We start from the raw sequence: 43,044 nt of genomic DNA, 5'->3' as shown, positions 1-43,044 counted from the left end.
GCGACGGAACAGCACGACGTGACCGAGCAGCACGACGCGACGGAACAGCACGACGTTGCCGAGCAGCATGACGCGACGGAACAGCACGACGTTGCCGAGCAGCATGACGCGACGGAACAGCATGACGTTGCCGAGCAGCATGATGCGGCGGAGCAGCACGACGTTGCCGAGCAGCATGATGCGGCAGAGCAGCATGATGCGGCAGAGCAGCACGACGTTGCCGAGCAGCATGACGCGGCGGAACAGCATGACGTTGCCGAGCAGCATGATGCGGCAGAGCAGCACGACGCGCTTGAGCAACACGTGACGGAGAAGTAAAAGAGTAAGGCGCGGGAACGGGTTAAACCTGTTCCCGCGCCATCTTGCGCGTTGGGGGCCAGATGAAACGCCTGCTAAAGCCAGTGCATTGAAGTGATCAGAACGTGAAATATCGGGGTGCCTGATCTGTGCGCGACTTTGTTTCCGGCATGCAGATTGATTTTTTTGGCTTGCCCAGCGACGTGGCTGCGGCAGAACTGCGTGCGGGTGAGGCAGGCGCCGGCTGGCTGGATGTTGTCGTCCTTGCCTGGTATCTGCGGCAGCGGGACCCTTTGCGGTCCCAGGAACTGCTCTTGTCGGTGCCCCCACGTCCCGGCCCCACGCCAGAGCCCTATGACGGTCGGCTGCTGCTGACCAAATCTGAATGTCTGCGCCTGTTGGCCCGCTTTGACGAGGCGATGGGCGCCGTCAATGAGGCGGACAAGTGTTTTGCGGCCTTCGGGGATCAGCGCGGTCGGGGCGACAGCGCCTTTATCCGGGCTGAAATCCATCTGATGTCCGGCGCGAATGCGCAGGCCCATAAGGAATTCAACGCCGCGATCGGCTTTTACGAAGCGGCGGATGATCATCTGCGGCTTGCCGCCGTCAAATGCCGGCTGGCCTATCAGCGGCAATATGAAGACCTTGATGATGCCGCCCGGCAATGGCTGGATGTGTTGCAGGAGGAACTGCTGCCGGCGCATCCGGGCGTGCTGGCCTATATGGCGGCGTTCCGTGGCGGGGTCGCCTTTTTGCGGGGTGATTTTCCCGCCGCCATCCGCATCTGGCAGGCCGGGTTTGAAAATGCCGGCGCGGCGGGGGCTGTCTGGCTTTCCGTGCATCTGGCCATGATGACCGGTTCGGCCTTCGCCAATCTTTACGACCTGTCCACGGCGCTGGATTGGAAGGAAAAGGCCTACAGCCTTGCCGCCCCCACGGGCTGGCCGGAGGTGATCGGAAATTCCCTGGCGTCCATGGCGGAAACGACCACAGGTCTGGGCCAGCATGAGCGTGCGCGCCGCCTGTTTCAGGATGCCCTGGTTTATCTGGGGCCGCTGCGCAGCATCCGGCGGCATGTGATCAGTTACAATGCCCTGGGCGGTCTGTGCCTTGAGATGAAGGCCCCGGAAGAGGCGTTGTCCTGGTTCGAAAAGGGGCTGGCCATCGCGCGGCAACTGGGACATCCCGATCTGGAGCTGCCCCATGGGGTGGGGGTCGCCACCGCCCTGTTGCAGTCAGGTCAGCTGGAAGCGGCCGCCGCGATGGCCGACCATGTCCGGCAGCAGGCGGCCGACCAGAAGAACCCCTATTATGAGATCGAGGCGATCTGTGTGCGTGCCGCCGTCCGGCGTGCCGCCGCGACGCCGGACATGCAGGCCGTCATCGCGACCATGGAAGAGGCCATCGCGCTGGGCGAAAGCCTCAGCGGGCTGCTGATCCGGGCCGAGATCTATACCGAACTGGCCAGCGACTATGAGGCGGTGGGAGATTTCCGCAAGGCGCTGTCCTATGAGCGGCGGGCCCGCGAGAACTGGCAGCGCAATTTCGACCGGCAGAATGCCGATCGGATTCAGGCCATGCAGATCCGGTTCGATACCGCACAGGCCAAGGCCGAGGCGGAGAACCAGCGCCGTCTGGCAGAGGCGGAGGCGGCCCGCGCCACCGAACTTGACCGTGCCAACCAGACGCTGGCCCGCCTGGGTGTCATCGGACAGGAGATCACGGCGCGGCTGGACAGCGAGTCCGTTTTCACAACATTGTCGCGCCATCTGCACGACCTGATGCCCACCAGTACCTTGTTCGTGGGCCTGAAGGACGAGGCCAACGAGGTGATCGACATCCGGTACCGGATGGAGGATGGCAGGCGCCTGCCGTCGCGTCAGGTGCCGCTGGCATCCGACAATCTGTCCGCGCGCTGCGTGCGCGACAGCGAGGAAATCCTGGTGGCCTGGGGGGAGCGAAACAACCCCAACTCCGTGCCCGGCACCCGCCATATGCGCACGGTCCTGTTCCGCCCCCTGACTCTGGGGGACCGGGTGCTGGGGGTGGTGTCGGTGCAGAGCGACAAGCCCGATGCCTATGGCCCCCGCGAATTGCTGATTTTCCGCACCATCTGCGCCTATGGCGCCATCGCCATGGCCAATGCGGAGGCGTATCAGCAACTGGACCGCGCCGTGGCCGAAACGCGGGAGGCGTTGCAGCGCCTGGTGCAGCAGGAAAAGATGGCGGCCCTGGGCCAGCTTGTCGCCGGTGTGGCGCATGAGGTGAACACGCCGCTGGGTGTCACGCTTTCGGCTGTGTCACAGCTGAATGATAGCGTCCGTCATCTGCGCGACCTGATCAAGCGGGGCAGCCTGACCCGTGCGGTCCTGACCGAAACGCTGGACAATGGGCAGGATCTGGCGATCCTGGCCCAGCGCAACGTGGTCCGCGCTGCCGACATGATCCGCACCTTCAAGGGGGTCGCGGTTGACCATGGCAGTGACGAACGCCGCATCTTTGAACTGGATGATTACCTGACCGAGATCATGTCCCTGGTCCGGGCGCGGGTCACCGGCAATGGCAATCGGCTGGAACTGGATGTCGCCTCGGTACAGATGGACACCTATCCCGGCGCGCTGGCGCAGGTGCTGACCAATCTGGTGACCAATGTCGCCGACCATGCCTATGCGCCCGACCGTCCGGGCCGCATCCTGGTGCAGGCGCGGCGGCTTGATTCAATGGTGGTGGAAATTGCGGTGCAGGATCATGGGGCCGGCATTCCGCCCGATATCCTGCCAAAGGTTTTCGACCCGTTCTTCACGACCCGCCGCGCATCGGGCAGCATGGGTCTGGGTCTGCATGTCGCGTTCAATCAGGTTACACAGCGTTTGAACGGCAATATCGTCATCGACAGTGTGCCTGGGCGCGGCACCGTGGCCATTCTGCGCATCCCGCGCGAGGTGTCGGGTCATATCCCGACCAGCTTCCTGCCCATGCCGGCAGGCGCGGAGATGGATATCACACCAGCGCGTTGAACGTGGCGGCCAGGAACAGGGCAACCGACAGGACCGTGGCAATCTCAAAGGCGCTGGCGCCATCCTTGATGAAGCTGCGCAAGCCGGACAGGACTTCATCGGCGTCATGGGCGGCGGCGTTGATATAGGCGGACATGGGGTTTCTCCGTAATTCCGGTGGTGTTTCGCGTGGCTGCGGATCAGAGCATCGTGTGCAGGGCCAGGGTCAGCAGACCGCCGATGGCCAGTGCCGTCGCCGCTTCGATCAGATCGGCAGCCGTGGGCAGAGAGGCGAACAGGCTGCTCAGGATGCTGTCGTCGGCGGCGTCGATCTGGTTCATCAGGTTCGTCATTTTCATCTCCATCTGTTCGTGTCTTTCGATAACCCTGTATTAGCAAAGGGTGTGCCAAGTGCCTTTTGGCTGCATTCTGGAAAATACCTGCGGGTGATTGCCGCGGTTCAGCCCACAAAATGGCGTAGAAGGCGATAAGTGGTCGAAATTGCGACCGGATATGGGCCTGGGTTGTCCGAAAATGAACAACGATAATGGTGCCACTGTCCGCCTGTGGACGCTGGGGGGCGGTCAGCCGCTTCCCGCTTTACGGATGTCGATGCAGGCCCGTTACGTGTGCGCGTCTCAACATTCCTGAAACGCAAAAAGCCCGCCGGACGGGCGGGCTGTGCGGCTGCGCGGAGGGGCCGTAATCGGCGTCGCGCAGGATGGGGGCTTTGGTTGGTGGGCGCCTTGGGGCTGCCCCGGCGCCGGCGATGCGGCGGTCAGCGGTTCCATCGGGCCGGGCCATCCCGGCCACTCCCTTCCCCCCGTCCGCTGAATGCAGGGGGGAGGGAGGGGATCACAGCAGGGCGTTCAGCATCGCGGTCAGGAAGGCGGCGGCGGACAGGACCGTGGCGGCTTCGAATGCGCTGACACCATCCTTCAGAAAGGAACCGAAGCCGGACAGGACTTCATCGGCATCATGGGCGGCGGCGTTGATCATGGCGGACATGGGGGAATTCTCCTTCAGGAGTGTTGGGGGGATCAGAACAGGGCGTTCAGCAGGACAGCCATGAAGCCGGCGACGGCGATGATGGCGACAGCTTCGACAGCATGGTTCAGCGTGGGCAGGGAAGCGCGGAAACCGGACAGAACGTCGTTGGCGTCATGGGCGGCGGCGTTGATATAGGCAGACATGGTTTTCTCTTTCTTTCAGGAATGTGTGCGGGGCGGCGGATCAGAGCATCGTGTGCAGGGCCAGCGTCAGCAGGCCGCCAATGGCCAGCGCCGTCGTGGCTTCGATCAGGTCGGAAACCGCCGGCAGGGAGGCCAGGAAGCTGCTCAGCATGTTCTCGTCGGCGGCTTCGATCTTGTTCGTCAGGTCGGTCATTTTCATCTCCGTAGGTTCGTGTCTCTCGATGACCCTGTATCAGCAAGGGGCGTGCCAAGTGGGTTTTTGGCGCATTCTGGAAAATACAAGGACGGTCGAGAGGTTATGATGGTTAGAAAGTGGTGAATTTGGCGATAAGTGGTTTGGATTGCGACAACATCGGGGCGGCGACTGTCCGGAAATGGACAAGGATCGGGGCCGGGATGTCCGCTGGCGAACGATTTACGCCTGTCCTGGCTTGGCATGCGTGATTTGCATCACATGGCGATGCAGGTATGCGTCAGACGCAAAAACCCCCGCCGGCGTGGGCCGGCGGGGGTGGAATGGCAACTATAACTGGATGAAATAGCGGGGGAGGGCGGTCAGCCCGCCCCGGAAGCAAATCAGTGCTTCTCGCTGATCACCTGCTGGCGCAGCACATCGATGGGTGCCAGGGCGCCCTCGCGCTGGAAGTGCCAGAAGGTCCAGCCATTGCAGGCCGGCAGGCCCTGCATGGCGGCACCCACCTGATGGATGGAACCCTTATGTTCGCCCAGATGGTTCTGCGCCACCAGGGTGCCGTCGGCGCGGACCTTGGCGATATGGCGGCGGCGATTGTCGAACAGCATGGTGCCAGGCTTCAGGAAGCCGCGCTCGATCAGGTTGCCGAACGGCACGCGCGGCTGGCTGCGCTTGTTGGTGACCTCCAGTAGTTCAGGCTCCGCCACCTCTTCGACCTGGGCGATGCGGTCATTGGCCAGGCGGGCATATTCATGCTCGCGCTCGATGCCGATCCATTTACGGCGCAGGCGCTTGGCCACGGCACCGGTGGTGCCGGTGCCGAAGAATGGGTCCAGCACGGTATCACCCACCTTGGTGGAGGACATCAGCACGCGGAACAGCAGGCTTTCCGGCTTCTGCGTCGGGTGCGCCTTCTGGCCCGTCTCGTCGCGCAACCGCTCCCCACCCGTGCAGAGCGGCAGGGTCCAGTCGGACCGCATCTGCAAATCCTCGTTCAGCGCCTTCATCGCCTCATAGGCGAAGTAATACTTGCTGTCCTTGGACTTGGACGCCCAGATCAGGGTTTCATGGGCATTGGCGAACCGGCGGCCTTTGAAATTGGGCATCGGGTTCGACTTGCGCCAGATGATGTCGTTCAGCACCCAGTAGCCCAGGTCCTGCAGGATGGCGCCGACGCGGAAGATATTGTGGTAGGAGCCGATCACCCACAGGGTGCCGTCATCCTTCAGCGTGTGGCGCGCCGCATCCAGCCAGTCGCGGGTGAAGCGGTCATAGGTTTGGAAATCCTGGAAACGGTCCCAGTCCTCGTCCACCCCGTCGACGCGGGTATGGTTGGGGCGCATCAGGTCGCCGTTCAATTGCAGATTATAGGGCGGATCGGCGAAGACCACATCGACCGAACCGGCGGGCATATCCCGCATCAGCTGAACGCAATCACCGACAAGAATCCGGTTGGTCGCAAGTTTATCATTCATGATTTTGGCCGCCGACTCGGGGAAAGAATTTCGCCGACAATGATTCGGCCCCGAGTCGCCGTCAACAGAAAAATTTTGGAAGAGTCAGAAGAGTCAGAGAGTTAGAGCGAGTTGTTCGGAAACTGGTGCAAAAGTACGCCGGTGATGGGGCGTCACGCCTAGGCTTTTGATGGCGGCGCGATGGGCAGCGGTGCCATAGCCCTGATTGCGTTCCCAACCATATCCGGGGTGTTCAAGCGCCAACTGCCCCATGATCTTGTCCCGCGTCACCTTGGCGACGATGGACGCGGCCGCAATGGACAGGGACAGCGCATCGCCTTCGACCAGTGTTTCCACTTGGCAACGAAGCTTGGGCGGGCGGTTTCCATCCACCAGGGCCAGAGAGGGCATGCGACCGGTTTTCGCGGCCAGTTCGTCCATGGCGCGGGCCATGGCCAGGAAAGTGGCCTGTAAAATGTTCACCGCGTCGATTTCCTCCACCGACGCGATGCCGACGCCGAACGGGGCATTGGCGATGATGCGTTCGAACATCGCCTCCCGCTGTGCCTGCTTCACCTGTTTGCTGTCATTGATGCCCGCACACCAGTCGGGGATGGCCTCATGGGGCAGCAGGACGGCACCGGCCACGACGGGACCGGCGAGCGGGCCGCGCCCCGCCTCGTCCACACCGCAGACCAGGAAATCCGGGCCATGGCCCAGGCGAAGTTCGTGTGAAAGATCAGGCATGGCACCCTGTGTGGCAAAAGCCGGCTTTCTGCGCAAGGCCGTCATGCCGCGCGTGATGGCCGCATTTGCGATGGATCAAAGCGTCATCGGTGCGGCGGGCGCAATGTTCGGCCCATCCGCGATCCGACCGAAGCCGCACCAGAGGTTCCGTCATGCGTCCCGACCTTGTCGCCAAATACCGTCACCAGCGCGTGCCCCGTTACACCTCCTACCCGGCTTCCCCGCATTTCACCGATGCCGTGACGGCGGATACCTATCGGGGATGGCTGCGGGAGACGGACCCCGGTTCGTCCCTGTCGCTTTACCTGCATCTGCCCTTCTGCAAATCCATGTGCTGGTATTGCGGCTGTCACACCACGGTCGTGCGACATGAGGACCCGATCTGGTCCTATTTGGCGGCCCTGTCGACGGAACTGCGCAGTGTCGCGGCCCTGCTGCCTGACGGTCCCGTCGTACGGCATGTGCATTTCGGCGGCGGCACGCCGACCTTGCTGCCGGTGCAGGGGTTCCGGGCCTTGATGGCAGAGTTGCGCACCCGCTTCCGCATTGTCCCTGACGCGGAAATCGCCATCGAGATCGATCCCCGCACGTTGAGCGCCGACATGGTGGAGGCGCTGGCCGATGTCGGTGTGACCCGCGCGTCGCTGGGTGTGCAAAGCTTCGATCCCGACGTGCAGGCCGCCATCAACCGCATCCAGCCGTTCGGCATGACGGAGAATGCGGTCAGCAGCCTGCGCTCCGCCGGCATTCAGGGCATCAACCTGGACCTGATCTATGGCCTGCCACGCCAGACCGTTGCGTCGTGTGTGGAAACGGTGCGGCAGGCGGTCAGTCTGAACCCCGACCGCCTGTCCATCTTCGGCTATGCCCACATGCCGGGTTTCAAGGCCCATCAGGGCCGTATCGATCCCGGAACGTTACCCGATGCCGATGAACGCGTGGCGCAATTGCGGGCCATGGAGATGGCGGTCATGGCGCTGGGCTATGTCCGGATCGGCATGGACCATTTCGCCCGCCCCGACGATGCCATTGCCATCGCTGCCGAACAGGGCACGCTGCGCCGGAATTTCCAGGGCTATACGACGGATGAGTCCGATATGCTGCTGGCCTTCGGTGCGTCGGCCATCGGGAAGCTGCCGCAGGGTTATGTCGCCAATATCCTGGCCCTGCCGGCCTATCTGAAGGCCATTGAGGCCGATGGTCTGGCGACCGCGCGTGGTTACCGGATGAGCCTGGATGACAAGCTGCGGGCCACCGTAATCGAGGCGCTGATGTGTCGTTTCGATGTCGATCTGGCCAAGGTGGCGGCTGCCTTCGACACAACGCAGGCGGCCATCATGCCCGACGCCCGCGCCCTGGCCGATCTGGCCGGTGACGGGGTGGCCCATCTGCAGGGCACGCGGCTGATCGTTCCGGATGCGGCACGACCGTTGGTACGGTCCGTGGCGGCCCTGTTCGACCGGCATCTGGACCCCGAGGGCGGGCGGCACAGCAAGGCGATTTGACCCAGGGTGCTGGACAGGCCGGAAACGGCACGGCATTGTCGGTCATCAATCGACCGTCATAAAAGTGCAATGAACATGCGATCCATCCGCGTCCTGCTGCTGGCGGCATCCGCCGTCGCCCTGTCCGCCTGTTCCGTCAATATCGCCGCGCGCGACGACAAGGCCCCGCCGCCGCCCGTCGCGGTCGCGCCGCCACCGGCGCCCGTGGTGGCCAAGCCGGGGCCGGAGGATGATCCGCGCCTGCTGGCCACGCTGTACATGCAGCAGGCCGAAGAACTGCGCCGCCTGTCGAAGCAGGCCTACGCCCTGGCTGCCATCCGCCTGTCGGCGGCTTTGAAGAAGCCGGGATCGTCGGCCCTGGAACAGACCGATGGCGGCAAGGGCAAGCCGCCCGCCGCGATTTTCGACGTGGATGAGACGGTGCTGGATAACAGCCCGCATCAGGCCCGCGCCATCCTGTCCGGCACCCGCAATTTCGATCTGGGCCAGTGGGATCAGTGGGTTGGCGAACGGGCCGCCACGCCCATGGCCGGTGCCGTCGATTTCGTGAAGGAACTGCGCCGCAACAAGGTGCGCGTGGTCTATATCACCAACCGCGAATGCCGTCCCCGCGCCGCCAACCCCGGCGATCCCTGCCCGCAGCATGCCGACACGCTGGCCAACCTGAACGCTGTCGGCCTGGGGCCGGTGGCGCCGGAAGATTTGATGCTGAAGGGCCAGAATGGCTGGCCCAGCGATAAGGCCCCGCGCCGGCAGGAGGTCATCAAGACCCACCGCATCGTCATGTCCTTCGGTGATCAGTTCAGCGACATGATGAGCGTGACCCGCAAGGATGACAGCGCCGCCCGCGCCCGCATCGCGGCGGAGCATGAGGATCTGTGGAACACCCGCTGGATCGTCATCCCCAACCCGACCTATGGGCAGTGGGTTGACGTCCTGCCGGAACCGATCAGCGGCGTGCTGCGGACGAAGTGAGAATGGGCAAGGGCGCCGTCAATCTTGACGGCGCCCGCCTGTTTGACGATGGTATCGGCAGTGCGCGCTGGGGCGCCTCCTGTCCGCGGCAAGGAAGCAAGCTTCCACCCATGTGAAAGTGGTTCGCGCTGTCGATCCGCTTCCTCCCGCCCGTTTCAGCGGACAAGGGCGTCATGGGAAGGAAGAACCATGTCCCGCAAGCTGACCCCAGCAACCAGTCTCGACATTTTGCGCCGTGAGGCCAAGCGCCGGCTGAAGGCCATCCGCGCCGGCGATGCCGCCGCCCGCGCCTGCCTGACCGCCATAACGCCCCAGGCCCCGTCCGATCCGGGCCTGCGTGATGTGCAGTTCGCCCTGGCCCGCGAATATGGTTTGCCGGGCTGGACCGCCCTGAAACAGGCCGTGGCCGATCTGGCGTTCGCCCGGCAATCGCAGGCATCCCTGGTGGATACCATCCTGCGTGCCGCCTGGGACGGGGGCGACCGGGCGGCGGCGGCCCGTATCCTGGCGCGCTGGCCCGATGCGGGGGCAGGCGATTTTCTGATGGATATGCTGCGCGGGCGCGTTGATGCCGTGGCGCGGCGGCTGGCCGGCGACCCGGAACTGGTGAACCGCAGGGCGGGGCCGCTGAACTGGGAACCGCTGCTCTACCTTGCCTATGCGCGGCTGCCGGGCGGGGCGGGGGTGGAAATGGCGCGCCTGCTGCTGGACCATGGTGCCAACCCCGATGCCCGTTTCGACGATGGCTGGGGCAATGCCTTTACCGTGGTGACCGGCTTGATCGGGCAGGGGGAGGGCGACCGGCCCCCGCATCCCGACGCCCGTGCGCTGGCGGCCCTGCTGGTGGAACGCGGCGCCGACCCGTTCGACGCCCAGGCGCTCTACAACAGCTCGATCTGCCGGGACGAGGTGGAGTGGTTGGATGTCATCTGGTCCGCCTGCGCAGCGCGCGGTCTGACGCCGGCCTGGCTGGAACGGTTGGAGAAGCCCCGGATCGGGGGCCGCTTCCCGCTGCCGGTGATCGATTATCTGCTGGGCAATGCCGTGGCGTACAATCACCTGCGCCGGGCCTCATGGCTGCTGGACCATGGCGCGGATGCCGGTGGCATCCATGCCTATTCGGGCCGTTCGCTGATGGTGGAGGCATTGGTCTATGGTCACCGCGCCATGGCCGACCTGTTGGCCCGGCACGGCGCGCCGCAACCCGATCTTTCACCGGCCATGGCATTCCAAGCGGCGGTCATGGCCCTGGACCGGGATCAGGCCCGCACCCTGTCCCTGGCGCATCCACCGGTCCTTCAGGACCCGGCCCCCCTTCACAACGCGGCACGGCAGGGGCGGGTGGATGTTGTGGAACTGCTGCTGGACCTGGGCATGCCGGTCGATCTTGGTGACAAGGGGGAACAGCGGGCCATCCAATATGCCGTTATGGGCGGCTCACTGGATGTGGTCAGGCTGCTGGTGACGCGGGGGGCGGATATCGACCGGCCGACGGCCACGGATTATGGCGGCGGTTCCATGGGTTTTGCCGCCCATTTTGACCGCCGCGATATCGCTGCCTTCCTGGCCCCGCGCAGCCGCGAGGTGTCTGAACTTGTCTATCTGGGCATGCAGGACCGGCTGGCGGAACTGTTCGCCGCCGAACCGGATCTGGTCAACGCCCCGCACCCCAAATTCGCCATCCTGCCCCTGTTCGCCCTGCCGGAGGGGGAGGAGGAAGCGGCCATCATGGCCGACTTCCTTCTGGCCCATGGTGCCAATCCCCACGCCGTCAACAAGGACGGCATCAGTGCCGAACAGGCGGCCCGCGACCGGGGCTTGATCGACGCCGCCGACCTGATCCGCGAAGCGGCGGAAAAACTCAATCCGCCACGAAATCCAACGCCACGCCGTTGATGCAATAGCGCTGATAGGTGGGCGGCGGCCCATCCGGGAACACATGGCCCAGGTGGGAACCGCACTGGCTGCAATGCACCTCCACCCGCACCATGCCGTGCGACCGGTCGACGGTAGAGCCGACCGATCCCGGCAGCGGGTCGTTGAAGCTGGGCCAGCCGGTGCCGCTTTCAAACTTGTCCCCCGACTGGAACAAAGCTTGGCCGCAGCCGGCACAGCAGAACCGCCCAGGCCGCTTTTCCCGCAGCAGGCCGCAGGAACCGGGCCGTTCCGTCCCATGCGCCCGCATCACCCGATATTGATCGGGCGTCAGGATGCGGCGCCATTCCTCCTCGCTGCGGGTGACGGGAAATGTCTCTGTCATCGCTTTCTCCGTTTCACACCCTTGCCATATGGATGAGCGGATAGGGTTTTCCAGCCTGATCGACGGGGGAGTGTCCGATCTCCATGAAACCCAGCGCCGCATAGAATTCCACGGCCCCCGGATTCTGCGCGTTCACATCCACCATCAGCCGCCCGTTCAGCGCCACCGCATGGGCGATCAGCCGCCGGCCCACCCCATGCCGGTGCCAATTGGGATGCACGAACAGTGCCTCGATCTTCGGCCCTTCCAGCCCGATGAAGCCCTGCACCTCTCCTGCCGGCGATAGGGCCAGCCATTGCGGCTTGTGCGGCAGGTACAGCGTGGTCAGCAGATGCTCATAGAACGCGATATCCGCCGCCGCGACAAACCCATGCGTGGCATCCACCGACGCCCGCCAGACGCGGTGGATGGCGGCAATGTCGGCATGGGTGGAAAGACGGATATCGGCAGGCGGCATCGGATCGGGTCCAGCGCGGGGAGGGGAATGAAAAAGGGGCCGGTCCCTTGCCAGGACCGGCCCCATGGTGACAGAGGAACAGGGGCCGTTACCAGACCTTGCAGGCCTTGTCGCCGCGGACCATCTTGTCCGTGGGCTGGCAGTTAAAGGCCTTGGCGAATTCCGGCATGTTCGACAAGGTGCCGTTCACGCGGTATTCGGGCAGGGAATGCACGCCCGTCTGGGCCTGCAACCGGCGGAATTCCGGCCGTTCCTGCGCGCACCAGACATTGGCCCAGCCATAGAAGAAGCGCTGTTCGGCGCTCAAACCGCCGATCTTCTTCTTCATGCCCTTCTCACCCAGCCGGCGCTTCAGCGCGTCCAGCGCGACCGGCAGGCCGCCATTGTCGGCGGTGTTCTCGCCCAGCGTCTGCTTGCCGTTCAGGTTCACGCCCTCCACAGCCTGGAAGCCGGAATATTGATCGATCAGGCACTGCGCACGCTCGGTAAAGCGCTTGGCATCATCCTCGGTCCACCAATCGGCCAGATTGCCATCGCCGGCAAATTTGCGGCCCTGGTCGTCAAAGCCATGGATGATCTCATGCCCGATCACCCCGCCGATGGCGCCGTAATTATAGGCGTCATCCGCCGTGAAGTCGAAGAAGGGCGGCTGCAAAATGCCGGCGGGGAAGTTGATATTGTTCTGCTGCGGCGAGTAATAGGCATTCACCGTCGGCGGCGTCATGCCCCATTCCGAACTGTCGCGCGGCTTGCCGATGCGCGACAATTGCCGGCGCTGTTCAAAGCTGTCGGCGCGGGTGACATTGCCCAGAAGGTCGCCCTTCACGACGGTCAGCGCCGAATAATCGCGCCAATTGTCGGGATAGCCGATCTTGTTGGGCATGTTGGCCAGCTTTTCATGCGCCTTGGCCTTGGTTTCGGCCCCCATCCATTCCAGATTGCTGATCCGGTCCTTCAGGGCGGCCTGCACATCGCCGACCATGGTCAGCATGCGCTTCTTGTGTTCCGGCCCGAACGCCTTCTCCACGAAATACTTGCCCAGATCCTCGCCCAGGGCATTATCCGTGGCGGCCACGCAGCGCTTCCAGCGCGGGCGCTGTTCCTTGGTGCCGTTCAGGGTGCGGCCATAGAAATTGAACGCTTCCTCGCTGAACGCCTTGGGCAGCCATTGCGCATTGGCGCGCAGCACATGCCAGGTCAGATAGGCCTTGATGTCATCCAGGCTGGCCTGGGTCAGCTTGGCATTCATCGCCTCGAAGAATTTCGGCTGGCCGACATTCATCTCGGTAAAGGCCGGCGCGCCGATGGCGGATATGTACGCGGTCCAGTCGATGGCCGGAACGCTCTTGGCGAAATCGGCCAGGACGGTCGGGTTGTTCTGCTTCTGCGGGTCGCGGCGTTCCAGGCGGGTCATCGACGCCTCGGCCAGCGCCGTTTCGAACGCCATCACGGCATCGGCCTTGGCCTTGGCGGCGTCCGCCGGCGTGCCCGACAGTTCGAACATCTTCGCGACATGCGTGACATAGGCGGCGCGCTGTTCCTTGGATTTGGCGTCATCCTTGAAATAGAAATCGCGGTCGGGCAGGCCCAATCCACCCTGGCCCGCCGCCGCGATGGTCTGCACCGCGTCGCTGAATTTCTGCATGCGGCCAAAGCCGAACAGCGTGTTCACGCCCTGATCATGCAGATAGCCGACGACAGCGCCCAGGTCCTTCTTGTCCGTCAGGCCGTTGATCCGGTCCAGCAGGGGCGACAGCGGGGCCAGCCCCTTGGCATCCACGCCGGCCTCATCCATGCAGGACGCATAGAAATCGGCAATGCGCGCGGTCTTCGGATCGGGCTTGGCAACAGCCTGATCCAGGATATCGCGCAGCAGGGTCAGGTTCTTGTCGGCCAGCGCGTTGAAATTGCCCCAGCGCGCCTGATCGTCCGGGATCGGGTTCTCACGTTTCCACACGCCACAGGCATGCAGGAAGAAATTGTCGCAAGGCGATACCGCGTCATCCAGCACCGGCAGGCCCGGTGCCGGCGGCTTGCCGGCCTTGGCCGCGGCGGGGGCCGCCTGGGCCACCTGCGTGGGCGCTTCGGCCATGGCGGTGCCCGACAGCATGAACGACAATCCCAACGCCAGCAGGCTGCTGGCGCCCATCCCGATCCGTTTCATCATCTCAACCCTTGTTTTTGATCTATGTGCAGGATGCGGCCCTTTTGGGGCCTGTTGCTTATGCCTGTGAAATTATCACGGGCGCCGGTCGGGTTCCGACATCGCTTTGTAACGCCTGCGTAAATGCGTGTTGCGCAATGGTTGCGCCATGAAAAAAGGGGTGGCCGCATGGGCCACCCCTTTCGTTTCGGTCATGACGTTGTTCCCTCACCCTCCCATTGGCTGGCGCCAACGGGCCCCTCCCTCTCCCACGTTCGTGGGCGAGGGGAGAGTTTTACGCCCCTCGCCCGCTTGCGGGAGAGGGAGGGGCCCGAACGCATCAGCGTTTGGGAGGGTGAGGGTTGCGACGGCTCCCGAACGCGCAAGTGTTCAGGAGGGTGAGGGCAACCTCACCCCCCAATCCATCACCAGACCTTACACGCCTTCTCACCCCGGACCATCTTGTCCGTCGGCTTGCAGTTAAAGGCCTTGGCGAATTCCGGCATGTTGGCGACGGTGCCGTTCACGCGGTGGCGCGGGGCCGAATGCGGGTCGGTCTGGGCGCGCAGCCGCTCATTCTCCGGCTTGGAGGAGGAGCACCAGACGCTGGCCCAGCCATAGAACAGCTTCTGTTCCGCCGTCACGCCATTGGCGTCCTTCGCGGCCAGCGCTGCTTCCCCGCCCTTGCGGTTCTTCAACGCCATCAGCGCCAGACGCAACCCGCCATTATCGGCGGTGTTTTCGCCGAGCGTCAGCTTGCCATTCTGGTTGGTGTCCCCCGCCACCTGATAGGAACCATACTGGTCCACCAGGCACTGGGCCTTGGCCTCGAACTTGTGCCCATCCTCTTCCGTCCACCAATCTTTCAGATTGCCGACGGCGTCGAAGGCGCGGCCCTCATCATCGAACCCGTGCGTCATCTCATGGCCGATCACGGCCCCGATGGCGCCATAGTTCAAGCCGTCATCCGCCTTGAAGTCAAAGAAGGGCGGCTGAAGGATGCCGGCGGGGAAGTTGATGTTGTTCTGGCTGGGATCGTAATAGGCATTCACCGTCGGCGGGGTCATGAACCACTCGTTCTTGTCCACCTTCTTGCCGATCTTGGCCATCTGATAGGCGTTCTCGAACTTGGCCGACCGGAACTGGTTGCCGATCAACTCGTCCTTCTTGACCTCCAGCGCCGCATAGTCGCGCCACTTTTCCGGATAGCCGATCTTCTGCGCCATGGTGGACAGCTTCTCCAGGGCCTTGGCCTTGGTCTCCTCGCTCATCCAGTCCAACTGCTTGATATCCTCGGCATAGGCCGCGCGCAGATCATCCAGCATGACCAGCATGCGGGCCTTATGCTCCGGCCCGAACGCGGTTTCCACGAAATGCTTGCCCAGATCCTCGCCCAGGGCGCCGTCGGCGGCCGTGGTGCAGCGCTTCCAGCGCGGGCGGTTCTCGGCGGCACCCGACAGGGTCTTGCCATAGAAGCCGAAATTCTCATCCACGAAGCCCTTGGACAGCCAGGGTGCCGTGGCGCGCAGCGACTGCCAGGCGAGGTAGGTCTTGATATCGTCCAGGCTGGTATCGGCCAGGGCCTTGTCCAGGCCGGCGAAGAAGCCCGGATCGTTGACATTCATGTCGGTGAAGGCGGGCGCGCCCACCTCGCGGACATATGAGGCGAAATCCACAGCCTTTGCGCTGCCGGTGAAGGCGTCGAAGCTGGTGGGATTGTTCAGCTTTGCGGTATCGCGGCGGTCCACCTTGCCCATGGTGGCGGTGGCCAGCTTGGTCTCAAACGCCATGACGGCGGCGGCCTTCTTGTCCGCCACGTCGGTGGCATCGCCGGCCAGCACGAAAATGGCCGCCACATGCTTCACATAGGCGTCGCGCAGCTTGGTGGAGCGCTCGTCGTCCTTGAAGTAATAGTCACGGTCGGGCAGGCCCAGGCCGCCCTGGTCGAAGGCGGCGATGGTGTCCTCGGCCTTGGCGAAGCTCTGCTGCGCGCCGAAGCCAAACAGCGCATTGACGCCGGCATTGTGCAAGGTGGCGATCAGGGCGCCCAAGGCGGCCTTGTCCTTCACGGCGGCAATCTGGTCCAGCAGCGGCTTCACAGGCGCCACACCGGCGGCATCGGCGGCGGCCTCGTCCATGCACGCGGCATAGAAGGCGCCGATCTTGGCGGTGCCCGCCTCATTGCCCTTGGCGGCCTTTTCCAGGATGTCATGCAGCAGGTTCTGGTTACGCTGCTGCAACTCGTCAAAGGTGCCCCAGCGCGACCGGTCGGCCGGGATCGGGTTGGCCTTGATCCACGGCCCGCAGGCATGGAGGAAGAAATCATCGCAGGGGCTGACCTCTTGATCGAGGACCAGCTTCAACTTGGCGGCCTCTGCCGCTTCCTTCGCCTGCTGATTGCTTTTCAGCGTGAAATAGCTGCCGGCACCGATGGCGGCCACGGCCACCAGCGATACGGTCAGCAACAAGCCCTTGCTTGCCATGTGGGGTCCCCCGTCTGTTCGACGATATGTGTTGCGCTGCCGCCTTTCTCGGGCGGTCTGTTTATGGGGGCGACCCTAACACTGCGTCCGGGCCATCGCGAAGGTCGGCATGTAACGGGATTGTTACAGCGGCCAGAACGTCGCCGCCGGGCAACAGCGACAGGTTGGCGCGCAGCAGATCGGCAACAGGTCCACCCGTGCGGCGGCGTGCGGGCAGGGTTTGCAGCAGCGATTGCTGCACCTTTTCCGCCGCCAGTTCCGCTGTCTTCACCTGCGTCCGCAGCGACTCCGTATTGGTATCGGGGGCGGGCAGGGGACCGGTTTTCAACCGTCGCCGCACGGCCCGCAACGGCCACACCACCTCTTCCCGCCAGGGCCTCGTGGCGGCCTCCGCCTCCGCCACCTCCGCCGCCGTCAGATCATGCCCTTGGCTTGCCAGCCACACGGCCCAGAGCAGCAGATTGACATCGGACCCATGACTGTCCTGCGCGGTGAGGCAGGCGTCAGCGACACCGGGCGCGGTGTAGAGCGTGAGGGAGAAGGACCAGAGATCGGATGGCATACGCTGTCCTCGTAGCGCGGATTAGCGTCAGCGTAATCCGCGGAAATCCCGTCAACGTTGCCCGCGGATTACGGCTGCGCCTAATCCGCGCTACGCATCCCCCACATAAATCCCCAATCCGCGCGCCGTCTTCACCAGCGTCCCGTTGATATCCACCGCCGCATAGGTGGCGATGGCATCCTCGATGGGGATGTCGATGACGCGGCGGTTGGACCAGGCGATCAGGCGGTCGCTCTTGCCCTCGGCCAGCAGGTCGACGGCGGCGACGCCAAAGGCCGATGCCAGGACGCGGTCATTATGGCCCGGCGGGCAGCCGCGCTGCACATGGCCCAGCACGGTGACGCGGGTTTCCGCCCCCGTCGCTTCGGCGATCAGATGGCCGATATAATTGCCGATGCCGCCATAGCGCTTCTGCCCGTCGGTGAATTCCTGCTGGGCTTTCACGCCCTCCATGGTCTTCACGGCTTCCGACACGACGACGAGGGCAAAGTTGCGGCCACCGGCCTGTACCCGCCTGATCTTGTCGGCCACGCCCGCCACCGACCAGGGCAGTTCCGGCAGCAGGATCACGTCGGCCCCGCCGGCAATGCCCGCCGATAGGGCGATATGCCCGGCGTCGCGGCCCATCACCTCCAGCACCATGACCCGGTCATGGCTGGCGGCGGTGGGCTGCAACCGGTCCAGCGCCTCTGTCGCGACGGCCACCGCCGTGTCGAACCCGACCGACATTTCGGTGATGCCCAGGTCATTGTCGATGGTCTTGGGAATGCCGATCAGCCTGATGCCGCCGATATGGGCCAGCTTGCGCAGGATCGCCATGGACCCGTCACCGCCGATGCCGATCAAACTGTCCACGCCCAGTTCGCGCAAGCCCCCGATGATCTCGTGGCTGCGATCCTTCTTGGACCCGTCCGCCATGGGATAGGCAAAGGGATCGCCCTTGTTGGTGGTGCCCAGGATGGTGCCGCCCTGGCGCATCATGGCCCCGTCGACACGGTTCACATCCAGGTTCACATAACGCACAGGCCGGGCCAGCAGGCCCTGGGTCCCATCCTCGATCCCCACCACTTCCCATCCATAATGGGCGGCGCGGTGGACGGCGGCGCGGATGACGGCGTTCAGTCCGGCGCAGTCGCCGCCGCTGGTCAGGATACCGATACGCTTGGCTGCGGTCATTGTTTCCCCCTGAGCTTTGCCGTCAGGGTGCCAGGATCACGCCCCAAAGGGCAAGGCCATTGAACCGCAACGAAAAAAGGGGCGCCCCGTTTCAGGGGCGCCCAAGGTGCAGCCGTTTCACGTCGATGGGGATCGAGGGTCAAGCGGCTGGGCCGAACCACATGCTGTCAAGCTTTCCGTCAGGCGTAACCAGGACCCACCAGTCGCGGACGCCCTTTTCATAGGTGGCGCGATAGACGTCCATGCCGCCCTCATCCACGCGCCGGAATTCCAGCCCTTTCAATTCACCCAGCGGCAGCATCTCCTTCTGGATCTTGGGCAGGACCGCGATCACGCCATCGGCGCGGTCGGCGATGATGCTGTCACGGTCGATCTTGCCGGCCTTGATCTGGGCGATATGGGCGCGCAGGGCGGCCTCGCTGCCGGGCAGGGGCTTGTTGGCCTTGACCCGGTCGGCCAGCGCCGTTTCCAGGGCCTTGCCGGTGGCATCATCGATGCGCGGGGCCGGCAGTTCATGGCCGTTCTGGTGCAGCACCACACCCGTCACCTTGCCCGCCGCATCGACCTGGAAGCTGCCCTGCATGGGCATATCCTTGGAGAAGAACTTGGTCGGGCTTTCGGGCAGGAACTCCATCGGGTTCTGGCCGATGACGTTTGCCATGAGGCGGGTGCCGTCGCGATAGACCTTGACGGGCCGGGCCTTGGCGAAGGGCATCTCGTAATAGCCCACGAACTTGTCATACGCCGCCGGGTCCATGGCGATGGCTTTGCGCGGCTTCTGCTGTTCGGCCATGCGCTCGGCCACCAGGGGATCGACCTTGTCCATGCCCGTCGTGCCGGCGGTGGCGACGGCGGCAGGGGCCAGCAGCGCCAGGATCAGGGCCCAGCGCCGGGCATTCATGCGCAGCGGCAGGGTGCCGCCTTGCAGGATACGGTCGACGCGGGCGGCAACGGTGGCGGGCCGGGCCATGGCCAGACCGGCGGGCAGGCGGCTTGCCTTGGCGGCCATCTCCACCAGGATTTCTGCGTAATTCAAGCGATCCTCCATCTGTTCAAGAGCGTCGGTATCGCTGTTGGCCTCGGCAAGCTCAGCGAGATGATTATTGAGCCACCATGCGGCCGGGCTGAACCAGAAGACCGCCCGGTGCGCAGTGGCGAGAAGCAGCGTGTAGTAATCACCCCGTTCAACATGCGAGGTTTCGTGCGCCAGGACGGCCCGGCGTTTGGCATCCGTCCAGCGGCCGTGATCGGGCGGCAGCAGGATGGTCCCGGCGATGGTCAGCGGCACCGTGATCTTGTCGGAAATCCGCACATCGCGGCCTCCCGTCCAGGCGGCGGACAGCACCATCGCGCTGTTGCGCAGCCGCAGGCTGACCAGGGTCCCCGCCGCCAGACGCAGCAGCATGGCACCTGTCACGGTCAGGTAGAGCGTAAATCCCAGGGCACGCCAGTCCACCCAGGCAAACCGGTCGACCTCGACAGGCACCGCTTCTGCCGCCGCCGCCGGCGCTGTCCCCATCAGCGCGACGGCGGGCCGCAGCCACAGCCGGATGCCATCCATCGGCACCACCAGCGTATCCGCCGGGGCCAGCCGCATCAGGACCGGCATGACCAGTGAAAAGCCCAAGACCCCGACCCAGACGGCCATCTGCGTGAACGGGTTGGTGACCCGCAGCAGCCGAAGCACGCCCCAGGCCAACCCCATCAGGACGGCCGACCGTAAGGCGGCCTCCAGCAGCAGCGGCAGCATCACGCCCCCTTCTTTCGCGCTTTTTCGATCTTCTCGGCCAGGGCCTGAAGCTGTTCGGGCGACAGCATGTCGGTTTCGACCATGCCGACCACGACATCTTCCGCCGATCCGCCGCAGAACCAGTCGACGATGCGTTTCACGGCGCGTGCCGCGACGCGGTCGCGTCCCTCGGCAGCGCGATAGATGAAGGTCCGGCCCTCCACGTCATGGGTGAGATATCCTTTCTCCTCCAGACGCTTCAGGACGGTGCGGACCGTGGACTCCTTCAACGGGCGGCTGAGCATCTCTCGCACCGCATCGGCGTTGACGGGCCCCCGCCGCCAGACAAGGTCCATGATCTCTCTCTCAAGATCGCCCAGGTCCGACGGATTGTGATCTTGTGTAGTGCTATCGTTCATAGTGCTACAGTGTGTAGCATTACGGATGGTCACGCACAAGGGCCGAAAACCGATTATCGCGATTTTACGGCATCAATCCTTGCTGAACCGTTTCAGCAGCGTCGGCGACACACATCCGGCGGGGTTCGGGCGCAGCAGCACCAGCGGCGCACCGGCGCGGTACAGGGCGGGTACGAAGTCCGGGTCGCTGGACATGACCGTGACCGTGTTCGTCCCGATATCGACCAGCAATCCGCCGGCCCTAATGGCGATATCCATGTTCGACCGTGGATCGCCGATCAGTACCAGTTGCCGGCCCGGCTCCAGCGCCAGGGTCAGCAGACCCAGCACGGCGACCCAGGCGGCAGGGAGCAGCACGGCGATGCCGGCCCAGACCGCCTGTTGCCGCCTGTCAGTAATCATAAAAATGCTCGACCGCCGCGCCGTCCGCCTGCAACTGCCGGAACAGCGGCCCCAGATCACTGACCGCCATGTCAAGGCCGATCCGCTTCATGGTCGGCCGGGCCGCGATGGGGATGGTGAAGATGACGGTGCCAGGCAGCTTCGCGTCGGGATAGTCGGCGGGAACGATCAGGGTCGCCAGGCCCTTGTCATTGCCCGCGATCTCCACCGCATCGCCGCCGGCCAGCGCGATCTGGCGCATGATGTCGGTCAGGGGTCGGTACCGCGCGGTGCGGACCAGCAGTTCGCCGTCACCCAGGTCCTTCTCCAGCGTCGTTGCTGGCGGCAGGTCACTGGTCGTGAAGCGGATGATCGACAGGGTGGTGCGCGGCACTTCTCCCCCCGCCGCGGCGGCGGCCCCGATCATGCCGGCATAGGCCGCCTTGGCACGCAGTTCCAGGCCGATGCCGATCTTGCGTTCCCAACTGCGCAAGGAGGAGGGGGGAGCATCGGTCGGCAGGGCCGAAAGCTTGTCCGCCCAGGCCGTGAAGTCATACATGTACCAGGGCTTCAGATAGAGGAAGCCGACATAGTCGGCTGCCAATTCCGCAGAAAGCCGATCCTGTTCGGTCTTTTCCGGTCCTCGTATCCATTCCGACAGGGCGCCCAGCGTATTCTCGTAGGCGGCCTTGGCCCCCATTTCCAACGCGAAGCTGTGGCCGATCGTGTAGAGCATCGCCTTCACGTTGAACGTCGCCTCGCCCTTGGCGCTGCTGAACCGGTTCAGGTGGCACAGCGTGGACCAGTAGGCGGCGACGCTGCGCCCATAGGCGAAGGCGCTTTCATCGCCGACGGCCAGCGTATGGGCGAAATCCTCATAGGCATGGACGATGTACCATTCCGGGTAGGAGAGGTAGGTGTCCAGCGCCGGTCGCACCTCGGCGTCATAGCCCAGGGCTGCCAGCCGTGACGGGGTGGCGGGTGCTGGCGCCGTATCCGCCCGGCAGGCCTTTTCCACGTAAAGGATGGGCCCGCCGATGGCCAGCGCCAGCCCGCCTACCAGGATGCCAGCAGTGGCCAGGGCATATTTCCAGCGCCGGCGCATCACGCCACCTGCCGGCGCAGGCCCAGGAACAGGGCGATGGCGCCCAGCGCGATATGCGGCAGGTTGGCCAGGAACTTGAACAGCAGGGGCATGTCCTGCGGCCCCAGCGTGATGATGGCCAGATCCAGGTACCCGACGCCGAAGATCAGGCCCATCAGCCCGTCGCTGAGGTAAAGCGCGCCGAAGGTCCGCATGTAGAACCGCGCCGCCCGCGCATTCAGGGCCGACACGCCAGCCCACAGGGCCGATGCGCCGTGCAACGCGTCGTCATAGATATCCAGCGCGAAGATGCCGAAGGTCCGTCCCTCCGCATCGGTCAGGCCGGGAATATAGTTCAGGCTGGTGACAATGCCGAGGATCACGAAATAGGCGATACAGCCGATCCGGTTCACATCCATGCTGTGTGCATCCCTGCGTCAGGTGGCGGCGAGATAATGGTCCCACATGCGATTACGGAACAGCAAGCCGGGGTCATGCTGCCGCTTCAGGGTCAGGAACCGATCCAGCTCCGGATAGGCCCTGCGCATCTGCTCCGCCGTGGCGTGCAGCCGGTAGGGCAGGTAGTAGCAGCCGCCGATGGCCAGGACCTCGTCGATCAGGGCGCGGGTCATGCGGGCCATGGCGGCATCCCCCTGTGCGTCGCGCGTCTGGGAAAACAGCATGACGGCGGCCACGCGTTCTTCGGGCGCATAGGCCATCACGCTGCGCCGATCCGGGGCCAGATAGCGCAGCGTGACATTCAGAAGGTCCTGACCGGAACCTGGAATATGCCGGCGGCAGGCGGCCATGAAGTCGGCGAACCGCGCCGGCGGCACGAAATATTCATGCAGGATGTCCGTGCGCCCCTGGCCCGCCGGTCCCAGGCTGGAAACCGGTTCGTTCAGGAGGGTGTTGCGCGTGTCGGCGCCGGGCTTGAAACGGCGTTCAATGGTCCAGCGCTGCCGCTTCCAGAAATCGGACCCGATCTGGGCACGGAAAACATGGCGGGAAACATTGCTGATGAACCCGCCCGCAGTTGCCGGTGGCGGGGTTCCGGCCCCCGGCTTTCGGCCATAGGTGACCAGCAGCGCCTCCCGCAGGAAATTCTCCCGCGATAGGGACAGGCGGCCATAAGCCATTTCAACCTTGCCGCCGGCGCGGGCGGCGGCCTGAAGGGCCATGCCGAACTGCTCGGACGGCATCAACTGCGCCTGGGCTTCCAGCAGGGTGTTTTCCGCCGCGTCCAGTTCCAGATCCAGAACGATGCCCAGCAGACCGTAGCCGCCGATGGCGGCCTGGAACAGCTCGGTATTCTCCGCTGGCGAACAGGTGACGATCTCCCCATCGGCCAGCATCAGCCGGAAAGACCGGACACTGTCGCCGAACGGCCCATGCGGAATGGGCCAGCCATGGGCATTGACACACAGGGTGCTGCCCACCGCGAAATCATCATTGGACTGCATGATCAGCGGCGACAGGCCCGCCGGGTCCAGGGCCGCTACCACCTGATCCCACCGCGCGCCGGCGCCCACGTGATAGCGTTTGCCTGCGCGGTCGATTTCCAGATCAGGGATATTCAGCTGGATGGCGTGGCCATCCTTGGGGATTGACTGCCCGCCCATCGAGTGGCGGGCACCCGCCACGGCCACTGGCCGGCCCGCTGCCTTCGCCTCCTTCAACTCGCCGCGCAGCCGATCGATCAGGATGGACTGGTCCGGCGGTTTGGTGACCCAGTGGGAAAAGACCGGCGTCTGGTTCATGTGGCTGGCATCGTCGACCAGCGTGTCCGCCGCCATCGACGTTCGGGACAGCGTGGGCAGCAGCATGGCGGTGGCAGCTGCCCCCACCATCACGTCGCGACGGTTGAGCAGCAGGGCCTTTGATTGCGCCAAGATCGTCCTCATGATCGGCAATAACCCAATCATGAGGACGCAATATCATGCCGATTTCAATTGAAATCAGCAGTTCCGTTAACCACGCTCCGGGGGCGTCACGTCTTGTCCGACACGAACCGCCAGCCCGTCTCCGCCGCCGCCCGGGCCACCTCGCCATAGGCCAATGCCCTGCGGTCGGCGGCATTGCCGGCCAGCGCGCGGGCATAGACGCCCTGGCAGATGGCGGCGATGCGGAAGAAGGCGAAGGCCAGATAATAGGGCCAGTCGGGAATGCCGTCCCGTCCGGTACGCTGACAGTACGCGGCGACATAATCCGCCTCGGATGGGATGCCCGTCCCGGCCAGATCGATGCCTTTCAGCCCCGGAAACTGCCTGATGCCCGCCGGCAGGTGATAGGCCATGCAATTATAGGCCAGATCGGGCAGGGGGTGGCCCAGGGTCGCCAGTTCCCAGTCCAGGATGGCGACGACGCGCGGTTCCGTCTTGTGCAGCATCAGGTTGCCCAGGCGGAAATCACCATGGACGATGGTGACCTCTTCCCCCGCCGGCACGGCACGCGGCAGCCAGTCCATCAGCCTTTCCATGGCGGGAATGTCGCTGTCGCCCTTGGTCGCCACGAACTGCTTCGACCAGCGTTCGACCTGCCGCTGGATGTACTGTTCCGGCTTGCCGAAATCGGACAGGCCCGCTGCCCGCCAGTCGACGCTGTGCAAGGCCGCCAGCGTGGCATTCATGCCGTCATAGATGGTGGCCCGATCGCCATTGCTGAACCCGTCCAGCGCCACATCCGACAGGACGCGCCCGTCAATATGGTCCATCACATAAAAGGGCGTGCCGATGATACCCGCATCCTCGCACAGCAGGCGGGCATTGGGCACGGGTGCTGCACTGCCGGACAGTGCCCGCATGGCGCGGAATTCCCTCTCCACCATGTGCGCGCTGGGCAGCAGCTTGCCCGGCGGCTTCTTGCGCAGCACGTACCGCGCGCCCGCCGCATCGCTGATCAGGAAGGTGGGGTTGGACTGCCCGCCCTGAAACTGCTGCACCGTCGCCGGCCCCTGGAACCCGTCCAGATGGGCCGACAGATAGGTTTGCAATGTGGCCTCATCGAACCGGTGCTGCGGCAGCACATCGATCAGGACAGCCGCGCCCTTGCCCTCGCTCATATCCGGTCCCCGCTTACAGGATCGTGGGATCGGCGATGGTCGCACCGCCATCGGCCACCAGCAACTGCCCCGTGACGAAGGCACCGGCGGGGGCCGCCAGCATCAGGGCCACGCCCGCAATCTCCTCCGGCTTGCCGAACCGGCCCAGGGGGGCGCGGCGCATGATGGCCTTGGCGATATCGGGATTGTCGGTCAGGGCCTTGGCGAAATCCGTTTCCACGATGCCGGGCGCGATGCCGTTGACGCGGATATTGGCGCGGCCATGCTCGACGGCCAGATTACGGACCAGGGCCGCTTCCGCCGCCTTGGACACGCCATAGGCGCCGATCACCGGATTGCCGCGCAGGCCGGCGATGGAGGACAGGATGATCACCGACCCGTCCTTGCGCTCCGCCATGCCGGGGATCACCATGTTGCACAGCTGCCAGGTGCTGCGCAGGTTCGACCCCATGATCTTGTCCCAGGCATCATCGCTGACGCTGGCCAGCGGGCCATAGACGGGGTTGATGGCGGCGTTGGCGACCAGGATGTCGATGCGGCCCCACTGCGCCAGCGTGGCATCGACCAGGGCCTGCAAATCCTCCTTGCGGCCGATATTGCAGGCGACCGAAATCGCCTCGCCACCTGCCGCAATGATCTCGTCCCGCACCAGATCGCAGGCATCGATCTTGCGCGAGGAGATCACCACCTTGGCCCCGGCGCGGGCATATTCCTGGGCGATGGACTTGCCGATCCCGCGTGAGGAGCCGGTGATCAGCGCCACCTTGCCGGACAGGTCGAACAGGGGATGAACGGTCATGGGATAGTCTCCTTGGAAGCCGCCCCCTCATCGTCATCCCGGCGACAAGCCGGGACCCAGGGGCCACAGGATCAGAGGTCAACGCTGCATGGGTCAAAGCTGTGGAGATGGTGTGCGCTTGGCCCCTGGGTCCCGGCTTGTCGCCGGGAAGGCGGTTATATAGGGCCTCGCGCATCGCCCCCTCACTAAGCCGTCGTTCCGCCATCGATGGCATATTCGGCCCCGGTGATGAACGGGCTTTCATCCGACAGCAGGAACAGCACGACATTGGCCGCATCCTCCGGCTTGCCCATGCGGCCCAGCGGGGCCGTGCGCTCCAACCGGCGACGCATCTTTTCAGAATCGGGGGCTGCGTCGATCATCTGCTGTACCATCGGCGTGTACAGGAACGACGGGTGGATGGAGTTGCAGCGGATATTGTAATTCTGCTGCGCGCACCATTTCGCCGTCGACTTGGTCAGCAGCCGCACGGCCCCCTTGGCGGAGCAATAGGCCGCCAGATCCGCCGCACCCAGCAGGCCCGCGACGGAAGAGACATTGACGATGGAGCCGCCGCCCGTCTGCTTCATGGCCTTGATGGCGTATTTGCAGCCCAGGAACGTGCTCTCCACATTCACCGCATGGACAAAGCGCCAGCCTTCCAGCGTCTCATCCTCGATATTATGCAGCGACCCGCAGCCGGCATTGTTCACCAGACCGTCCAGCCGGCCATATTTCTGCACGACATGCCCGATCACCTCGATCCAGCGATCTTCCTTGGTCACGTCCTGGGCCAGGAACTCGATCCCGTCGCCCAGTTCGGCCACCGCCGCCTCGCCGCCCTGCACATTGCGATCGGTAACCACCACCTTGGCGCCTTCGCGCAGGGCGGCCCGTGCCGTGGCCAGCCCGATGCCCGAAGCGCCCCCCGTGATCAGGACGATCTTGTCCTGCAGGCGTCCCACCATGATCATTCCCTCCCGGATGCTCGCGCCGGATCGTGCCGGTCGCTTCTCAAACGTTTGTTTGAATGTAGGGGAAACGCAGGCGGGGGGCAACAGCGAAGGCGATCAGATGATTACGGGCAGGTGGGGCCACCCAGGCTGGGCGGGTTGGCTGCCGGGCGCGGTGTCACATGCGCGGAAACCGGCAGGTTCAGTTCCTTCAGCCGGGCCGCCACCAGCGACGCCATGGCCCGCGCGCCGATCTCGCTGAAATGCGTGTCATCGGTGATGCCATCGGGCCAGCGTGTATAGCCGGCGGCCTGGGCCTGTTCCTTGCTGTAATACAGGAAATAGGCCTTGGCCGGTTCGGCGCCCAGCCCATGGACATAGACGCGGCTGTCATAGCCCAGGTCGATCAGCGGCGTCGCCGTCTCCCGCGCTACCGCCCGCGTCACTTCGGCATAGGTGGGGAAACTGTCATTGATGCTGCCATCTTCCTTGAAACTGCGCCGCGCGACGGGTGTCAGCAGGACCGCCTGCGCGCCCTTTTCTCGCGCCATGGAGATGAAACGCAGCAGATTGACGCGGAAATCGGGCAGGGGCGTATACCGCTCCTCCTTCGCCTGATTGGCATCATTATGCCCGAACTGGATCAGCAGCGTATCGCCGGCGGCAATATCCTTGGCGATGGCATCGAACCGCCCCTCGGCGATGAAGCTCTTGGTGCTGCGCCCGCCCATGGCCCGGTTCTCCACCGCCACCGACCCGTCCAGATTACAGGCCAGCACCATGCCCCAGCCCATCTGCGGATAGCGGTCGGTTCCATAATTGGCGGCGGTGCTGTCACCCGCGATGAAAATGCGTTCCGCCATCGCCACCGGGGCCGACAGCATCAGGGCCGCCAGGGCCGGGATCATCCAGTACCGCATCTTCATCCTCCCTTGAACTTGTATGACAAGTTGGAAACCGGTGTCAAAATAGGCGGGGCGGGCAGTGGGGGCAAGGGGGGATGTGGCGGGCGTGGCTCCCTCACCCTCCCACCACCACCACTATGGAATATAATCCCATAAACCGCTAGGATCATGGTCCCCCTCAAGCCGGAGCCGCCCCATGCCCTCGCTCAGCCACAACCCCTACGACACCGACCATCCCACCCTGACGGCGCAGGAACAGGCGGAGGCCTGGTGGCGCGGTTCGTCCGACCGCCATGTCCGCCCCTTTACGGAGGATGTTAGCTTCGCCGATTGCGGACATCTGCTGGAAGGATATAAATCCCGAAAGGCGGATGAGGTGACCTGGGCCAAGATCGCCTTCCATCTGGCGGCCGGCGTGCCGATCATCAAGATCGCCGAACATTACAAGCTGTCGCGCACCACCATCTGGCGGGCGCTGTCCCAATCGCACAATCTGCGCCGCCGCGTGGCCGAAGAACGCGCCCTGATGCGGCGGGAGGCGGATAGCCGCTTCGTGGCCATGCGCGAACTGGTCGTCGATACGCTGTACCGCGCCATTGCCGACGGCAACATGCGCGCCACGCTCTGGGCTGCCGACCGGCTGGGTTTGGGGGCCGAACTGCTGCAACAGGCGGAAAAGCCGCCCAAGCCCGGCTATGCCCGCATCCCCGATGGCTGGATGACGGCACTGGACGTGGAGGCCGGGATCAGGGCCGATCTGTCGGCACCGCCGGGCACGAAGGTGCCCTTGCCCGTTCCCGAACCCTCGCTACCGGCTCCACCCCCGTCCGCGCCCCGCCGCCGGGGTCCAATCCTGCCCGCCGGTGCCATCACCGCCTGCGCGCCGCCGCTGCTTCCCGATCCCGCCCCCGAACCCTTCAATCCTGATCTGGCGGACACCATCCCGGACCCGGTTCCCGATATGACGCCCGAAGCCAGCCCCGCTGCCGGCCTTGCCCCGGACCCGGTGCCGGCACTGCCGCCCCTCAACGCCGATCCAATGGGACAATCGGGCGATCCACTGCCGGACTTTCCAAAGGAATTGCGCTGGCGCAACCGTCCGCGCGGCAAGGTGAAGGCATCGGCCCCGCCGGCCCCGCTCCATGACGGTCCCTCGCTGCGTCTGAAGCGCGGCTCCTACCGCCTGCGCGCGCGTCCGGCGGTGCGGCTGCTGTTCTGGATTCTCCATAACAGCCTGCCCTTGGCCGACGGGGTTGATGGCGCACCCGGCCTGTCGGCGGCCCGCTGGACCATGCGCGCCCGCTGGCTGGCCTGGGGTGACAAACTGCCCATGGACCTGTGCAACCGGGAAGAAAGGCCGGTGCACAATGTTTCACAGCCCCGCTGGTCGAAGAAGGAGGAGGGGTATTGAGGGTGGGGGTGAACGCGTTGGAGAGAATCTCTTTTGACCGGCCTCGCGCTTTCCTCGTCATCCCGGCGAAAGCCGGGACCCAGCGTATAGCGGCGTCTGCCGCGACGAGAGTCATATCGGCGCTGATCGCGCCTCTCGCTGGGTCCCGGCTTTCGCCGGGATGACGATAGGGAGCGTTTTCCGTCAACGTGAAGCCGTTCCAACATTTGGGAGGGTGAGGGAACCACACCACCCCCACCCCACCCGCACGGGAGGGGCAGCCATGGCAGCCCGGCACTTCCACCAGGGACCTCCCGGCCCTATAGTCGCCGGCTTTACCAGCGCCGACAGTATCGAGAAGACACGCCATGACCCCCGCCGCCCGTTTGGCTACCGCCACCGACCTGCTTGCCGAGGTGATGGACACCCCGCGTCCGGCCGATGCGGTCACCAGCGCCTTTTTCCGCGCCCGCCGCTATATCGGTGCCAAGGATCGCGGCGAGATCGCGTCGCTGGTCTATGGCGTCATGCGCCATTGGGCGCGGCTGCATTGGTGGCTGGAGCGGGTGAACCACATGCCCGATCCGCGCGCCCTGGTGATTGCCGATTGCATCCTGGCTGGCGGTCGTACCGCCGATGCCGTTGCCGGCCTGTTCAACGGGGCCAAGTTCGCGCCCGCCCCCCTGTCGGACCGCGAACGCAAGCTGATCCGCGCGCTCGACACACGCACCCTGAGCCATCCCGATCAGCCGGAAGCCGTCCAGGCCGAGGTGCCGGAATGGGCCGAAGCGTCGATGCGCGCCACCTTTGGTGAGCGTTTCCTGGCCGAGGCGTCGGGCATGCTGGGTGAGGCGCCGCTGGACCTGCGCGTCAACCCGGTGAAGGGCACGCGCGAGGATGCCATGAAAGCCCTGGCCGATGCCGGGATCAAGGCCACGCCCACCGACCTGTCGCCCGTGGGCCTGCGTCTGGCCGGTCGTGCGCCCGTCATGGCGCTGGATGCCTATAAGTCGGGCATGATCGAGATCCAGGATGAAGGTTCGCAGCTGGTGGCCTTCATGGCCGATGCCCGGCCCGGCATGCAGGTCGTTGATTTCTGCGCCGGGGCTGGTGGTAAGACGCTGGCCATTGCCGCCATGATGGAGAACAAGGGCCGCGTGGTGGCGACCGACGTGCTGGAAGGCCGCCTGACCCGCGCGAAGGAGCGGTTCCGCCGCGCCGGCCTGCACAATATTGAAACCCGCGCCATCAAGACCGAACGCGACCCTTGGGTGAAGCGGCATAAGGGCAAGTTCGATCGCGTGGTCGTGGACGCGCCCTGTTCGGGCACCGGCACCTGGCGCCGCAATCCCGACAGCCGCTGGCGCCCCCTGGGGCCGGGCCTGATCGAACTCTTGCCGTTGCAGGCCAGCATCCTGGACAGTGCGGCCCGTCTGGTCCGCCCCGGTGGCCGCGTCGTCTATGCCACCTGCTCCGTCCTGCGGGAGGAAAATGAAGGCCAAGTGGAGGCATTCCTGGCGTCGCATCCAGACTTCACCCTGGTGCCGGTCGCCACCGCCTGGCCCGCTGCCTGGGGCAAGCCGCCGGTGACCACCGACATGCTGCGCCTGACGCCGCTGCGCCACGATACCGATGGCTTCTTCGCCGCCGTCCTGGAACGCCGGGCCGATGCCCCGGTGGAGGAAGCGGCAGCAGAGGAAGCGGCAGTGGAAGGGGACGCGGCGGCAGAGGAAGCCACCGCGTAAATTGGCCCCACCCCTGACATTCAGGGTGGTGATTGACCGCAAACAGGCCGGCGGGCATGGTGTCGGCAGCGTTTTCCGTGAGGAGTGATGGCTTTGCGCGCAGTTGTTAAGGAATGGGCGGGTCTGATCGGTTTCGTCGCCGGCTTCTATCTCGTCATCAATACGCTGCTGTTTGCGGGTTTCCACGTCCCATCGGAAAGCATGCTGCCCACCTTGAAGGTGGGGGATCAGTTCTATGCGGCCAAATACGCCTATGGCTACAGCCGCTTCTCCACCAGCTTCGTGCCGGTGCCTTTCGGCGGCGCGACCCGCTTCCCGGACATCATGCCCGAACGCGGCGACATCGTGGTCTTCCGCCTGCCGACGACGGAGGAAGATTATGTGAAGCGTGTCATCGGCCTGCCCGGCGACACGATCCAGGTGCGCGACGGCCTGCTCTATATCAATGGGCAGGTGGTGCCGCGCGAAAAGAACCGCGACTATTCCTACCGCGACAATGGCGGCATGGTGGTGCAGGTCACCGAATATACCGAAACCCTGCCCAATGGCCGCAAGCACCTGATCATCGAACAGCGCGATGACGGCTTTGCCGACAACACGCCAGAATATAAGGTGCCCGAAGGCCACCTGTTCATGATGGGTGATAATCGCGATAACTCGCAGGACAGCCGCTATCTGCGTCAGGTCGGCTATATCCCCGTCGAACGGGTCCTGGGTCGCGTCTCCATGGTGGCTTTTGCCCGCAAATCCTGCACGGCGGAAGATGGCTTGATCTGCCCCGGCGGCGGCTGGTCCGACCGCCTGTTCCGCTGGGTGGCGGCAGACTGATGACGGGGGAGGCGGGCACGACGGCGGCGGTGAAGTCGAAGGCCCGTGAATGGGCCGGTTCCATCGCCACCTTCGCCGGTGTCGTGCTGGTGGTGAACACCTTCCTCTATCAGGGCTTCTACGTTCCCTCCGAAAGCATGCTGCCCACCCTGACCGTGGGTGATCAGTTCTATGCGGCCAAATATCCCTATGGCTACAGCCGCTTCTCCACGCCCTTCATCCCCTTGCCCTTCGGGTCCGGCCGCGTGTTCAGAGCCCTGCCGGCGCGTGGCGACATCGTCGTTTTCCGCAAGGCGCGGGAAGAGAATGATCTGGTCAAGCGGGTGGTCGGCCTGCCCGGTGACCGGCTGCAATGGGTGCAGGGCCGTCTCTATATCAATGGCGAGTTGGTGGCGCGGGAGAAGGTGCGCGACATCACCTACCGCGCCCAATCCGGGGCCATCGTCACTGCCACCGAATATCTGGAAACCCTGCCCGGTGGCCGCCGCCACCTGATCCTGGAGCAGACTGACAGCGGCATGGCCGACAACACCCCGGAATATCGGGTGCCCGACGGCCATCTGTTCATGGCCGGCGATAATCGCGACAATTCCGGCGACAGCCGCTTCTTGAACGATGTCGGCTACGTCCCCCTGGAACGTGTCCTGGGCCGCGTCTCCACGGTGGCCTTCACGCGCAGCGGCTGTTCGGCGGAAAACGGCCTGACCTGCCCCGGTGGCGGCTGGTGGGATCGGTTCTTCCGTGGTGTGGCGGCGGAATAAAAAAGGGCGATCCGATCCGCTAATGCTGATCGTAGTTGATAAAATAGGATCTAAATCCTTGAATTTCGCATTGTGAAGTGACTACACTCCAATTTCGGGCTTGATCTGCCGCTATGCGGGTCAAAAATTGGGAGTAACGTCATGGAAATGGTGATTGCAAGCATCATCGCGCGAAACAGCAGCCCCGATCCTGACGACATTCTGACAGCCAAACATATGCTCAACCGCTTGGGGCTTTATGTGCCGGCGAAGGAAGTTGGCATGACCCGCTTTGCTGACCCCGCCCTTTTCGATGCGCTGAAGGCTTTCCAGAAGCAGGCAGGTTTGCCGGAAACAGGCGAGGTCGGGCCCGGTGACGTCACATGGCAGGCCTTGTCCGACGCCTGCCTACAAACCGCCTGATGATGAAGAATCCTATATCTGGATGACCATGGAGGATGACCGCGTCCGCCCTTCCCATATCAAGCGGCAGGGGCGTCGCTTTTTGTGAAAGGACCATCTCTGGCCAGGTGAGGAGACCTATTGCCGGTGTTGGGCCGTGATGGTGCCCGAGGAGGAGAGACCGGCGGGCACATCTGCGAACCCACCTCAGCATCCCTTGTCTGAACCATGGGAGAAGCTCGTTGTGGACGGCCTTCGTGAATTTGAAGAGGACGTTGCTCATCCCTATGGCGACACCAAGGGTGTTTTGACTGTCGGTATAGGCACGAATGTGAGCCGGGAAGCCACTTTCCTGGTCTTACCCTGGCGGATCGGGGGTGAGAATGGGCGCATGGCCAGTGCCGCAGAAATACAGGATGGCTATAACAAGTTGACCCGGTATATCGCCGCAAAAATGGAGGAAGCGGCGGCACAGGGCCGGCAAACATTGAATTTGCCTGCCGCGCATTATCGGGGCGTCACAAACTTGCGCCTTCCCCAAATAGAAAGACAACAGAGGGCGGAGCGGGACCTTGCCGCCTTCCAGCGGGAACTGAACGCCAAGTTCGCCGGCTTCAACTCCCTTCCGGCCCCGGCAAAGGTGGCCCTCATGGACATGATCTACAATATTGGCGGTACGAAATTCACGGTGGCCAAATGGCCCTCATTGTTCGCTGCCGTTTCTACCCGCGATTGGGAAAAGGCCGCCGCTGAAAGCCACCGTGTGGATGTCAACGCACGTCGGAACTCAAGCACGGTGGCGTTGTTTAAGCAGGCCGTGGCGATAGCAAGGTCGGGCGGCGTTTGAAATCAGGGTCCGGGCCGAAAATAGGGGATTGTCGACAGTCCACCACAACTCAAACCAGTATCCGTTACCCTGAAATCATTGGCTATCAGCATCCGATACCACCCCGCGAACAAACAATCGGCATGGTCTTCTGAAACCAGGAACAAGCCACTTGGCCTTTTGTGCGCATGTATCAGATAGAAGACAGGGTCCATTATGGAGCCGTCATTGAAAGTCAATTTGCACCGCAATGCTGAGAAGCGCTTGCCTTTCTGTTCGCTCTCATCAATTACGATGCACGCCGCCCGATCCCCATTCTCCCAGGACAGCCGATCCCCCAGGATCGTCAGATCGCCGCCGCCCACTCGGGTCGAGGATAGCTCCCACAGCCCGCAGAACTCCGTGTTCGCCAGGGTGCAGGCGTCAGGGGATTTGGCGGCGGCAGGTTGTTCAGCGCTGGCACCGACCGGCAGCACCAGAAACAGGAGCGACATCACAAGCAGAGCGGAACGCAAAAACACCTCCCCGGCAACACCGGCATCATCTTGAATGTGACGCTGGTTGGTTGCAAGCGATGATGTTTATGCAGCCCATGGGCAAGGTGCGGCGGTAGCGCCCTTACTCCGCCGCCGCCGGTCCCTCTTCCTGCTTGGGCATGGGCAGGCCGTTGATGGTGGCGACAGCCAATGCGGCGATATAGGGCAGGGACTGGACCACCAGCATGGCCGACCAGATATAGGCGTCGCGATTGTCGCCGCCTTCCTTCCAGCCCACGGCGAAGGCCGTGACCCAGAGGGCCAGCATCAGCATGACCTCTTCCTTGGCATGCAGGAAGCCCTGGATCAGGGCTGGCTGATCCTCGCATTTGGGCGTGCGCACGAACGGGCGGCCTTCGGTGAAAAGACCCGTCCATACCGCCCGGCCCACCGTGTGGGTCAGGGCCATGCCGGCCACGGCGGCATTCACCTTGTCCAGGAAGCCGCACTTCACCCGTGCCGCATAGAGCCACAGGCCGCACGCCACCTTGAAGAAGAACACGCCCAGGGTCGGCATGATAAAGACGGTGGGCGGGAACTCGAAATAGCGCGGGGCGAAAAGCAGGCCCAGGGACCAGAACACGCCACCCACCACGAACAGCATATGGGCCGCATCGGCAAACCAGGGCAGCCAGCCGGTGACGAAATGGTACTTCTGCCCAAAGGTCAGGGTCTTGCCGCTGGGCAGGAATTCCCGCCAATGCCGCTTGATGATCTGGACGGCACCATAGGCCCAGCGGAAGCGTTGCGTCTTGTACCCGGCGAAGCTGTCGGGCACGAGGCCCTTGCCGAAGCTGTCGGGCATATAGACGCTTTCCAGACCCTCCTCGAACAGGCGCAGGCCCAGTTCCGCATCTTCACAGATGCACCATTCGGCCCACCAGCCCACGCGCTTGAGGATGGAGGTGCGGATCAGGGTCATGGTGCCATGCTGGATGATGGCGTTGCGCTCGTTCCGCTGGACCATGCCGATATGGAAGAAGCCCTGGTATTCCCAGTTGATCATCCGGTGGAAGGGATGGATGTGCCAGTCGCGGTAATCCTGCGGGCTCTGGACGAAGGCGACCTTCTGGCTCTCGAAATAGGGGATGGTGGAGGACAGCCAGTCCGGCGTGACCTGATAGTCGCTGTCGATGACGCCCACCACCTCGGCATCCGGGGCGGTGACCGCCAGACCGAAATTCAGGGCGCCGGCCTTATATCCCGGCCATTTCGCCAGATGGAAGAAGCGGAAATGCGGGCCCAGCTTGGCGCAATGCGCCTCCAGCGGCTTCCAGACTTCCTCATCCTTGGTGTTGTTGTCGATCACCAGCACTTCGAAGTTGGGATAATCCATCTTCGCCAGCGCGTTCAGCGTCTCAATCACCATATGTGCCGGCTCGTTATAGCAGGGCACATGGATGGAGACCTTGGGGTAATAGCCGCTGGTATTGACCTTCACCGGATTGAACTTGCGCTTCCAGCGGTCGGTCCACACCACCTCGGTCAGTTCCAGCCCGTCGATCAGAACCACGATCAGCAGCAATATCTGCGCACAGATCAGGATCAGGAAGGCCACGAAGGACAGGGTGTTCATGCCCGTGGTCATCGCCTCCGTCGCGGTCCAGACCAGACCCGAGGCAATCCCCTGGATCAGGGCGCCATAGAATAACTGCCCGGCGGGCTTCAGGTCATCGCGCGCCAGCACGAACCAGAACATGGGGATGAAGGCCAGAAGCGTGGCGATGGCACACAGCACGGGCCAGCCCGGCACCTCGAACACGCCGCCTTCCATGGGGAACTTCATCTGGCGATGGGTGTCCCAGATGCCCCAGTTGGCTTCCGCCTCGCCGCCGATTTCCCGCTTCCAGGGCTGGTCGAAGCCTTCCATGATGTAATAGTCCCAGCGGTTCTCACCGGCCAGGTTCAGGAAGTTGCGGATGAACTGCGCCTGATTGACCAGGCTGGCCTGGGCGCCGCCGCGATAGGGGCCGTCCGACGGCCAGCCGGCTTCGCCGATCAGGATATGCTTGTCAGGGTACTTGGCCCGCACCTCGTCATAGCCACGGCGCACCTGCTCCATGGCCTGTTCGATGGGCACCTTCTCCCAATAGGGCAGCAGGTGGATGGTGATGTAATCGACGGCCTGCGCCAGCTCGGGATATTTGATCCAGACATAGGGCGGCTCGGCGGTGGAGACGGGGACATCCATCTGCCGCTTCACGCGCTGGACATAGTCGATCAGCGCCTCAACCTCCAGATCGCCGCGATACATCACCTCATTGCCGACCATGACGCGCGTCACGTTCTTGTTGGCGCGGGTCAGGCGGACCAGGGAGTTGATCTCCTGCTCGTTCTTGCCCAGATCGCCGGAAATCCAGGCGCCGGCGGTCACGTCCAGGTCGTATCTGGCCGCGATCTCCGGCGTCACCTCCAGCCCATCGGTGGCCGTATAGGTGCGGATGGAGCGGACGAAGGGGGCGACGACGGCCACATCGCGCTCAATATCTGAACGCGACGGATGCCGGCCATCCTGCGGATTCTGATGTTCCTGATAGGGGCTGAAGGCGACGCCGGATATCGTGCCCGACCACAGTTTCTCGGGCGTCGTGGGGCGGTTGGACAGGGCCCAGGCCCCGATATTGCCCAGGACCAGCAGCAACAGCACACCCCAAGCCGAAGCCCGCATCTTCAAAATCTTGCCCATCGTTCCTGTCTTGCCCCTGGAACACCGACCGCCAGGAATGGCGGCGGGTCAATCTCTGGCAGCCGTTTCTGTTATTTTTGTGAAAAGCGCAATGGCCATCCGTTGTGACAGGGCTGAGCATAGCGCAGGCGGCCCATCTTGGTATAGACCGGGCAGAATGGCAGGGCAGGGGAAGGTGATGGAAACCGGCTTCGATCTGGATGCGCGTCTGGCGGCGGACACGGTCACACTGGGTGACTGGCCCTTGTCGCGCGTGCTGTTGATGCGCAATCGCCTGTTCCCCTGGCTGATCCTGGTGCCGCGCCGGGTGGGGGCGGTGGAAATCCATCGCCTGTCGCCCGCCGATCAGGTGCTGCTGACGCGGGAGACCTCTGCTGCGGCCCGTGTGCTGGAGCGGTTGTTCCAGCCGGATAAGATCAATACCGGCGCGCTGGGCAATGTCGTATCGCAGCTGCACATGCATGTCATTGCACGCCGCCGCGACGATCCCGCCTGGCCCGGACCTGTCTGGGGCCGTGGCCTTACGTCTGCTTATGGTGGCGATGAGTTGACGGCGCTGGCCGACCGCCTGTGGGACGCGCTGAAGACCGAAATCACGGCAATCCGGGATATGAAATGAAGAAGCTGCTGACCTCGGCCCTGCTGGCCGCCTGCATTCTCGCCCCGCTATCGGTAAAGGCGGCGGATGCGCCCGGCCTTGGCGCCAGTGAGGCGATACAGTTCGGCACCGGCTACAGCCTGGACTCCGCGGTCCTGAAGGAAAAGCGGCGCATCAATGTACTGCTGCCCGCCTCTTACGCCGATGGCAAGCGCAGCTACCCGGTGCTGTATTTGATCGATGGCGGCACCAAGGAGGATTGGTTCCATATTGCGGGTCTGGTGCAGTTGGGCGAACTGAACGGCGTCACCAGGGAAGTGATCCTGGTGGGGATTGAGGGCACGGACCGCAAGCGCGACCTGACCTCCCCCTCCCAGGACCCGCTGGATATCAAGGAACTGCCCACCCATGGCGGGGCCGACAATTTCCGCCGCTTCCTGGGTGCGGAGTTGAAACCGTTCATCAATAAGAACTTCCGCACCGATGGCGAAACCGGCGTGATTGGCGAAAGCCTGGCCGGCCTGTTCATCCTGGAAACTTTCCTGCGCCAGCCGGATATGTTCAGCCATTACATCGCCATCAGCCCGTCTTTGTGGTGGAACAAGGAGGCCCTGTCCTATCAGGCCGCCGACCTTCTGAAGGCGCAGAAGCCCGGCACGCGCAGCCTGCATCTGGCCATCGGCAACGAGGGCGGGGGCATGCGCGGCGGCCTGGACCGGGTGATGGCGGCGTTGAAGGCGGGAGCGCCGGCGGGCCTCACCTGGGATTTCCAGGATTTGCCCGGCGAACGTCACCATTCCGTCTACCACCCCGCCGCCCTGCCGGCCCTGCGCGCCGCCTTTCCGGGGCCGAACCCGATCAAGTGATGGGGAGGGGGAGAGGGTGACAGGGCGGGTGCGCGATGTTATCCTCTTGTCATCAACCTGTGTGAGGCGGGCATATCATGGACGGCAAGCCAGCCATTGAGATTGATGACACCGATCTCGGTCCCTTCGCCGACGCGGACCCTGCATGGCTGCGCGCGCAGGTCCTGCCGGCAATTGAAGAGTCTGAACGTGATCCGTCTTCGTTGAAGGATATGGAGGATGTTTTCCGCGAGTTAGAAGCGGAACTTCTCGCCCGGATGCCATGATAAAGACCTTTTCGGTCGTCTTTTCGGCCAAAGCACAGCAAGACGCCTCTGTCTTGCTGGGTATAATTACCGATGACCGTGGGCCTTTGGTTGCCGTAAATTATATTCAGCGTTTGAGGTCTTACTGCCTGGGCTTCAGAACATTCCCCCATCGCGGTCACGCTTGCTCGGATTTGTATCCAGGTCTTCGTCGGGTTGGTTTTGAACGGCGTGTAACTGTTTACTTTCGCATTGCCGGCGACCGGGTGATCATCGAACGCCTGCTCTATGCCGGTCGCCAGCCATAGCCCCTATCCCCAAAGGCCAGTATAGAAGCCAGTACCCATGGCCTTACCACATCTGGTATGGATAGGGCATGACCGACGCCGCCTATGAAATCCTGGACAAGCGACTGGCCGAAGCCCTCGGCGAACGCTACCTGTCCTATGCGCTTTCCACCATCGTCTCCCGTTCGCTGCCCGATGTGCGCGACGGGTTGAAGCCGGTGCATCGGCGCATTCTGTTCGCGATGAGCCAGTTGAAGCTGGACCCCAACACGATGCCGAAAAAGTCGGCGCGTGTGGTCGGCGACGTGATCGGCAAGTTTCACCCCCATGGTGACCAGTCCGTTTATGACGCACTGGTCCGTTTGGCGCAGGATTTCGCCAGCCGCTATCCGCTGGTCGAAGGCCAGGGGAATTTCGGCAATATCGACGGCGATAACGCCGCCGCCATGCGATATACCGAGGCCAAGCTGACGGAGGTCGCCAAGGCCCTGATGCAGGGCCTGGACGAGGATGCGACCGATTTCCGCCCCACCTATGATGGTGACGGGCAGGAACCGGTGGTCTTGCCGGCAGCCTTCCCCAATCTGCTGGCCAATGGGTCCGCCGGCATCGCGGTCGGCATGGCGACCAGCATTCCGCCGCATAATGTCGGCGAGATTTGTGGCGCGCTAAACCTGATCATCGAACGCGAACTGCTGCCGGCCCCGGAAAAGCGCCGGCCCGTGACGGTGGATGAGCTGGTCAGCTGGGTGCGCGGGCCGGATTTCCCGACGGGCGGCATGCTGGTGGAGGCCCGTGCCAACATTATCGAGGCCTATCGCACGGGCCGTGGCGCCTTCCGCCTGCGCGCCCGCTGGACCAAGGAGGCGCTGGGCCAGGGTACCTGGCAGGTGGTGGTTACCGAAATCCCGTATCAGGTGCAGAAATCGCGTCTGGTGGAAAAGATCGCGGAGCTGCTGGCCGAACGCAAACTGCCGCTGCTGGACGATGTGCGCGACGAATCGGCGGAGGATATCCGCCTGATCCTGATTCCCAAGAGCCGGAATGTCGATCCTGCGGTCCTGATGGAACAGCTGTTCCGCAACACGGACCTGGAAATCCGTTTCAGCCTGAACATGAATGTGCTGGATGGCGGCACCATTCCGCGCGTCATGAATCTGCATGAGGTGCTGAACGCTTTCCTGGCCCACCGCCAGGACGTGCTGATCCGCCGTTCCCGCTTCCGTCTGGCGGAGATTGAGCATCGGCTGGAGGTGCTGGGCGGTTACCTGATCGCGTACCTGAACCTGGACGAGGTCATCCGTATCATCCGCGAGGAGGATGAGCCCAAGAAGGACCTGATGCGGACCTTCAAGCTGACCGATGTTCAGGCCGAAGCCATCTTGAACATGCGGCTGCGGTCCCTGCGCCGCCTGGAAGAGTTCGAGATCAAGAAGGAACATGATGCCCTGTCGGCAGAGAAGTCGAAGCTGACCGAACTGCTGGAGGATGAGGGCAAGCGCTGGAAATCCATCCGCGCTGAAGTGCAGCAGATGGATAAGAAATTCGGTCGCTCCACGGCGCTGGGCGAACGCCGGACGGAGGTGGGCGACGCGCCCGCCGACATCGTGGTGCCGGTCGAGGCGATGATTGAGCGGGAGCCGTTGACCGTCTTCCTGTCGGAAAAGGGCTGGATACGTGCCGTGTCCCGTCACCTGACCCCGGCGGAAGTGTTGGACGCCAAGTACAAGGATGGCGATCAGGAGCGGTTTGTGCTGCGCGTGCAGACCACGGACAAGCTGCTGGTCTTTGCCTCCAACGGCAAATTCTACACGCTGGGGGCGGACAAGCTGCCGCGCGGGCGCGGGTTCGGCGAACCGGTGCGCCTGATGGCCGATTTCGGCGAGGCGGAGATTGTGGCCCTGTTCGCGCATGTGCCGGGCCAGAAACTGATCGTGGCCAGCAGCGATGGCCGTGGCTTCCAGGTGGAAGCCGACGAGGTGGTGGCCCAGACCCGCGCCGGCAAACAGGTCCTGAACCCGTCTGATGGCGGGGTTGCGGCCTTGGTGCTACCGGTGGAGGGCGATGCCGTGGCCGTCATCGGCAATAACCGCAAGCTGCTGGTCTTCAAGCTGGAAGAACTGCCGCTGATGACGCGCGGCAAGGGCGTGGCCTTGCAGAAATACAAGGATGCCAGCCTGTCGGATGTGAAGACCTTCAACTTGGCCGACGGTCTGTCCTGGAAGATGGGCGGGGCCGAAGGCCGCATCCGTAGCGTCACGATGCCCGAACTGTCCGGCTGGGTTGCCTTCCGTGGCACCCAGGGCAAGCTACCGCCCACCGGCTTCCCCCGGAACAACAAGTTCACCGATTGATCGCCTGAAGGCGCCTGCTCCTCTGCTTCCTCCTCCTGCTCGCCACCACCCTTCCGGCGCGGGCGGAGTGTGCTGCTGGTCGTCGTGACGGGTCTGTTGCCGGTTACGCCCGATGCGGCACGCGATGATTTAAGTTGGTCTGCGATCTATTTCAGCACCTTCCGGATAGGTGTTCGCTTCGGCCTGAACAGGCCTAGACTATTCCCTGTGCGTCGGCTTCAAGACCGGCGAGAAGGGAGTGAAATGCGCCTTGTCACCATGGCGGGGCGTCTGCTGCTGGGTACCTTGGTCCTGCAGGTTCCCGCTGCACGGGCGTCAGCCGCAGAGATACCGCGGTTTCTCACCAACATTGCGCCGCCCTATCAGGAAATGGTGGGCGACAACCTGGATGGCACCTCCATGCGTGCCTTTGACTGCGTCATGGACCGGCTGGATCAGCGCTATCAGGTGGACCTTTCCCCCTGGCTGCGTGCCCATGAACAGGTGCGTCAGGGATTGGCACAGGGCGTGTTCTCTGTGGCCCCGGATGCTGCGCGCGATACCGATGCCGGACGCCTGTCCCTTCCGCTGGCGCTGGAGCGCTGGGTATGGGTTACGACGGCCCCTGCCGGTGCAATCCCCGCCCAGGTGCGGACGGGACTGCCCGTGGCGGCGGTGCTGGGTTCCAATCAGTTGAAATGGCTTCAGGCCCATGAGGCCAATGTCGATGGCGCCGCGCGCAGCGGGGCACAGCTTCTGCGTATGCTGGTCGGTGGCCGTGTCGCCGCTGTCCTGATGGATGAGGCGGAACTGGCTTTTGCCAGGCGGGAGGCGGGCATCGACCCCGCTGGCCTGACCATCGCGTTTGAACGCTACATGCCGTTGGGCGTCTATTTTTCTGACGCCTTTCTGAAGGCGTATCCGGGCTTTCTGGAAAGGTTCAACGCCCAGATCCCGCATTGTGCCGCCGCCAACATGGCTCTTTCATCGGCTGAACGCCGTACGGCCCTGGCCGTGGCGCAGCATGTGCGTGATCAGCTTCTGGCCGATCCGGCCCTTCTGCCGGCCCTGGCCGCCGCGTGGCAGGTGAACGGGTCAAAGCCGGTGCAGCAGATCATGATGGAGGATCGTCGTTATCAGGCGCATCGCGACCGGGCAGATGACCCGTTGGTTACCGGCCTGCGCGATCATCCGCTGTCAGCGGCACTTTACCGGTTACGGGCCACATCGGGCGGCATGGTATCGGAAATCCTGCTGTTTGACGGGGCTGGCATGGCCGTGGCGTCCGACCCTTTATCCAGCGATCTCTGGCAGGCGGATGAGCGGAAATTCTCCATGACCGTCGTGAAGGGGCCTGATACCGCCTTCATCGACAATATCGCCTTCGATCAATCGACCAGTCAATTCAGTGTCCAGATCAGCTTTGCCATCGGCGGCGATCCCTCCGCCCCGGCCCTGGGTGGGGTGACCATCGGCTTGAATATCGAACGGACCTTGAACGGGAAATAGGGGAGCGGCCTTACCGTTCCATCAGGTCGGGCCGCCCGTCTTCGTCCATCTGCATCGGGCGGCGTTCACCCCGACGCTTCATCTCCATATCGCTGCTCGACACGGCCAGCGACATGGCGAAACCCGTGTCGGGGCAGGGGGTGGGGGCATAGCCACGGGCCAGTGCCTTGTCATCCTTGCCGTAATCCAGCCGCGCCCCGGCATAGGTGCCGCTGACGCCACCCATGGCAACGCCGGCCTCCACGGTCTTACGCACGCGGCATTTGGCTTCCTGTTCAGCCTGCTGCGCCTGTGCCACCGGG

General features: G+C 63.9%; 43 protein-coding genes (1 of these 43 running past the window's edge). 16 read left to right on the top strand and 27 right to left on the bottom strand.

The features are described 5' to 3' along the window. On the bottom strand, positions 1-300 hold a 300-nt coding region (locus ACODSP_RS08665), incomplete at its 3' end, for a hypothetical protein (protein ID WP_488965207.1). Positions 301-467: 167 nt separating this feature from the next. On the opposite strand from ACODSP_RS08665, the gene ACODSP_RS08660 reads away from it, so the two are divergent. Beyond that, positions 468-3,314, top strand: a complete 2,847-nt coding sequence (locus tag ACODSP_RS08660) for an ATP-binding protein (protein ID WP_488965206.1) — start codon at positions 468-470, stop codon at positions 3,312-3,314. Here ACODSP_RS08660 and ACODSP_RS08655 read toward each other — a convergent pair. The 7 genes from ACODSP_RS08655 to rnhB all read right to left on the bottom strand — a co-directional run bounded on the left by ACODSP_RS08655 (position 3,298) and on the right by rnhB (position 6,880). Further along, a complete protein-coding gene (locus ACODSP_RS08655; RefSeq protein ID WP_488965205.1) occupies positions 3,298-3,450 on the bottom strand; it encodes a hypothetical protein in 153 nt (50 codons plus the stop codon). The genes ACODSP_RS08660 and ACODSP_RS08655 overlap by 17 nt on opposite strands. Positions 3,451-3,493: 43 nt before the next feature. Next, positions 3,494-3,646, bottom strand: coding sequence for a hypothetical protein (locus tag ACODSP_RS08650; protein ID WP_488965204.1), 153 nt, complete (start codon positions 3,644-3,646; stop codon positions 3,494-3,496). Between the two features lie 502 nt (positions 3,647-4,148). After that, entirely contained in the window at positions 4,149-4,301 is a 153-nt protein-coding gene (locus ACODSP_RS08645) for a hypothetical protein (RefSeq protein ID WP_488965203.1), read from the bottom strand. Positions 4,302-4,333: 32 nt separating this feature from the next. Beyond that, positions 4,334-4,486, bottom strand: a complete 153-nt coding sequence (locus ACODSP_RS08640) for a hypothetical protein (RefSeq protein ID WP_488965202.1) — start codon at positions 4,484-4,486, stop codon at positions 4,334-4,336. A 40-nt stretch (positions 4,487-4,526) separates the two neighbouring features. Then, on the bottom strand, positions 4,527-4,679 hold the full coding sequence (locus tag ACODSP_RS08635) for a hypothetical protein (RefSeq protein ID WP_488965201.1): 153 nt from the start codon (positions 4,677-4,679) through the stop codon (positions 4,527-4,529). Positions 4,680-5,062: 383 nt separating this feature from the next. Then, the gene (locus tag ACODSP_RS08630) at positions 5,063-6,154 is read right to left on the bottom strand and encodes a site-specific DNA-methyltransferase (protein ID WP_054169695.1); all 1,092 of its coding nucleotides are present in this window, start codon (positions 6,152-6,154) and stop codon (positions 5,063-5,065) included. Positions 6,155-6,247: 93 nt separating this feature from the next. After that, a complete protein-coding gene (gene rnhB / locus ACODSP_RS08625) occupies positions 6,248-6,880 on the bottom strand; it encodes a ribonuclease HII (RefSeq protein WP_488965200.1) in 633 nt (210 codons plus the stop codon). Between the two features lie 152 nt (positions 6,881-7,032). Between rnhB and hemN the strand changes: the two genes are divergently transcribed. From hemN to ACODSP_RS08610, 3 genes are all read left to right on the top strand, one after another. Beyond that, a complete protein-coding gene (hemN, locus tag ACODSP_RS08620; protein ID WP_488965199.1) occupies positions 7,033-8,385 on the top strand; it encodes an oxygen-independent coproporphyrinogen III oxidase in 1,353 nt (450 codons plus the stop codon). A 69-nt stretch (positions 8,386-8,454) separates the two neighbouring features. Continuing rightward, complete coding sequence (locus tag ACODSP_RS08615) at positions 8,455-9,360, top strand: 5'-nucleotidase, lipoprotein e(P4) family (RefSeq protein WP_488965198.1); 906 nt, start codon at positions 8,455-8,457, stop codon at positions 9,358-9,360. Between the two features lie 189 nt (positions 9,361-9,549). Next, positions 9,550-11,256: an ankyrin repeat domain-containing protein gene (locus ACODSP_RS08610; RefSeq protein WP_488965197.1), complete on the top strand. Its 1,707-nt coding sequence runs from the start codon at positions 9,550-9,552 to the stop codon at positions 11,254-11,256. Here the strand turns inward: ACODSP_RS08610 and msrB are convergent. From msrB to ACODSP_RS08530, 16 genes are all read right to left on the bottom strand, one after another. Continuing rightward, complete coding sequence (msrB, locus tag ACODSP_RS08605; protein ID WP_488965196.1) at positions 11,222-11,620, bottom strand: peptide-methionine (R)-S-oxide reductase MsrB; 399 nt, start codon at positions 11,618-11,620, stop codon at positions 11,222-11,224. The genes ACODSP_RS08610 and msrB overlap by 35 nt on opposite strands. 13 nt (positions 11,621-11,633) lie before the next feature. After that, complete coding sequence (locus ACODSP_RS08600; protein WP_488965195.1) at positions 11,634-12,077, bottom strand: acetyltransferase; 444 nt, start codon at positions 12,075-12,077, stop codon at positions 11,634-11,636. 88 nt (positions 12,078-12,165) lie between these two features. Then, positions 12,166-14,244 (bottom strand): M13 family metallopeptidase, encoded by a 2,079-nt coding sequence (locus ACODSP_RS08595; RefSeq protein ID WP_488965194.1) that lies wholly within the window; start codon positions 14,242-14,244, stop codon positions 12,166-12,168. 401 nt (positions 14,245-14,645) lie between these two features. Next, positions 14,646-16,703, bottom strand: a complete 2,058-nt coding sequence (locus ACODSP_RS08590) for a M13 family metallopeptidase (RefSeq protein ID WP_488965193.1) — start codon at positions 16,701-16,703, stop codon at positions 14,646-14,648. 61 nt (positions 16,704-16,764) lie between these two features. Continuing rightward, the gene (locus ACODSP_RS08585; protein ID WP_488965192.1) at positions 16,765-17,265 is read right to left on the bottom strand and encodes a TIGR02444 family protein; all 501 of its coding nucleotides are present in this window, start codon (positions 17,263-17,265) and stop codon (positions 16,765-16,767) included. A gap of 90 nt (positions 17,266-17,355) precedes the next feature. Then, positions 17,356-18,441 (bottom strand): ATP-dependent 6-phosphofructokinase, encoded by a 1,086-nt coding sequence (locus ACODSP_RS08580; protein WP_488965191.1) that lies wholly within the window; start codon positions 18,439-18,441, stop codon positions 17,356-17,358. Between the two features lie 139 nt (positions 18,442-18,580). Continuing rightward, the gene (locus tag ACODSP_RS08575) at positions 18,581-20,191 is read right to left on the bottom strand and encodes a M56 family metallopeptidase (RefSeq protein WP_488965190.1); all 1,611 of its coding nucleotides are present in this window, start codon (positions 20,189-20,191) and stop codon (positions 18,581-18,583) included. Further along, the gene (locus tag ACODSP_RS08570; RefSeq protein WP_054169684.1) at positions 20,191-20,589 is read right to left on the bottom strand and encodes a BlaI/MecI/CopY family transcriptional regulator; all 399 of its coding nucleotides are present in this window, start codon (positions 20,587-20,589) and stop codon (positions 20,191-20,193) included. Before ACODSP_RS08570 ends, ACODSP_RS08575 begins: the two co-directional genes overlap by 1 nt. Before the next feature lie 72 nt (positions 20,590-20,661). Further along, positions 20,662-20,991 carry a hypothetical protein gene (locus ACODSP_RS08565; protein ID WP_488965189.1) on the bottom strand — a complete coding sequence of 110 codons (330 nt, stop codon included), beginning with the start codon at positions 20,989-20,991 and terminating at the stop codon, positions 20,662-20,664. Next, complete coding sequence (locus ACODSP_RS08560) at positions 20,981-22,075, bottom strand: hypothetical protein (RefSeq protein WP_488965188.1); 1,095 nt, start codon at positions 22,073-22,075, stop codon at positions 20,981-20,983. The genes ACODSP_RS08565 and ACODSP_RS08560 overlap by 11 nt, the downstream gene beginning before the upstream one ends. After that, complete coding sequence (locus tag ACODSP_RS08555) at positions 22,075-22,473, bottom strand: hypothetical protein (RefSeq protein ID WP_444734785.1); 399 nt, start codon at positions 22,471-22,473, stop codon at positions 22,075-22,077. Before ACODSP_RS08555 ends, ACODSP_RS08560 begins: the two co-directional genes overlap by 1 nt. Positions 22,474-22,491: 18 nt before the next feature. Next, positions 22,492-23,958 carry an FAD-binding oxidoreductase gene (locus ACODSP_RS08550; RefSeq protein WP_488965187.1) on the bottom strand — a complete coding sequence of 489 codons (1,467 nt, stop codon included), beginning with the start codon at positions 23,956-23,958 and terminating at the stop codon, positions 22,492-22,494. Positions 23,959-24,044: 86 nt separating this feature from the next. Beyond that, positions 24,045-25,115 (bottom strand): phosphotransferase, encoded by a 1,071-nt coding sequence (locus ACODSP_RS08545; RefSeq protein ID WP_488965186.1) that lies wholly within the window; start codon positions 25,113-25,115, stop codon positions 24,045-24,047. A 13-nt stretch (positions 25,116-25,128) separates the two neighbouring features. Next, positions 25,129-25,914, bottom strand: a complete 786-nt coding sequence (locus tag ACODSP_RS08540; RefSeq protein ID WP_488965185.1) for an SDR family NAD(P)-dependent oxidoreductase — start codon at positions 25,912-25,914, stop codon at positions 25,129-25,131. A 185-nt stretch (positions 25,915-26,099) separates the two neighbouring features. After that, positions 26,100-26,861 (bottom strand): glucose 1-dehydrogenase, encoded by a 762-nt coding sequence (locus ACODSP_RS08535; RefSeq protein WP_488965184.1) that lies wholly within the window; start codon positions 26,859-26,861, stop codon positions 26,100-26,102. Between the two features lie 110 nt (positions 26,862-26,971). Next, positions 26,972-27,766 (bottom strand): rhamnogalacturonan acetylesterase, encoded by a 795-nt coding sequence (locus ACODSP_RS08530; protein WP_488965183.1) that lies wholly within the window; start codon positions 27,764-27,766, stop codon positions 26,972-26,974. Between the two features lie 181 nt (positions 27,767-27,947). Here ACODSP_RS08530 and ACODSP_RS08525 point away from each other — a divergent pair, with 181 nt between their 5' ends. The 6 genes from ACODSP_RS08525 to ACODSP_RS08500 all read left to right on the top strand — a co-directional run bounded on the left by ACODSP_RS08525 (position 27,948) and on the right by ACODSP_RS08500 (position 33,703). Beyond that, positions 27,948-29,162, top strand: a complete 1,215-nt coding sequence (locus tag ACODSP_RS08525; RefSeq protein WP_488965182.1) for a hypothetical protein — start codon at positions 27,948-27,950, stop codon at positions 29,160-29,162. 347 nt (positions 29,163-29,509) lie between these two features. Then, entirely contained in the window at positions 29,510-30,886 is a 1,377-nt protein-coding gene (locus ACODSP_RS08520) for an RsmB/NOP family class I SAM-dependent RNA methyltransferase (RefSeq protein ID WP_488965181.1), read from the top strand. Between the two features lie 87 nt (positions 30,887-30,973). After that, the gene (gene lepB / locus ACODSP_RS08515; RefSeq protein WP_488965180.1) at positions 30,974-31,714 is read left to right on the top strand and encodes a signal peptidase I; all 741 of its coding nucleotides are present in this window, start codon (positions 30,974-30,976) and stop codon (positions 31,712-31,714) included. Next, entirely contained in the window at positions 31,714-32,475 is a 762-nt protein-coding gene (lepB, locus tag ACODSP_RS08510; RefSeq protein WP_488965179.1) for a signal peptidase I, read from the top strand. The genes lepB (ACODSP_RS08515) and lepB (ACODSP_RS08510) overlap by 1 nt, the downstream gene beginning before the upstream one ends. A 141-nt stretch (positions 32,476-32,616) precedes the next feature. Continuing rightward, complete coding sequence (locus ACODSP_RS08505) at positions 32,617-32,877, top strand: peptidoglycan-binding domain-containing protein (RefSeq protein ID WP_488965178.1); 261 nt, start codon at positions 32,617-32,619, stop codon at positions 32,875-32,877. Positions 32,878-33,100: 223 nt separating this feature from the next. Beyond that, on the top strand, positions 33,101-33,703 hold the full coding sequence (locus ACODSP_RS08500; RefSeq protein ID WP_488965177.1) for a lysozyme family protein: 603 nt from the start codon (positions 33,101-33,103) through the stop codon (positions 33,701-33,703). A 2-nt stretch (positions 33,704-33,705) separates the two neighbouring features. On the opposite strand, the gene ACODSP_RS08495 is transcribed toward ACODSP_RS08500, so the two are convergent. Beyond that, positions 33,706-34,197, bottom strand: a complete 492-nt coding sequence (locus tag ACODSP_RS08495; RefSeq protein WP_488965176.1) for a hypothetical protein — start codon at positions 34,195-34,197, stop codon at positions 33,706-33,708. 103 nt (positions 34,198-34,300) lie between these two features. Next, a complete protein-coding gene (locus ACODSP_RS08490; RefSeq protein ID WP_488965175.1) occupies positions 34,301-36,886 on the bottom strand; it encodes a glycosyltransferase in 2,586 nt (861 codons plus the stop codon). 196 nt (positions 36,887-37,082) lie between these two features. On the opposite strand from ACODSP_RS08490, the gene ACODSP_RS08485 reads away from it, so the two are divergent. From ACODSP_RS08485 to ACODSP_RS08460, 6 genes are all read left to right on the top strand, one after another. Next, positions 37,083-37,523 carry an HIT domain-containing protein gene (locus ACODSP_RS08485; RefSeq protein ID WP_488965174.1) on the top strand — a complete coding sequence of 147 codons (441 nt, stop codon included), beginning with the start codon at positions 37,083-37,085 and terminating at the stop codon, positions 37,521-37,523. Further along, entirely contained in the window at positions 37,520-38,368 is an 849-nt protein-coding gene (locus ACODSP_RS08480) for an alpha/beta hydrolase (protein ID WP_488965173.1), read from the top strand. The genes ACODSP_RS08485 and ACODSP_RS08480 overlap by 4 nt, the downstream gene beginning before the upstream one ends. A 77-nt stretch (positions 38,369-38,445) precedes the next feature. Continuing rightward, the gene (locus ACODSP_RS08475; RefSeq protein WP_488965172.1) at positions 38,446-38,634 is read left to right on the top strand and encodes a hypothetical protein; all 189 of its coding nucleotides are present in this window, start codon (positions 38,446-38,448) and stop codon (positions 38,632-38,634) included. After that, a complete protein-coding gene (locus tag ACODSP_RS08470; RefSeq protein ID WP_488965171.1) occupies positions 38,631-38,921 on the top strand; it encodes a type II toxin-antitoxin system RelE/ParE family toxin in 291 nt (96 codons plus the stop codon). Before ACODSP_RS08475 ends, ACODSP_RS08470 begins: the two co-directional genes overlap by 4 nt. 68 nt (positions 38,922-38,989) lie before the next feature. After that, positions 38,990-41,254 carry a DNA topoisomerase IV subunit A gene (gene parC / locus ACODSP_RS08465; RefSeq protein ID WP_488965170.1) on the top strand — a complete coding sequence of 755 codons (2,265 nt, stop codon included), beginning with the start codon at positions 38,990-38,992 and terminating at the stop codon, positions 41,252-41,254. Positions 41,255-41,497: 243 nt separating this feature from the next. Next, positions 41,498-42,742: a substrate-binding periplasmic protein gene (locus tag ACODSP_RS08460; protein WP_488965169.1), complete on the top strand. Its 1,245-nt coding sequence runs from the start codon at positions 41,498-41,500 to the stop codon at positions 42,740-42,742. Between the two features lie 10 nt (positions 42,743-42,752). On the opposite strand, the gene ACODSP_RS08455 is transcribed toward ACODSP_RS08460, so the two are convergent. Then, positions 42,753-43,044: the 3' portion of a hypothetical protein gene (locus ACODSP_RS08455; RefSeq protein ID WP_488965168.1), read on the bottom strand. Its footprint extends 185 nt past the window's final position; only the last 292 of its 477 coding nucleotides appear in the window; the start codon falls outside the window, past its right edge; its stop codon occupies positions 42,753-42,755.

The sequence above is a fragment of the Niveispirillum sp. FG156 genome, assembly GCF_057809555.1.
Note: the sequence above shows the minus strand (reverse complement) of the source record. Positions and strands in the feature narration are given on the sequence as shown.

Coding starts and splice junctions, on each gene's coding strand:
- ACODSP_RS08660 (WP_488965206.1), top strand. CDS start 468: ATGCAGATTGATTTTTTTGGCTTGCCCAGCGACGTGGCTGCGGCAGAA.
- ACODSP_RS08655 (WP_488965205.1), bottom strand. CDS start 3,450: ATGTCCGCCTATATCAACGCCGCCGCCCATGACGCCGATGAAGTCCTG.
- ACODSP_RS08650 (WP_488965204.1), bottom strand. CDS start 3,646: ATGACGAACCTGATGAACCAGATCGACGCCGCCGACGACAGCATCCTG.
- ACODSP_RS08645 (WP_488965203.1), bottom strand. CDS start 4,301: ATGTCCGCCATGATCAACGCCGCCGCCCATGATGCCGATGAAGTCCTG.
- ACODSP_RS08640 (WP_488965202.1), bottom strand. CDS start 4,486: ATGTCTGCCTATATCAACGCCGCCGCCCATGACGCCAACGACGTTCTG.
- ACODSP_RS08635 (WP_488965201.1), bottom strand. CDS start 4,679: ATGACCGACCTGACGAACAAGATCGAAGCCGCCGACGAGAACATGCTG.
- ACODSP_RS08630 (WP_054169695.1), bottom strand. CDS start 6,154: ATGAATGATAAACTTGCGACCAACCGGATTCTTGTCGGTGATTGCGTT.
- rnhB (WP_488965200.1), bottom strand. CDS start 6,880: ATGCCTGATCTTTCACACGAACTTCGCCTGGGCCATGGCCCGGATTTC.
- hemN (WP_488965199.1), top strand. CDS start 7,033: ATGCGTCCCGACCTTGTCGCCAAATACCGTCACCAGCGCGTGCCCCGT.
- ACODSP_RS08615 (WP_488965198.1), top strand. CDS start 8,455: ATGAACATGCGATCCATCCGCGTCCTGCTGCTGGCGGCATCCGCCGTC.
- ACODSP_RS08610 (WP_488965197.1), top strand. CDS start 9,550: ATGTCCCGCAAGCTGACCCCAGCAACCAGTCTCGACATTTTGCGCCGT.
- msrB (WP_488965196.1), bottom strand. CDS start 11,620: ATGACAGAGACATTTCCCGTCACCCGCAGCGAGGAGGAATGGCGCCGC.
- ACODSP_RS08600 (WP_488965195.1), bottom strand. CDS start 12,077: ATGCCGCCTGCCGATATCCGTCTTTCCACCCATGCCGACATTGCCGCC.
- ACODSP_RS08595 (WP_488965194.1), bottom strand. CDS start 14,244: ATGATGAAACGGATCGGGATGGGCGCCAGCAGCCTGCTGGCGTTGGGA.
- ACODSP_RS08590 (WP_488965193.1), bottom strand. CDS start 16,703: ATGGCAAGCAAGGGCTTGTTGCTGACCGTATCGCTGGTGGCCGTGGCC.
- ACODSP_RS08585 (WP_488965192.1), bottom strand. CDS start 17,265: ATGCCATCCGATCTCTGGTCCTTCTCCCTCACGCTCTACACCGCGCCC.
- ACODSP_RS08580 (WP_488965191.1), bottom strand. CDS start 18,441: ATGACCGCAGCCAAGCGTATCGGTATCCTGACCAGCGGCGGCGACTGC.
- ACODSP_RS08575 (WP_488965190.1), bottom strand. CDS start 20,191: ATGCTGCCGCTGCTGCTGGAGGCCGCCTTACGGTCGGCCGTCCTGATG.
- ACODSP_RS08570 (WP_054169684.1), bottom strand. CDS start 20,589: ATGAACGATAGCACTACACAAGATCACAATCCGTCGGACCTGGGCGAT.
- ACODSP_RS08565 (WP_488965189.1), bottom strand. CDS start 20,991: ATGATTACTGACAGGCGGCAACAGGCGGTCTGGGCCGGCATCGCCGTG.
- ACODSP_RS08560 (WP_488965188.1), bottom strand. CDS start 22,075: ATGCGCCGGCGCTGGAAATATGCCCTGGCCACTGCTGGCATCCTGGTA.
- ACODSP_RS08555 (WP_444734785.1), bottom strand. CDS start 22,473: ATGGATGTGAACCGGATCGGCTGTATCGCCTATTTCGTGATCCTCGGC.
- ACODSP_RS08550 (WP_488965187.1), bottom strand. CDS start 23,958: ATGAGGACGATCTTGGCGCAATCAAAGGCCCTGCTGCTCAACCGTCGC.
- ACODSP_RS08545 (WP_488965186.1), bottom strand. CDS start 25,115: ATGAGCGAGGGCAAGGGCGCGGCTGTCCTGATCGATGTGCTGCCGCAG.
- ACODSP_RS08540 (WP_488965185.1), bottom strand. CDS start 25,914: ATGACCGTTCATCCCCTGTTCGACCTGTCCGGCAAGGTGGCGCTGATC.
- ACODSP_RS08535 (WP_488965184.1), bottom strand. CDS start 26,861: ATGGTGGGACGCCTGCAGGACAAGATCGTCCTGATCACGGGGGGCGCT.
- ACODSP_RS08530 (WP_488965183.1), bottom strand. CDS start 27,766: ATGCGGTACTGGATGATCCCGGCCCTGGCGGCCCTGATGCTGTCGGCC.
- ACODSP_RS08525 (WP_488965182.1), top strand. CDS start 27,948: ATGCCCTCGCTCAGCCACAACCCCTACGACACCGACCATCCCACCCTG.
- ACODSP_RS08520 (WP_488965181.1), top strand. CDS start 29,510: ATGACCCCCGCCGCCCGTTTGGCTACCGCCACCGACCTGCTTGCCGAG.
- lepB (WP_488965180.1), top strand. CDS start 30,974: ATGGCTTTGCGCGCAGTTGTTAAGGAATGGGCGGGTCTGATCGGTTTC.
- lepB (WP_488965179.1), top strand. CDS start 31,714: ATGACGGGGGAGGCGGGCACGACGGCGGCGGTGAAGTCGAAGGCCCGT.
- ACODSP_RS08505 (WP_488965178.1), top strand. CDS start 32,617: ATGGAAATGGTGATTGCAAGCATCATCGCGCGAAACAGCAGCCCCGAT.
- ACODSP_RS08490 (WP_488965175.1), bottom strand. CDS start 36,886: ATGCGGGCTTCGGCTTGGGGTGTGCTGTTGCTGCTGGTCCTGGGCAAT.
- ACODSP_RS08485 (WP_488965174.1), top strand. CDS start 37,083: ATGGAAACCGGCTTCGATCTGGATGCGCGTCTGGCGGCGGACACGGTC.
- ACODSP_RS08480 (WP_488965173.1), top strand. CDS start 37,520: ATGAAGAAGCTGCTGACCTCGGCCCTGCTGGCCGCCTGCATTCTCGCC.
- ACODSP_RS08475 (WP_488965172.1), top strand. CDS start 38,446: ATGGACGGCAAGCCAGCCATTGAGATTGATGACACCGATCTCGGTCCC.
- ACODSP_RS08470 (WP_488965171.1), top strand. CDS start 38,631: ATGATAAAGACCTTTTCGGTCGTCTTTTCGGCCAAAGCACAGCAAGAC.
- parC (WP_488965170.1), top strand. CDS start 38,990: ATGACCGACGCCGCCTATGAAATCCTGGACAAGCGACTGGCCGAAGCC.
- ACODSP_RS08460 (WP_488965169.1), top strand. CDS start 41,498: ATGCGCCTTGTCACCATGGCGGGGCGTCTGCTGCTGGGTACCTTGGTC.